Annotated in this window: 42 protein-coding genes (1 of these 42 running past the window's edge); 24 read left to right on the top strand and 18 right to left on the bottom strand. The window is 38.5% G+C overall.

The genetic code is table 11. From position 1 onward, the window contains the following. A protein-coding gene (locus tag RMO03_RS01575; protein WP_309640324.1) for a fibrobacter succinogenes major paralogous domain-containing protein crosses the window boundary here: on the top strand, positions 1 to 94 show its end. Its footprint begins 623 nt before the window's first position; 94 of the gene's 717 nt are visible here — the last part of the coding sequence; the start codon falls outside the window, past its left edge; it ends in the stop codon at positions 92 to 94. A 190-nt stretch (positions 95 to 284) separates the two neighbouring features. Here RMO03_RS01575 and nth read toward each other — a convergent pair whose 3' ends face one another. Genes nth through RMO03_RS01560 form a run of 3 tightly spaced genes read right to left on the bottom strand, consistent with a single transcriptional unit; the run spans position 285 to position 2,200 of the window. Further along, on the bottom strand, positions 285 to 929 hold the full coding sequence (gene nth, locus RMO03_RS01570; RefSeq protein WP_309640323.1) for an endonuclease III: 645 nt from the start codon (positions 927 to 929) through the stop codon (positions 285 to 287). Positions 930 to 950: 21 nt separating this feature from the next. Beyond that, the gene (msrB, locus tag RMO03_RS01565) at positions 951 to 1,340 is read right to left on the bottom strand and encodes a peptide-methionine (R)-S-oxide reductase MsrB (RefSeq protein WP_309640322.1); all 390 of its coding nucleotides are present in this window, start codon (positions 1,338 to 1,340) and stop codon (positions 951 to 953) included. Then, positions 1,337 to 2,200: an alpha/beta hydrolase gene (locus RMO03_RS01560; RefSeq protein ID WP_309640321.1), complete on the bottom strand. Its 864-nt coding sequence runs from the start codon at positions 2,198 to 2,200 to the stop codon at positions 1,337 to 1,339. Before RMO03_RS01560 ends, msrB begins: the two co-directional genes overlap by 4 nt. Positions 2,201 to 2,274: 74 nt before the next feature. Between RMO03_RS01560 and RMO03_RS01555 the strand changes: the two genes are divergently transcribed. The 6 genes from RMO03_RS01555 (at position 2,275) to glgB (ending at position 11,470) form a co-directional block, all read left to right on the top strand. Continuing rightward, entirely contained in the window at positions 2,275 to 4,209 is a 1,935-nt protein-coding gene (locus RMO03_RS01555; RefSeq protein WP_309640320.1) for an alpha-1,4-glucan--maltose-1-phosphate maltosyltransferase, read from the top strand. A gap of 1 nt (position 4,210) precedes the next feature. After that, positions 4,211 to 5,851, top strand: a complete 1,641-nt coding sequence (locus tag RMO03_RS01550; protein WP_309640319.1) for a trehalose synthase — start codon at positions 4,211 to 4,213, stop codon at positions 5,849 to 5,851. A 1-nt stretch (position 5,852) separates the two neighbouring features. After that, complete coding sequence (locus tag RMO03_RS01545) at positions 5,853 to 7,184, top strand: APC family permease (RefSeq protein ID WP_309640318.1); 1,332 nt, start codon at positions 5,853 to 5,855, stop codon at positions 7,182 to 7,184. A 135-nt stretch (positions 7,185 to 7,319) separates the two neighbouring features. Continuing rightward, positions 7,320 to 8,870, top strand: a complete 1,551-nt coding sequence (locus RMO03_RS01540) for a T9SS type A sorting domain-containing protein (protein WP_309640317.1) — start codon at positions 7,320 to 7,322, stop codon at positions 8,868 to 8,870. 26 nt (positions 8,871 to 8,896) lie between these two features. Further along, the gene (locus tag RMO03_RS01535) at positions 8,897 to 9,562 is read left to right on the top strand and encodes a hypothetical protein (protein ID WP_309640316.1); all 666 of its coding nucleotides are present in this window, start codon (positions 8,897 to 8,899) and stop codon (positions 9,560 to 9,562) included. Positions 9,563 to 9,565: 3 nt separating this feature from the next. Then, positions 9,566 to 11,470: a 1,4-alpha-glucan branching protein GlgB gene (gene glgB, locus RMO03_RS01530; RefSeq protein ID WP_309640315.1), complete on the top strand. Its 1,905-nt coding sequence runs from the start codon at positions 9,566 to 9,568 to the stop codon at positions 11,468 to 11,470. Positions 11,471 to 11,485: 15 nt separating this feature from the next. Here the strand turns inward: glgB and RMO03_RS01525 are convergent, their stop codons facing one another. Beyond that, positions 11,486 to 11,635, bottom strand: coding sequence for a hypothetical protein (locus tag RMO03_RS01525; RefSeq protein WP_309640314.1), 150 nt, complete (start codon positions 11,633 to 11,635; stop codon positions 11,486 to 11,488). 274 nt (positions 11,636 to 11,909) lie between these two features. On the opposite strand from RMO03_RS01525, the gene RMO03_RS01520 reads away from it, so the two are divergent. Both RMO03_RS01520 and RMO03_RS01515 read left to right on the top strand, forming a co-directional pair. Next, entirely contained in the window at positions 11,910 to 14,309 is a 2,400-nt protein-coding gene (locus RMO03_RS01520; protein WP_309640313.1) for a glycoside hydrolase family 31 protein, read from the top strand. A gap of 91 nt (positions 14,310 to 14,400) precedes the next feature. After that, positions 14,401 to 15,213: a M48 family metallopeptidase gene (locus RMO03_RS01515; RefSeq protein WP_309640312.1), complete on the top strand. Its 813-nt coding sequence runs from the start codon at positions 14,401 to 14,403 to the stop codon at positions 15,211 to 15,213. Positions 15,214 to 15,270: 57 nt separating this feature from the next. Here RMO03_RS01515 and RMO03_RS01510 read toward each other — a convergent pair whose 3' ends face one another. Next, a complete protein-coding gene (locus RMO03_RS01510) occupies positions 15,271 to 16,569 on the bottom strand; it encodes a serine hydrolase (protein WP_309640311.1) in 1,299 nt (432 codons plus the stop codon). A gap of 158 nt (positions 16,570 to 16,727) precedes the next feature. On the opposite strand from RMO03_RS01510, the gene RMO03_RS01505 reads away from it, so the two are divergent. Continuing rightward, positions 16,728 to 18,056, top strand: a complete 1,329-nt coding sequence (locus RMO03_RS01505) for an MFS transporter (protein WP_309640310.1) — start codon at positions 16,728 to 16,730, stop codon at positions 18,054 to 18,056. A 32-nt stretch (positions 18,057 to 18,088) separates the two neighbouring features. Here RMO03_RS01505 and RMO03_RS01500 read toward each other — a convergent pair whose 3' ends face one another. From RMO03_RS01500 to RMO03_RS01485, 4 genes are read right to left on the bottom strand one after another with little or no spacing between them, the layout of a single operon-like run. Beyond that, on the bottom strand, positions 18,089 to 18,820 hold the full coding sequence (locus RMO03_RS01500; protein WP_309640309.1) for a head GIN domain-containing protein: 732 nt from the start codon (positions 18,818 to 18,820) through the stop codon (positions 18,089 to 18,091). Between the two features lie 27 nt (positions 18,821 to 18,847). After that, a complete protein-coding gene (locus RMO03_RS01495; RefSeq protein WP_309640308.1) occupies positions 18,848 to 19,906 on the bottom strand; it encodes a hypothetical protein in 1,059 nt (352 codons plus the stop codon). Next, positions 19,890 to 20,426 (bottom strand): anti-sigma factor, encoded by a 537-nt coding sequence (locus tag RMO03_RS01490; RefSeq protein WP_309640307.1) that lies wholly within the window; start codon positions 20,424 to 20,426, stop codon positions 19,890 to 19,892. The genes RMO03_RS01495 and RMO03_RS01490 overlap by 17 nt, the downstream gene beginning before the upstream one ends. 22 nt (positions 20,427 to 20,448) lie before the next feature. Beyond that, a complete protein-coding gene (locus tag RMO03_RS01485; RefSeq protein ID WP_309640306.1) occupies positions 20,449 to 21,003 on the bottom strand; it encodes an RNA polymerase sigma factor in 555 nt (184 codons plus the stop codon). 128 nt (positions 21,004 to 21,131) lie between these two features. Between RMO03_RS01485 and RMO03_RS01480 the strand changes: the two genes are divergently transcribed. The 11 genes from RMO03_RS01480 (at position 21,132) to RMO03_RS01430 (ending at position 38,976) form a co-directional block, all read left to right on the top strand. Then, on the top strand, positions 21,132 to 22,580 hold the full coding sequence (locus tag RMO03_RS01480; protein ID WP_309640305.1) for a hypothetical protein: 1,449 nt from the start codon (positions 21,132 to 21,134) through the stop codon (positions 22,578 to 22,580). Positions 22,581 to 22,748: 168 nt separating this feature from the next. Further along, positions 22,749 to 23,813: a hypothetical protein gene (locus RMO03_RS01475; RefSeq protein ID WP_309640304.1), complete on the top strand. Its 1,065-nt coding sequence runs from the start codon at positions 22,749 to 22,751 to the stop codon at positions 23,811 to 23,813. A gap of 125 nt (positions 23,814 to 23,938) precedes the next feature. Continuing rightward, the gene (locus RMO03_RS01470; RefSeq protein ID WP_309640303.1) at positions 23,939 to 24,904 is read left to right on the top strand and encodes a hypothetical protein; all 966 of its coding nucleotides are present in this window, start codon (positions 23,939 to 23,941) and stop codon (positions 24,902 to 24,904) included. Positions 24,905 to 25,081: 177 nt separating this feature from the next. Then, positions 25,082 to 27,532: an endopeptidase La gene (gene lon / locus RMO03_RS01465; RefSeq protein WP_309640302.1), complete on the top strand. Its 2,451-nt coding sequence runs from the start codon at positions 25,082 to 25,084 to the stop codon at positions 27,530 to 27,532. Positions 27,533 to 27,621: 89 nt separating this feature from the next. Beyond that, entirely contained in the window at positions 27,622 to 28,647 is a 1,026-nt protein-coding gene (gene porQ / locus RMO03_RS01460; protein WP_309640301.1) for a type IX secretion system protein PorQ, read from the top strand. A gap of 72 nt (positions 28,648 to 28,719) precedes the next feature. Next, the gene (cmk, locus tag RMO03_RS01455) at positions 28,720 to 29,412 is read left to right on the top strand and encodes a (d)CMP kinase (RefSeq protein ID WP_309640300.1); all 693 of its coding nucleotides are present in this window, start codon (positions 28,720 to 28,722) and stop codon (positions 29,410 to 29,412) included. A 70-nt stretch (positions 29,413 to 29,482) separates the two neighbouring features. Further along, the gene (locus tag RMO03_RS01450) at positions 29,483 to 30,736 is read left to right on the top strand and encodes a nucleoside permease (protein WP_309640299.1); all 1,254 of its coding nucleotides are present in this window, start codon (positions 29,483 to 29,485) and stop codon (positions 30,734 to 30,736) included. Between the two features lie 90 nt (positions 30,737 to 30,826). Beyond that, the gene (locus tag RMO03_RS01445) at positions 30,827 to 31,267 is read left to right on the top strand and encodes a VOC family protein (protein ID WP_309640298.1); all 441 of its coding nucleotides are present in this window, start codon (positions 30,827 to 30,829) and stop codon (positions 31,265 to 31,267) included. Between the two features lie 416 nt (positions 31,268 to 31,683). Next, on the top strand, positions 31,684 to 33,462 hold the full coding sequence (gene rpsA / locus RMO03_RS01440) for a 30S ribosomal protein S1 (RefSeq protein WP_309640297.1): 1,779 nt from the start codon (positions 31,684 to 31,686) through the stop codon (positions 33,460 to 33,462). A gap of 111 nt (positions 33,463 to 33,573) precedes the next feature. Then, positions 33,574 to 36,309, top strand: a complete 2,736-nt coding sequence (locus RMO03_RS01435; protein ID WP_309640296.1) for a T9SS type A sorting domain-containing protein — start codon at positions 33,574 to 33,576, stop codon at positions 36,307 to 36,309. A 153-nt stretch (positions 36,310 to 36,462) separates the two neighbouring features. Further along, positions 36,463 to 38,976, top strand: a complete 2,514-nt coding sequence (locus tag RMO03_RS01430; RefSeq protein WP_309640295.1) for a T9SS type A sorting domain-containing protein — start codon at positions 36,463 to 36,465, stop codon at positions 38,974 to 38,976. Here RMO03_RS01430 and purB read toward each other — a convergent pair. The 3 genes from purB to RMO03_RS01415 form a co-directional block, all read right to left on the bottom strand. After that, a complete protein-coding gene (purB, locus tag RMO03_RS01425; RefSeq protein WP_309640294.1) occupies positions 38,973 to 40,319 on the bottom strand; it encodes an adenylosuccinate lyase in 1,347 nt (448 codons plus the stop codon). The two genes, RMO03_RS01430 and purB, sit on opposite strands and share 4 nt — an antisense overlap. Positions 40,320 to 40,593: 274 nt before the next feature. After that, positions 40,594 to 41,163 (bottom strand): hypothetical protein, encoded by a 570-nt coding sequence (locus tag RMO03_RS01420; RefSeq protein WP_309640293.1) that lies wholly within the window; start codon positions 41,161 to 41,163, stop codon positions 40,594 to 40,596. 49 nt (positions 41,164 to 41,212) lie between these two features. Next, a complete protein-coding gene (locus tag RMO03_RS01415; RefSeq protein ID WP_309640292.1) occupies positions 41,213 to 41,905 on the bottom strand; it encodes an NAD-dependent deacylase in 693 nt (230 codons plus the stop codon). Between the two features lie 210 nt (positions 41,906 to 42,115). Here RMO03_RS01415 and RMO03_RS01410 point away from each other — a divergent pair, with 210 nt between their 5' ends. Then, positions 42,116 to 42,775, top strand: coding sequence for an RNA methyltransferase (locus RMO03_RS01410; protein WP_309640291.1), 660 nt, complete (start codon positions 42,116 to 42,118; stop codon positions 42,773 to 42,775). Positions 42,776 to 42,950: 175 nt separating this feature from the next. Here RMO03_RS01410 and RMO03_RS01405 read toward each other — a convergent pair whose 3' ends face one another. The 5 genes from RMO03_RS01405 to RMO03_RS01385 all read right to left on the bottom strand — a co-directional run bounded on the left by RMO03_RS01405 (position 42,951) and on the right by RMO03_RS01385 (position 48,123). Next, a complete protein-coding gene (locus RMO03_RS01405) occupies positions 42,951 to 43,712 on the bottom strand; it encodes an SDR family oxidoreductase (protein WP_309640290.1) in 762 nt (253 codons plus the stop codon). Positions 43,713 to 43,755: 43 nt separating this feature from the next. After that, positions 43,756 to 44,193, bottom strand: coding sequence for an AraC family transcriptional regulator (locus tag RMO03_RS01400; RefSeq protein WP_309640289.1), 438 nt, complete (start codon positions 44,191 to 44,193; stop codon positions 43,756 to 43,758). Positions 44,194 to 44,421: 228 nt separating this feature from the next. Next, positions 44,422 to 45,189 carry a carboxypeptidase-like regulatory domain-containing protein gene (locus tag RMO03_RS01395; protein ID WP_309640288.1) on the bottom strand — a complete coding sequence of 256 codons (768 nt, stop codon included), beginning with the start codon at positions 45,187 to 45,189 and terminating at the stop codon, positions 44,422 to 44,424. Between the two features lie 87 nt (positions 45,190 to 45,276). Beyond that, entirely contained in the window at positions 45,277 to 47,268 is a 1,992-nt protein-coding gene (locus RMO03_RS01390; RefSeq protein ID WP_309640287.1) for a DEAD/DEAH box helicase, read from the bottom strand. Between the two features lie 276 nt (positions 47,269 to 47,544). Continuing rightward, entirely contained in the window at positions 47,545 to 48,123 is a 579-nt protein-coding gene (locus tag RMO03_RS01385; protein WP_309640286.1) for a non-canonical purine NTP diphosphatase, read from the bottom strand. A gap of 146 nt (positions 48,124 to 48,269) precedes the next feature. Between RMO03_RS01385 and RMO03_RS01380 the strand changes: the two genes are divergently transcribed. Further along, positions 48,270 to 50,633, top strand: coding sequence for a 7TM diverse intracellular signaling domain-containing protein (locus RMO03_RS01380; protein WP_309640285.1), 2,364 nt, complete (start codon positions 48,270 to 48,272; stop codon positions 50,631 to 50,633). Positions 50,634 to 50,798: 165 nt separating this feature from the next. Here RMO03_RS01380 and RMO03_RS01375 read toward each other — a convergent pair whose 3' ends face one another. Continuing rightward, a complete protein-coding gene (locus RMO03_RS01375) occupies positions 50,799 to 51,722 on the bottom strand; it encodes a T9SS type A sorting domain-containing protein (RefSeq protein WP_309640284.1) in 924 nt (307 codons plus the stop codon). Positions 51,723 to 52,076: 354 nt separating this feature from the next. On the opposite strand from RMO03_RS01375, the gene RMO03_RS01370 reads away from it, so the two are divergent. Continuing rightward, positions 52,077 to 57,671 (top strand): YDG domain-containing protein (locus RMO03_RS01370; RefSeq protein ID WP_309640283.1); only part of this gene is annotated, 5,595 nt, incomplete at its 3' end.

The raw sequence follows: 57,671 nt of genomic DNA, 5'->3' as shown, positions 1-57,671 counted from the left end.
TTGGTTCCGTTATCTGCATTACAACGAGGGTTTTGCAACCAGAGCCAGCTACTATAAGTTACTCGGTTTGTCAGTGCGTTGCCTTAAGGATTAACAAGGATACATTCGTGAGGGATAGCAGCGGAAATCCTTTGTTGCCGTTGTTCGGCAGCAAAGATTACTTCACTGATTAATATTTCAATAGGAGTTCAGTGAACTTCGTTTGGGAGTGTATAGCCCGACGGCGCACCACAATGTTCCTTTGAAGCCAGATGTTCTTGCGCCGGCACGCCCAAAAGAAAATCCTAAATCGTAGATTGATAATACTGGCAACTCGAATTGATCTCACATTCGGGACATTTCGGATTTGTTGGTCGACAAGTTTCTCTTCCCAAAAATGAAATGGCCATCCCGATTTCGCCCCAAATGGTTTTAGGTAACACTTGCATGAGTTCTTTTTCGATGCGGTTTCCGTCTTTAAATTCTGGAGTCAGGCCAATTCTTGGTGCCACACGAATCACATGCAAGTCAGCAATAATGCCTTCCGCCGGAAGTTTGGCTTCGCGCATCATCACATTCGCAGATTTTCGACCGATACCTTTGAGTGCTGTAAGACTTTCCATAGTCTTAGGAATGTTAGCGTCGGTTTTTAAGGTTTGCGCAATTTCGAGCAACCAACTCGCTTTCGTATTGAAATTTCGAACTTTGGTAATTTGACTGATAATTGCTTCTAAATTCGATGCCGCCAAACTTTCTAAATTCGGATACGTTTCGAAAAACTGTGGTGCAATTTTATTGATGTTCGCATCGGAATCCTGAGCCGATAAAATTACCATAATCATCAGTTGATAGACATTGTTATAGTCTAGCGGATGCTTTTTCCCTTTGTATTTTTTGAGAAGCGGCTCGAGGTTTTTTGCCCAATCAGTATTTCCCATAAATAAATTCATTTTTGAAAGTTAAAGTTAGCATTATTTTTTAAAATCTACTGACAATGAGTTCACACAATACCGTTGTCCTGTTGGCGTTGGCCCATCGTCAAACACATGCCCGAGATGGCTTCCACAATTCGCGCACAAAATTTCTACACGCAACATACCATACGTTACATCTTTAATATACTCGACTTTTCCGGGAATCGATTCATCAAACGAAGGCCAGCCACAATGTGCGTCGAACTTCGAATCGCTTTCGAATAATGGTTCACCACAAGCTCCGCAGCAATACGTTCCTTTTTCATAATGCAAATTGTATTGCCCCGAATGTGGGAATTCCGTTCCTTTTTGACGCAGGATTTTATAACGCTCGAGTCCAAGTTGGGCTTTCCATGCTTCTTCTGTTTTTGCTATTGGATATTTCATGATGTAATAAAATTAATTGTTTTTTGAATCACTTTGGCATCACCAAGAATTTTGCGATGTCCTAAGTTTTGGGTAATCATCAATTCGCCATTTTTGAGGTTTTGATGTATGTGATGCGCGCAACTCACGGGAACTTCATCGTCGTCTTCATCGTGAATTACCAATACCGGGATGTCGGTTGTTTTAGCGGCATGATAGGATGAAAAACTATCCATCGATACGTTGTGTTTGTTTTCAAAATGAATTCTTAGCAAGTCATTGAGCTTCGGATCGAGCTCTAATTTTCGAACAAAATCATTGATGATATCTTGCACAATATCGCCGCTTCCGATGATGGCAAGTCGGTTGAGTTTGAGTCCACTTTTGACCGCATTGAGCAATGACATGCCACCCAGTGAATGGCCAACAGCTGCTTCAAAAGGTCCGAATTGTTTGTCGATTTCTAAAATACTAGCGATGAATTCGGGCATTAATGTCGTGTTGCTTGGAGATTTTCCATGGGCAGGCGCGTCGAAACTGATGGTGGAATAATTTAGTTTTACTAATTCTTCTGCGAATTTTACCAATTGTGTTCCGCGTCCTGACCAACCATGAACTAGTAGTATTTTTCTTGAACTTTCTCCAAAATGATAGACGACGATATTTTTGTTGATGCTTGGAACTCGAATGGTTTCTTGTCGACTTTTAGCATCCATTTCCAATTCACGTTTGGGAATCTTATATTTTATTGGGGTTGTGAATAATCGAGCGGCAAATTGCACGACTAAATTCGTGGAAATAAACGATAAAAATTTACCGGTGAGTAGTATTATCTTCGGAATTTTCAAAGTTTGATTGGGTTTTTTGGATTTCTTTGCCATTTCCATAAATTTTACTGCAAGGTATTATATTCTGTATTTTTTACTAAATTTAGAAGTCATAAAATAAACTTAAAATGCAGAATCAAACCCGAATTGTAATCGAAAATGTATTGCCACAACTTGATGGTGGCGCCTTTGCAATCAAAAGAATTGTCGGTCAGAAAGTAAGTGTTACAGCCGATGTTTTTTCGGATGGACATGATGTTATAGAATGTCAAGTAAAATACAAACACGAAAAAGACAAAAAATGGCACGAAGTCCGAATGCGCCCTACAGAAAATGACGCTTGGAAAGCCGAATTTAAAGTTGAAAAACAAGGAACCTATATTTATTTTGTTGAAGGTTGGGTGGATTACGCATTGAATTGGCAACACGGCACGGAGCGTAAAATTCAAGACAATCAACACGTGAAATCGGAATTGCTTGAAGGTGCGGAATACGTTAAAGCGGTTCAGAAATTAGCCGATGCTACTGAAAAAGAATTCCTCAAAAAAGCCGCCACAGCTTTCGCTTCAGAAAAACAATATGACCAAGCAATTGAAGTTGCAATGTCGCACGAATTGACCGCTATTTTTAAAAAATATCCCATATTATATATCGAGAATAAATCGAATGAACTTCAAGTTTACGTCGACCGAAAAAAAGCTTTGTTCAGCACTTGGTATGAATTTTTTCCACGTTCCGCTTCCGAAGTTGCAGGCCAACACGGCACTTTCAAAGACTGTGAAAAATTGCTGCCACGTGTTGCCGCAATGGGTTTTGATACGTTGTATTTTCCGCCGATTCATCCCATAGGAGAAGTCAATCGAAAAGGAAAAAACAACGCCACGAATGCTCAAAAAGGCGATGTGGGTTCGCCTTGGGGAATCGGTTCCAAACATGGCGGACATAAAGCAACCCATCCTGAATTGGGTTCGATAGAAGATTTTAAAAGGCTCGTCAAAAAAGCACAGGATTTGGGAATAGAAGTCGCGATGGATTATGCGTTGCAAGCTGCACCGGATCATCCATACGTTAAAGATTTCCCGCAATGGTTCAAATGGCGCCCCGATGGAACCGTGCAATATGCTGAAAATCCACCAAAAAAATACCAAGATATTCAACCGATTTATTTCGAATCGACTGATTGGAAAAACCTTTGGAAAGAATTGTTGGATGTCGCTTTATTCTGGATTGAAGAATGTGGCATTAAAGTGTATCGCGTTGATAATCCACACACCAAACCATTCTATTTCTGGGGTTGGCTCATCAGTGAAATCAAGAAAAAGCATCCCGATGTTTTGTTCCTTGCCGAAGCATTCACACGCCCGAAAATCATGAACGAACTCGCGAAACAAGGATTCAGTCAATCGTATACGTATTTCACTTGGCGCGATTCTAAAAAAGAATTGACAGATTACGTAACTGAATTAACGCAAACCGAACAAAAGGAATTTTACCGCCCGAACTTTTGGCCGAATACACCCGATATCAATCCGTTTGCGTTGCAAAGTGGCAACGAATCGGTGCATTTGCAGAAGTACTTTTTGGCGGCAACGTTGAGTTCGAGCGTTGGTATCTACGGGCCGGTTTTCGAATACCGCGTTTGCGAACCCATGACTGCCGGGAAAGAAGAATATTTGAATTCAGAGAAATACGAATATTACCATTGGGATTGGTCGATTCAAAATAAATTGACAACCTTGATTACCAGAATCAACACGATTCGAAACGAGCAAACTTCGTTGCAACAAACCAATAATATTGTCTTTTGCAGCACCAACAACGAGCAAGTCATGGCGTATTACAAGCACGATGATGATTATGAAAATGAAACTTTGATGGTTGTGAGTTTGGATGCATTCAACAACAGTCAAGCGATGATTAGAATTCCGATCGAACAACTCGGACAGCAACCGTTGAAAGTGGAAGATTTGATTACAGGAAACACTTATTACTGGGACAAAGAATGGAATTTCGTAGAATTATCTGCGGCATTGCCGTTTCATTTATTTAAAATAATACGCTAAGATGGAAAGTAAAATCAATGAAGACGGATTTCAAAATCCATTCGTATTCAAAACCGATTGGAAAAATGCTTTTGAAGATGAAGATTTCGTCAAAATTTTCTCTTCCGATATTTTAGAAAACTACATCATCAACAAACGCTGGTATGGCGGAAAAGCGAGCACACTAAAATATATTGAAGTCGTCGATTTCTTTAAAATTACATCGAAGAAAAATACGTATTTCGGCGTTTTGCTCGAAGTCAATTTTAAGGAAGCTTTCTACCAACATTACTTCATGCCGATTGCTTTTATGGCTCAGGAAGAACTTGATACGAACACCATTATCGCTCCGGTGAAAATGAACGGTCAAGATGGTTTTCTCGTCGATGCATTACACCAAGAAGATTTCAGAAAATTGTTGTTCGATAAAATAGTCAATTCACCGACTGAGAAAAGCGACTCCAAAGTCAAATTTCACAAAGGTGAAAAAATGGAAGAAAAGGAATATAAAAGTTCCAAATTCATGGGCGTAGAGCAAAGCAATACTTCGATTATTTTCAATGGTACACTCGTATTAAAAATCTTCCGAAGAATTTATATCAGTACGAATCCCGATTATGAAATCAGCCGCTTTCTAACTGAACGTATGGATTTTCCGAGTTCACCCGCATACACCGGAAGCATTGGTGTCGCACTTTCCGAAGGCAACATCACATTGGGAATGATGCAGGAATTGGTGCCAAACCAAGGCGATGCATGGCAATTCATGCTCGAAGAAGTCGATCGCATTTTCGATAATCTCAAAACGAAGAAAATTAAAATCAACAAGCTACCGGACATCGAATTGTTCAAACGTTTAAAAATCAACGAAGTCCCACACGAAATCATCGATTGGGCCGGATTGAGCATTTTTATTCGCATTCAAACGTTAGCGACCAGAACTGCAGAAATGCACATAGCGCTTGGCAGCGACATTCACGATACGGCGTTCACACCAACGACTTACAATGGCGATTATACGGTTTGGCTTAAAAACCGATTGACGTATCAATTCCAAAATCGACTCAACATACTCGAAAACAACTTACACAAATTAGACGGTTTGGCGCTTGAACTGGCGAACCAATTCCTCGACAATAAAAAAGACATCCGTAAATTATTCCTCGATTTCGATTGGACGAAAATGAAATCCGAGCGCATCAGAATTCACGGTGATTATCATTTGGGGCAAGTGCTCGTTAATGGTGACGATTTTTACATTCTAGATTTTGAAGGCGAACCCGAAAGCACGATTCGCGATCGAAAAGTAAAACAACCACCATTGAAAGATGTTGCCGGCATGTTCCGCTCGTTTCATTACTCGATTTATGCGACGATTTTCAACAACAAAGACAAATATCCGTTTGAGCAAAAAGAATTGTTTCAAGCCGGTGAAATTTTGTTTAAATATTTCGTCGGTGTGTTTATTCAAACCTATACAGAAGTCGCGCAAGCAGGCAATTTGAACATTGGTTACCGCAAAGAAATCGACTTCTTACTCAAATATTGCATTTTAGAAAAAGCGGTATACGAACTCGGCTATGAACTCAACTCACGCCCACGCTGGGCAGTCATTCCACTAACGGGAATTTCGAGCATTATGGAATTCAACAAAACCGTTTAAGATGGAAATCCAAACGCCAAAAACCAACCAACTTCGTAAAGTTTTAGGTGTAGCCTTTGGCCTTGCTGTGGTTGTGGGCAGCACCATTGGCGTTGGAATATTGCGAACACCAGGAACCATTGCAACACTAATTCCCAATGCCACTTTAATCATGTGTTGCTGGGTTTCGATTGGTTTGTATATCATACTGGCGGCGAGTTCGTATGCAGAACTTACTACGATGTTTCCCAAAGCCGGCGGCGCCTACAATTACATCAAAATTGCGTTTGGGAATTATTTGGGATTCGTTAATGGTTGGTTTGATTTTCTGACCAATGCCATCGCCCCGGCGTATTTCTGTATTGTGCTCAGCGAATATTCGATACTGATGTTTCCCGAATTGGCTTCAACAAAAACCACCATCGCGGTTTCATTCCTAACTTTTTTCACAGCCATCAATTTGCCCGGCATCAAATCCGGAAGTTTCATCCAGAAAATCACGAGTGCCATCAAAGTGGTTTTGTTTTTAATATTGATTATTGGTTGTTTTCTGTTCCAACCAACGGGTCAAATTCCAGTGCAACAAACCATGATTACGGGCGGATTGATGCTCGGCATTTTCAAAGCATTACAACTCATCATGGGCACTTACGATGGCTGGATGTCGGTGTCATTTTTTGCCGAAGAAGACAACAACCCCAACAAAAACATTCCTAAATCCTATTTGCTCGGCGCACTCACAATTGGTTTGTTATACGTATTAATCAATGGAGCCATTCTATACGTATTGCCCATAGAAGCCATCGCCAAATCACCACTAGCAGCTTCCGATGCTGCCAATGCCGCGTTTGGTGGTTGGAGCGGAACACTGATGACAGCCGTTGCGATTTTCTCGTTGGTCAGTATACTCAACGCCTATATGATGATTCCGTCACGCATACTATTCGGACTAGGACGCGATGGTTTTTTCATCAAGCAAAGTACCATTGTCAACCAAGGCGGAACACCCTATTATTCGCTAATCATGTGCTACGTTTTCGCTTTGGTGCTCACAGTTTCAAGTTCATTCGAGCAGCTTTTCGGACTCGCCACGATCATGATGACACTCGTTACAGGATTTGCATTCGCATCACTCATAAGATTGCGCCATACACAACCTGATTTTCCACGCCCTTACAAAACTTTTGGTTATCCGTTTACAAGTTACCTCGCGTTAGCGGTCACCATCGCCTTGTTCATCGCCTTTGCCGTGAGCGATGTTGTGAGCTTGTCGATTATGGTAGTCATCATGGCTTTGTCATATCCCGCCTATAAACTGTTTGTAAAACCCAATAATAATGATACTTTTGATTAGGAGCTGTTTCCCGCTGTCCACTAAATCTTTTGCGCCACCCGAGCCTTGGCGAACTGACGAAGTAAACGCAGGCACAAAAGGATACCGTTGCCATCAGGGCTAGGATGCTGAATCAAAATTAAATACTGTTGTAAGATGAAAAAGTTAGTAAAATACCTATTAGTTTTATGTTTTTCCACTCATTTATTGGGGCAAAACTTAGTAGTCGATCCTACTTTCGGAACCAACGGAATCGCATCTGCGATATTTCCATCAGGATATTCTCAACTCACATCGATGCAAATGCAACCCGATGGAAAGATTGTTGTTTGTGGTCATACCAATGATGATGTAGGACATTTGGTTGGTATAGCAAGAATCAATGCAGATGGTAGTCTCGACCAGGATTTTGGTACAGACGGAAAGATTATCTTAAATCAGGATCTGATTCCAACAGACAAAGCTTATGTAAGGATAACACAAGACAATAAAATTTTGGTGGTGTCTACTTCGCGATTAAACCTTACATCTTATGACCATTTTTTAGTCGCACAATACAATGAGGATGGAACACCCGATACGGATTTTGGAAATAACGGCATCGTATTGCTTGAAGGAACAGGTTATAATTATGGAATGGAACTACAGAATGACGGAAAAATCATCATCATTGGGGATTATTATGCGGCCGACGCTGGCCAAGAGGATTTCGTTGTCGTACGTCTTGATGCTTCGGGAAATTTTGATGAGACATTCGGAGATCATGGCAAGACAATAATCAATTTTGGTACTTATGACGCACCCGATTTTCCAAGCACTGACATCGCATTTTACTGCAAAATTCTCAACGATGGATCCTTGCTTATAGGAGGAACTACAATTACATCTTCTAATTTAGAAGATTTTAAATTCGCCATAACAAAACTCGATAATGCAGGGAAAGTGGATCTTCTTTTTGGAAACCAAGGCAAAGTGATTACGCCTTTTTCTGGAAATGCGATGATCAACACAATGATGGTCAATGACAATGATGAAATTTTTGCACTTGGTAGCATATACACGAATGGCCCTCAAGGTTCAAAAATTGCATTGGCGAAATATGATGCGAACGGAAACCCTGATGTCAATTTTGGTACTGATGGCAACGGAACTGTGATTACACAAATCAATTTCATTCAAAAAACAGGATATTTAATGGACGCATTCCTCACGGATAACGGGAAAATATTAGGTACCGGCCTTAATCAACTCGTCGATTTTTATGATGCCGATTCGATATTGATGCAATACAATCAAGACGGCACCTTAGACAGTGATTTTGCCAATAATGGAATGCGTGTTTTCGATTTTAGTACAAACTACGAGGGTATGTTTGCCATTCTCCCAAGTCCTGATGATAAAATCCTAATAGGCGGCCTTCTCAATGATAATTTCTGCGTAATCAGACTTCAGTATGCAGCGCTATCGACGGTCAATAATACCCAAACGAATTTTTCTATATTTCCAAATCCAACCAAGAATGTCCTGAATATTGTGAAGAATCAAAGCATCGATGCTATAACCATTACAGATGTTTCAGGTAAAAAAGTGATTGAAGTAAGAACAAACACCAATCAAGTTGATGTATCAAAACTTCAGCAAGGAATCTATTTCATGCAAATACAATCACAAGGAAAAATAACCACTCAAAAATTTATAAAAGAATAAATCACAAAAAAAACAACTTCAATAACATGAAAAATGCACTATTCCCTTTAATCTGTTTATTATTCTTCGGTTTCAAAGCCAAAGCAGTCAATAATATATCCGGAAAAGATTTGATACCCATCACAATAACCATGAATGACGCGCAAATCAAAAAAGGAAAAGTAAAGAACAAATTCGATCCCGAAAATAAAATAAAATTGATACAAGACGATGGAAGCGAAGAAACCATAGCGAGCGAAGACATAAAAGAGTTCACACTCTCAACTTCACTAGGTGAACTCAGATATGAGAATGTGCCGTACTATAAAAACAGACGCAAGGATATCGCAAAACCGATATTCATGATGGTCATGGTGCATGCGGACAAGGTTCCGTTGGCCATGTATTGCCAGACCCCGTGGAAAGAAGCTATTGGTCCTGGAGCCGCCGCCTCGATGTATAATGTCTCAAATTACTACGCGCGAAGAGATGGCGAAGAGGCAGCAACGTTATTGTCTTCGGTGATGATGGGTCAGGTCAATCCAAATGCTGTATTCAGATACGCGGCCCCCGATTATTTTTCCGATTACCCGGAACTTGCAAAAAAAATTGAAAATAAAACCTATACCTACGAAACGATCATGTATGCTGCCATCGAATACATCAAATGGAAAGTCGGTCCGGAGAATATGGGAGAAATTAAAAAAAATTAATCTATGAGCAAAGTACAACCACATTCATTATTCACCGATTTCGATATCAGCCTATTCAAAGCCGGAAAACATTTCCGATTGTATGAAAAACTAGGCGCGCACCTCACCGAAGTCGACGGAGTCAAAGGCGTTTATTTCGCCGTTTGGGCACCATCAGCACGCTCGGTTTCCGTAGTCGGCGATTTCAATTACTGGATTCAAGGCGAACACCAACTCAACGTGCGTTGGGACGCTTCTGGCATTTGGGAAGGATTCATTCCCGGTGTCGAAAAAGGCTCTACATACAAATACAAAATCCAATCCAACAACAACGGTATCATCACCGAAAAAGCAGATCCGTTTGCTTTATATTGCGAGCATCCGCCACACACAGCTTCGATTGTTTGGGATTTAGAATACAAGTGGAAAGACGACAAATGGATGAAATCTCGTAAAGATTCCAACGCACTTGATAAACCCTATTCCGTTTATGAAGTGCATTTGGGTTCATGGCGTCGCAATGCCGAAGGAAAATTTCTAACTTATTTAGAACTTGCCGATCAACTGGTGAGTTATGTCAAAGAAACAGGGTTCACACACATTGAGTTCATGCCAATCATGGAATTCCCATACGATCCGTCTTGGGGTTACCAATTGGTTGGTTATTTTGCGCCAACTTCACGCTTCGGAAAACCGCAAGATTTTATGGTTTTAGTAGATAAATTGCATCAAGCCGGAATCGGTGTCATCCTCGATTGGGTGCCGTCACATTTTCCGGATGACGCACACGGACTAGGATTTTTCGATGGTTCGAATTTATACGAACATCCCGACAGAAGAAAAGGATACCATCCCGATTGGAAAAGTTTGGTGTTCAATTACGGTCGCAATGAAGTGCGTTCGTTCTTGATTAGCAATGCGATTTTTTGGTTGCAGCATTACCACGCTGACGGACTACGCGTTGATGCAGTCGCGTCAATGTTGTACTTAGATTATTCGAGAAAAGATGGCGAATGGGAACCGAACATTTTTGGTGGAAGAGAAAACCTCGATACGATTAGTTTCCTTAAAGATTTCAATGAAGCGGTTTACTCGAATTTTGAAGGAGTGCAAACCATTGCAGAAGAAAGTACATCATTTCCAATGGTTTCGCGACCAACATTCAACGGCGGTTTAGGTTTCGGCATGAAATGGATGATGGGTTGGATGCACGACACTTTGCAATATTTCCAGAAAGAACCGGTCTACAGAAAATACCATCAAAACGACTTGACGTTTTCGATGACGTACGCGTTTTCAGAAAACTTCATGCTGCCATTATCACACGATGAAGTGGTTTATGGAAAGAAATCAATCGCGGGAAGAATGCCCGGCGAAGAATGGCAAAAATTTGCAAACCTCAGATTGCTCTACGGTTATATGTTCTCGCATCCCGGAACCAAACTGTTGTTTATGGGCGCGGAATTCGGACAAAGCGCAGAATGGAATTTCGAAGGAAGCCTCGATTGGCATTTGCTCCAATTCGACTACCATGAAGGCATCAAAAAACTGATTACCGATTTGAACGCTTTATACAAGTTGAATCCGGCATTACACGAAAAGCAATTTTCTCCTGAAGGTTTCGAATGGATCAATTATTCCGATCATCAGAATGCAGTAATGTCATACATCAGAAAAGGCAATAACCCAAAAGAAGATTTGGTGGTTGTGTGCAATTTTACACCGGTGATCAGAGAAAATTACAGAATCGGTTTACCCAAAAAAGGCAAACTAACACAGATTTTCAACAGCGATGAAACACAATATGGCGGAAGCGGCGTGACGAATTCTAAAGCGATAAAAATTGACGCAGAACCTTGGAACGGACGCGAGTTTTCAGCAGCATTGACGTTACCACCATTGAGTGTTACGGTGTTTAAAGTGGGATAATTTTAATCAACAAGATTAAATTCCGAAATCAGGGAAATAGTCGTAAGTGTCTTGGATATTGTCCGACTTAATCGCATGAAGTTCAGTATATTCAAATGCAGGATCGTGGTGTGGTTTTTCGATGATTAATCGATGAACGACTTTTAGGGTAGGATTCGCTTTCATAATAATAAGGTTTAAGATTTTGGTTAATCCAAATATAAAAACCCTTTTTATGGAAGCGTTATTTTATCGATACAAAGCAAAGATTTCAGATAAAATGATTGATTTGTAGACTTATAGTTGATTTTCAAGGTATTGAAAGACACTTTTGAACCATTTTATCAACGATAACGTTTGCGTGAAAATCCTTCGTTTTCATTTATAGAAAAGAAATCATTTTGTAAGTTTGAAACCTTTATGGCTTACCAAATCAGCCACTACAAACCTAATAGAAAATATGATTACAAATACCGAACTGGAATATAAAGGTGATTTATATCCGTCCAATATCGTCGAGTTTAAAAAAGATGTCGACAGCGTTTATTTCTACACCGACAACAGCGTCATCCTAAAAGTCACGGTACTTCGCGACAGCTTAATCCGTTTCCGATATACGACCAAAGGGTATTTTAGCAAAGATTTCTCTTATGCTATTGATAAAACACAATCGCATGGTTATAATTTTTTAGAAGTTGTTGAAGAGAAAACTTGTTACAAAATCAAAACCAGTAAAGTCATCTGCTCGATTGATAAAGTCGATTTGCGTGTGGCGATTACCGATTTAGAAGGTCAGAATATTTTAGAAGATGAACTCGGTTTCCATTGGGAAGAAAGCTATCAATTTGGCGGAAACATTGTCAAAATGAGCAAAGCTTCCAGGGAAGGCGAATGTTTTTATGGAATGGGAGACAAGGCTTCGCATGCCAATCTCAAAGGCAAACGCGTCGAGAATTGGGCTACCGATCAGTATGCATTCCACAAAGATCAGGAGCCATTATATAAAGTCGTTCCGTTTTATATCGGCTTGCAAAACAAACAAGCTTACGGCATTTTCTTCGACAATACATTCAAAACCACTTTCGATTTCTGTCACGAAAAAAGAAATGTCACGAGTTTTTGGGCCGATGGCGGTGAAATGAATTATTACTTTGTGTATGGTCCACAGATGCAAGATGTAGTTACGACTTATACACATTTAACAGGGAAACCTGAATTGCCACCACTTTGGGCTTTGGGTTATCATCAATGTAAATGGAGTTATTATCCTGAAAGTAAAGTCAAAGAAGTGACTTCTAAATTTAGAGAACTCAAAATTCCGTGCGATGCGATTTACCTCGACATCGATTATATGGAAGGTTTCCGTTGTTTCACTTGGAACAAAGAATATTTTCCCGACCCAAAAAGAATGGTGGCCGAACTCGCTGAAGATGGTTTCAAAACCGTAGTCATCATCGATCCGGGCATCAAAATCGACAAAGAATACTGGGTTTATAAAGAAGCTTTAGAGAAAGATTATTTCTGTAAACGTGCCGACGGGCCTTATATGAAAGGAAAAGTTTGGCCTGGTGAATGTAATTTCCCCGATTATACGAATCCTGAAGTTCGCGAATGGTGGGCTGGTTTATTCAAGGAACTGATTTCAGATTTCGGCGTTAAAGGTGTTTGGAATGATATGAACGAACCAGCCGTAATGGAAGTTCCCGGAAAAACTTTCCCAATGGATGTGCGTCACGACTACGATGGAAACCCTTGCAGCCACAGAAAAGCACACAATATCTATGGAACACAAATGGCACGCGCGACTTATGAAGGTGTGAAGCAGTTTGCGTATCCGAAACGTCCTTTTATTATTACGCGTTCGGCTTATTCCGGTGCGCAACGTTATACTTCTTCTTGGACCGGCGATAACGTCGCTTCATGGGAACATTTGTGGATTGCCAATATTCAAATGCAACGCATGTCGATTTCAGGAATGGGATTCACAGGTTCCGATATTGGTGGATTTGCTGAGCAACCTTCTGGCGAATTATACGCTCGCTGGATTCAACTTGGTGTGTTTCATCCGTTTTGCAGAACGCATTCATCAGGAGATCATGGCGATCAAGAACCTTGGTCATTTGATGTGGATGTGATTAATATTACGAGAAAATTTGTTGAATTGCGGTATCAATTGCTGCCGTATTTATACACGATGTTTTGGGAATATATCAATGACGGTGTGCCGATGTTGAAACCGTTGGTTTATTTTGATCAAGAAGATCCACAAACCCATTACAGAACCGATGAGTTTCTTTTTGGAAATCAGATTTTAGTTTGTCCGATTTTAGAACCGAATGCTCAAGGTCGTCGCATGTATTTACCGATTGGAAATTGGTACAACTACTGGACAGACGAAATGAATTCCGGGCGCAAAGAATTGTGGGTAAAAACCGATTACGATCAGATTCCAATTTTCGTTAAAGAAGGTGCGATCATTCCAAAATATCCAGTGCAACAATATGTGGGTGAATTGGATTTTGAGGAAATCAGTCTTGATGTTTATTTCAAATTGGGGAAAGAAAAATCCGTTTTATATGAAGATGCACAAGATGGCTACGATTACAACAAAGGTCGATTCAGCCTAGCAACATTCACATTAAGAGGAAAAGAAACCGATTTGATTATCCAACAACATAAAGAAGGAAAGTTTGTGACGAATTATTCTAAATTTAAAATCAATTTACACGGTTTGCCATTCAAAATCAAAAAAATTGAGATTGATAATGAAGTCATCGCTTTTGATAAAGTCGCTTTCGATGGAAAAAATACATTAACTATTGATAAAGATTTTTCTGAACTTCACATTACGGGTGCATAATCATCCTTCATTTTTGGAAACTATTATCGGAATTTTATAAGAAATAATTCCACATAGTATTGTATTTTTGTTGTAATCAAATATTGAAAAGATGAAAAAACATATTGTATTCTTGGGTGTAACCTGCTTATTTTTAGCTTGCTCTACGAATCCGTTTACAGGTAAAAAGAGTTTGAACTTTGTCTCCAACAGCGAGATATTCCCAGCGGCTTTCCAACAATATGGCGAGTTTTTGAAAGAAAATAAAGTCATTACCGGAACAGCCGATGCCAAAAGAGTTGAAACAGTTGGAATCAAAATAAAAAATGCAGCAGAACGTTGGCTCAAAGCTAACGGACAAGATCATTATTTGGATGGTTACCAATGGGATTATAAATTGGTCGAAAGCAAAGAAGTCAATGCTTGGTGTATGCCCGGTGGAAAAATTGTTGTCTATTCCGGAATTTTACCCATTACCCAAGACGAAGCCGGTTTGGCAACGGTTTTGGGACATGAAGTTTCGCATGCTTTAGCGAATCATGGTGCACAACGTATGAGTGCTGGGCAATTGCAACAACTTGGAGCAGTCGGAGTATCGGTTGCAGCAGGTGGTAAAAGCGAACAGACGCAGCAAATTTTGCAACAAGCTTACGGTCTAGGTTCACAAGTAGGAGTGATGTTGCCTTTTAGCCGAGGTCACGAAAGTGAAGCCGATCAAATCGGATTGACACTCATGGCTATTGCGGGATATAATCCGGATCAGGCGTTGAATTTTTGGCAAAGAATGGCAGCCAAATCAGGAGGCAATGCACCACCGGAATTTATGAGTACACACCCATCGGATGCTACGAGGATTGCGAATATTAAAAAACTAATTCCCCAAGCCAAAGCTGAAGCTGCTAAGTTTGGTGTTGTGTTTAAATAAAAATTATAGTTGATATCAATATAAAAAGCCACTCGTTTTGTAGTGGCTTTTTTAATTTTAATTCTTAATTAATTTCTGGGTTAAAGTGCGTTCGCCTTGATCAACGGTGATAATATAAATGCCTTTAGACAAACTCGAAATATCGATGTGATTGCTGTTGCTTTTTTGGATTAGAACTTTTCCTAATATCGAAGTGACTTTCACTTCATAATTGTCATTATTAAGATTGTCAATATGAACAACACTTTCGGAAGGATTTGGATAAACGGAAATTTTATCAGCACTATTCTCGGTTACCGAAAGATTACAATCCAAGTTATTGATGTATTGCCATATTTGATTGCATAAAACGAATGGTACTTCAGAAGAATTTGGCGCGTCACCCATACGAATCATCACAAGTCCAGTGCTTGGTGCGATGCTTACGATTTGTCCGTTTTTACCAATACCGGCAAACATATCCGCCGGAGCATCGGGTGCATAAGAACCCGGAAAAACAATCTGACTGGTTGGCACCATAAAGTTTTGTTTCCCGTTGAGCCACCAAAGATAACCATACGATTTATTGAGATCTTGAGAAGTATTGAGCATCGCATTAAAATAAGTCGTGTCACTCATCAATGCTGTTCCGTTCCAAACACCGTTTCCTTGAATCAATAATCCGTAACGTGCCATGCTTCGAACATTGCTGTAATATACATTATCATAATCGACTGTAGTCCAAAAGCCATTCATACCGGTTGGTGTTTTGAGTTTCGATTGTGTGTAATTATTGATGGTTTGTCCTGTAGCATTTTCTAAAACACCTTCCAATAAAGTATACGGTGCATTGTGATAAGCCCAACGGGTTCCGGAATCGGCGAGATAATTCAAACAAGTATTCAAGGTGCAATGATTGTCGGTAACGCCATCGTCAAGTCCGCTTGTCATGGTTAATTGATTTCGGACTGTAATATTGTTTTCTTGAGCCAACGTGCAATTCGTCCAACCAACACCTAAATAAGTCGAAGTTTTATTATTGATAGAAAGTAAATTTTCTTCTTGTGCTTTTCCAACTAAAAACGATGTTATTGTCTTTCCAGCCGATGCCCAATACCAAAAATTTTGCGCGGTGAAAGTGCCAAAATAATGTTCCAAAACAATTTTTCCATCTTTGAGAATGATAAAACCTTTGGTGTTTTCGCCTTCTAAAAAAGTATACAAATTGTCGATCCTGTCGGGACACCAACCTAATGAAGCCGGATCGGTAGTTTCCCAAGTAGCCGTATTATCAACAGGAGGAAAGTATAAGTTTTGAGATTGAACTTTTGCATTCAAAAGCAACAACGTCATTATGAGTAGCAGTGATTTTTTCATCATCGATTTTTTAAATTAAGGCTAAGACCAAAGTGTGTCAACTTGGTTTAACTATGAGCAGCAATTATATTCACAGTATAAATTTAATTTTAAAATAGCATCAATTTTACAATTCCTCTAAAAAAATGAATAAATTCGTCTAACGAAAAAACACACGCATGGCAGATTTACCAAAAGGAAGTAAGAAATTATTAAATGCTTGGGCTTTTTATGATTGGGCGAATTCGGTTTATCCGCTTGTGATTTCCTCAGCGATATTTCCTATTTTCTATGAAGATTTATTCACTAACAGGAGTCATTATATTCATGTATTTGGAACCGAAATCAAAAATTCTGCGCTAATAAGTTTTGTGACTGCCGCTGCTTTTTTAGTCGTTGCATTCATTTCTCCATTGCTTTCAGGTATCGCAGATTACGTTGGAAACAAGAAAGATTTCATGCGTTTCTTTTGTTATTTGGGCGCATTATCTTGCGTGGGCTTGAATTGGTTTAACCTCGATTCGCTCTACATCAGTTTGCTTTTTTACTTTTTAGGATTGATTGGTTTCTGGGCCAGTTTGGTGTTTTACAATTCGTATTTACCCGATATTGCGTTTCCCGAACAACAGGATAAAGTAAGTGCTAAAGGGTATTCGCTAGGTTATATCGGAAGTGTGATTTTACTGATCATCAATTTAGCGATGGTGATGAAACCACAACTATTTCACATCACTGGAACCGAAGGTGAAGCAGCAAGGAAAGCCATGCGATATTCGTTCGTAATGGTCGGCATTTGGTGGATTGCCTTCAGTCAGTATACTTATTTTTACCTGCCAAAAGGAAATAAAAATGCCGATCGGAAAGTTTCTAAAGATCTTATTTTCAATGGATTTAAAGAGCTCAAAAAAGTGTGGCATTTGCTCGCAGAAAACACGATTTTGAAAAGATACCTTTCCGGATTTTTTGTGTATAGTATGGCGGTGCAAACCGTAATGCTGGTGGCCACTTATTTCGGTGCGCAGGAAATCGAGTGGGAATCTAAAAGCCAAAGCACGATAGGTTTGATTATTTGTATTTTATTGATTCAACTCATTGCGATAGCTGGCGCAGTATTGACATCGAGAGCTTCAGCAAAATTCGGCAACATTCCAACTTTAATGGTACTCAACTGCATTTGGATTGTCTTATGCATCTTGGCCTATTTCATCACATTACCCATTCATTTCTATATCATGGCAGCGTTTGTCGGATTGGTCATGGGTGGTATTCAAGCATTATCGCGATCCACGTATTCCAAATTATTACCCGAAACCGAAGACACCGCTTCCTTTTTTAGTTTTTTTGATGTGGCTGAAAAAATTGGAATTGTCATCGGAATGTGTGTTTATGGCATCATCGATCAAATTACGGGAAGCCCACGATTTGCCATTGTTTTCCTCGCAGTCTTTTTTATTATCGGTGTGATTTTGCTTCGCAGGATTCCAAAAAAAAGTGCTCTAAATCAATAGAACACTTTTCGAATTAATAAAACCTTTTTCATTTAACTTTTTGAAATATCACCCGAACCGGTGACTTTCGTATCTTTTTTCTTCGGATCGCCTGAATAAGTAATGTCGCCCGAACCAATGACTCTGGCTTCCAAACTATTGGTGCAATATACTTTGCAATCACCTGAACCGGTTACTTTTGCATACACGGTAGCACTTTCTAAAGCAGCAGCATTCAAATCGCCGGAACCCACAACGTTGCATTTGAAAACATCTGACTTTCCTTTCAAAGTAAGATCGCCTGAACCTGAAACTTCGCTTGTGATTTCTTTGGCATTGACTTCCAAATGAACGTCGCCAGAACCTGAAAGCGTCGATTTGAATTCATTCGCAGTAATGGTATTTTTAGAATTAATATCTCCGGAACCTGCAAGCGAAACTTCAGTCAGACTTTGAAAAGGAACCGTAATGAATACTTTATTGCCGTGGCTTGGAACGATGTATGCTCCTTTTTCAACACTCATTTTCAACGTGTTGTTTTCGACTTTAATTTCAATATAATCGGCTAAATTTTCTTCGGCTTGCAACGTTATTTTTCCTTCTTCGCCAGTCACCAGTTCCACATCGAAAAAGCCGCTTACCTTGATTTGATCATAACTTGCCGTAGTGATGCTTTTGGTAATCATGTTGCCGTTTCCTTTGATTTTTGATTTGGAATACGATTGTGCGTTCATAAAAACTGGAAAGCACAAGAGCATTAAAATGAATGTTGTTTTTTTACTCATGATTTTTTGATTTATTGATGATTGAAACTATTTTTTAATTAACGATACGTTGCCATATTCCGAACGAATGATGATTTTATTCGAGCCGCTTTTCTTGTAAAACCCTTGATAGCTTTTGGCAAATGCTGTTTCTTGTTTTGAATTGAATTCGAATTCTCTGTCGTATTTGAGGTTTGCATATTTAAGATTGACATCGAAATTGAAATAAAAATCAGCGGCAAATCCTATATCAATTGCGGTGTAATCGGAGTCGATAATGATGCTGTTGGCTTTCGAATCGATCGCATCAATCGTGATTTTACTGTAATCGGTATTGATTCTTAAAGCATTCGAAATCTGCTTCACACGAATCGACAAATAATCGCCTTTGCCTTCAATCGTGCTGATATTTCCGAAACTTAATTTACCGTAATTGCAGTCGTATTTGATTTCATTTCCGTTGCCAATAGTGCAATCGGTATAATCTGCATTGAGGTTTAATTTACCAAAATCATTCAATGTCAATCCAGAATAATCCGCATCAATAGAACCGCTTTTGAGGAATTCTATGGTTGATTTTTGGCAATAATCGAATGAAATTACATTGGAGTTTCCGTTTAATTTACCCAAAGACAATTTCCCGTATTCGCAGTTCAAATTGGTGTTCGCAAACAAATCAGTCGTGATAATCGAACCGTATTTATTATTGATTTTGACCGAACCATTCTTTGGAATTTTAATGGTATAATTGATTTCGAAACTGTTGTTCTTGCCATTATTCGAACGCGATGATTTCGAGAGAATCGTTTCTGCGGTGACCAAAGACTTAAGTGCTTCAATAGAAACATCGATGTCATCAATGCGTTTTTGAACCCAATTTTCGTTGTCGCCACTGACTTTGATTACGATATTCAATTCAATTTTATCTTCATCCCAAGTAGTCACATACACATTGCCGTACGAATTTTTGATCGATATTCCGGCATCGGAGTTTACGATATAGGCTTTTTTAATTTCCTTTTGTTTGGTAAATTTTCCTAAATCGATTTCATTGCCCATCATAATGAATGGCAATATTAGCAGCAATAAGTTATATAGTTTTTTCATCAGTAGTAGTAATTAATTTGTCGGTGTTATTGATTTGATCTAAGACATTTTCGAGAAATGAAATTCGAGTTTTCAAATTTCGAATCATCGCATAAATGATTTGTTTGTTTTCGCCATTTTTGATTAATTCTTGCTTGATTTTTTCATAATCAGCATCCAATACTTTCATTTGAACCAAAGCGTCAGCAATGATTTTCTCATTGACAGGCGATTTTTTTTCTTTGATTTTATCGAGTTCCATTTTGATCATGCAAGTGAAAATCGAATCCGTTTGTTGGGTTTCTCTTGATGCCAATGATAAGTTTTTAACGGGTTCATTGTGATTCAAAAAAGTAAAGCAACCGATAAGAATCACAATCGAAGCCGCAACGGACATCGCATACCAGTACTTTTTAGCATTGCTTTTTCTGGATTGTTTGGCGATAAACCGATCGTAATGATTGTCATCCAAATCTTGAATATCCCATTGGTGTTCAAACTTTTTAAAAACGTCTTCTAACGTGTCATGGTTCTTTTTCATACATTCTTTTTTATTTGTCATTTTAATTGAGTGTCACCAATACTTTTCGCAAACTTTCTTTGGCTCTACTGATTGTAGTTCTGCAATTGGCATGACTGATATTTAATATTTCTGTAATTTCTTCGTGGTCATAGCCTTCTATAAAGTGCAAAGTCAAAACCATACGGTAATTGTCTTTAAGGCTATGCATGGCATTTAAAACTTGTGTGGTTTTTAATTTTGTGAAATCGATATCCGCATCTTGATACGTATCATCTTCCACTTTGTGCAACACTCTGTCGAGTTCATCGGGACGAAAAGCACTATTTTTTTTGTAAAAATCAATACTGTAATTGATGATGATTCTTTTGAGCCAAGCTCCGAAAGCCACTTCTTGACGATAATCATTGATTTTCAAAAAAGCCTTCAAAAATCCTTCTTGCATGACATCTTCGGCGTAATGCTCATCCTTTACAATACGATAGGCCACGTTATACATCGCTTTGCAATAACGATTGTATATTTCGAATTCTGCCTTTTGATTTTTTTGTTTACAAAGTGCAATGAGGTCTTCAATATTTTGGTTGGCTAAACTCAATATTTTATTTTGATTTAAAACAAAGACAACAGGAATTTGGATATGTTACAGTTTCGAAAAAATAATGTTTTTTTTTCTAATTTTCATGGCGCTAAATAATTATATTTGGCGCTAAAATTATAAACGAAATGAAGCATTTTAAATTAATATACCTATTTTTTATTTTCTCCATTGTACTTTTTTCTTGTGGTGGCGATGTTGAACCAATAGATCCGGCATTATTAATCGAAACACCGACTGGTTGTGCGGAGCCTTCCTTTTTAAATGTAAGCGCATTCATCAACGGAAATACCGTAAGCATCAATTGGGATAAAACTTCCGGAGATGCATGGGAAATTCAATACGGAACGCACGGGTTTGCTATTGGTAGCGGAACGGTTGTGAATTTCACAGCAACAAGCAGCTTGATTGGCGGATTAGTATCAACAACCAATTACGATTTTTATATCCGCACCAAATGCGATGCTAATGATCATAGCGAATGGGTTGGCCCGGTTTCTCCAGGTTCCAGTATTGAAGTTTGCGTAGAGCCTATCAGCATAACTGCGATTCGTTCTACAACAGATCCAACCAAAGCTACTGTAACTTGGTCAGCTAATACTAGTGCAACTTCATGGCAAGTGCAATATGGTGCGGCAGGTTTTGTACTTGGTAGCGGCACTGTAGTGGCTTCATCAACGCCTACAAAAATAATTACAGGTTTGGTAGCTACAACGAGTTATAATGTTTATGTGCGGTCGAATTGTTCAGCCAACCAAAATAGTGACTGGGTTGGACCTATTGTGATTAATGCAGTGGGAGCTACAAGTTGTACTACACCAACGGGTTTAACCGCAGTTCGAAGCCTTAACACACAAGCCTTGCTCTCCTGGAATGCCGGTGGAACGGAAACTTCTTGGGAAATTCAATACGGAAACGTAGGTTTTGCAGTGGGTTCAGGAACAACTGCAACGGCTACAACAACTTCAAAAACGATAACTGGTTTAGCAGCAACTTCGTATGATTTTTATGTTCGTGCGATTTGTTCAGCCTCACAAAATAGTGCTTGGTTCGGACCCATTAATATTGCTGCGGTTTCAGGCGGTGTAGATAATACTCCGGCATTGATGACTGCTAATATTGCGGGAACTCAGTTTAATAGTATGAAACCTTATCTCTATTCTGTAACGGGAAGCGATGTGAGTGTTTTGAATAATGGCGCTGCTCTTGGCGATCCTAGATACTTATGGATTCAAGGAGATACATCAGATAATTTGAATACTTTGAGTGAAATCGATTTGTATATACCGGACAATCTTTGGCATGCCGGCACGTATGATCTTTCCGAGGTCAATAATTTCGAAGATGTACTTTATTGTCAAGTAAAAATGCTCACAAATCCGGGCTCAGCTGTAAGTACATACAATCAAATTATAGGAGGAACTATTACGGTTACCGAATTTAATTTAACTACAAAAAGAATCAAAGGAACATTTACATTCAGCTATGAAAAGATTGTTGATGGCGTTTCTGCAGGAACTTTTCAAGTCACTAACGGGACTTTCAATTATGGTTTAGATGCTTCTTATTTCGATTAAAACCGGAATATCAATATTATATAAAACCTGAATCACACATTCAGGTTTTTTTATTCATTAAAAGCAGATTGTATTTTTAATAATTGTTTTATTTCAGTAAATTAAATTTCATTTAGCAGTTAGATTAAATATATTTGTCTGTGCTATCGAAAATTTAAATTTCAAATTATGAATGCAAATAAATTCATTCTTATCATCGCTTTAATTGCAACATTTGTTTTTTCTTCTTGCGATGACGAACCGGTTGACCCGCAAGTATTAGTAGAGTCGCCACCGCCATGTGCCGAACCTTTTTCTTTTAGTGTGAGTCCATTTATTGACGGCAATAAAGTTAGAATTGAATGGGATAAAACTTCAGGAACCGGAGCATGGGAAATCCAATATGGTATTCAAGGATTTTCACTCGGCACTGGAACCACTGTCAATTTTAATAATGCAAGCAGTCTTATAGGTGGTTTAGTATCGACGATACATTATGATTTTTATATCAGAACCCGATGTGCTGCGGGTCAGTATAGCGATTGGGTTGGTCCGGTTTCACCAGGCTCAGGTGTTTCTAGTTGCGCCGATCCTACTAATTTAACAGCCGTTCGTTCAGCTACCGACGAAACTACAGCTACCATAACTTGGGCGGCAGTTGGCGGCGTGAATTCTTGGCAAGTGCAATATGGCGCTTCAGGATTTGTGTTGGGTACGGGAACGATTTTGGCTTCATCTATGCCTACAAAAACCATTTCTGGTTTAATGGCAGATGCGGGTTATGAGGTTTATGTGCGTTCTAATTGTGCTGCCAATCAAAATAGTAATTGGGTCGGGCCGGTGATTATTCCTCCGGTTGGTATTATGAATGACAATTCGTTTTTTGCTTTAATGGATGGCGTTGAGTTTGTAGATGTTGGAGCAATTAATGTCAATCCTAATTCACAATTATATGGTTTGCCTTCTATATATATTATCGCAACAGATGTCAATAATAATGATATCGAAATCAATATCAGCAATGACGCGGTTGTAGGAACAGAATATTTCAATACTAATGAAACCACCGATAAATTTAGATTTGTATTTTTCAAACCATTGCCCACCGAATTACAAATCAATACTGATGGATCACTTACGGTTACCGAACGAACGGCAACCAGAATTAAAGGCACATTTTATTTTAACGCCATCAATGAATTTGATGAAATTACAATAATTTCCAGTGGCACTTTCGATGTAGCCATACCTTAAAAAAATAAACCGTCTATTATGCGGTTTTTTTATGGGTGATATTTTTTACTTTACCCAGATTAAATTTTATTTAGAAAATCGGAATAGATATCTTTGTTGTCAATAGATAGTTTAAAAATTCTTTTATGAAGGCAATAAATTTCTTGCGTGCATTGATGTTCGCCGTTTCCATTTTGTTTATTTCTTGTGAAGACGAACCTGTTGATCCGCAAACATCGATAGAAAACACTAATGTGGTTTGTAGTGATCCATCGAATGTTACCGCAACGAGATCTACCAACACAACCATGGCTACCGTGCTTTGGGATGACAATGGCGATCAACATTCATGGCAAGTACAATACGGAAATTCAGGATTTGTTTTAGGCTCCGGAACTACAGTATATTCTAATGCGCCATCTAAAATTTTTACAGGATTATTAGAAACAGCAGGATATGATTTTTATGTACGATCTCAATGCTTCGAAAACCAATACAGCAATTGGATTGGACCTATAACCGTGCCTCCACTTGGTGTGATTACTACAGAGGAATACTGGCCAAGAGCGCAACAGAATCAATGGATTTTTTCTGTCGATAATGTCAATCAGCAACCATGGAAAATAGTGTCGACTGACGTAATCAATGACAATACTTATTATACTTTTCAACTTATTGATGGTGAGCCCATCAGAAGAATAAGAAAGTCAGCAGTTGGCGATTATTTTGATCGATACGATGACTATACTGACGCAGACACAACAATATCAGGCAATGAAACCATCATATTGAAAGATTATTTACCCGTCAATAGTTCTTGGACAAATACGTATACCGAAACCACGACTACGATTGGTTTACCACCGGAAGATTTAAGCGTTGAAGTTGTTTCAACAATACTCGAAAGAGGTGCGAGTGTTACAGTTCCGTCAGGGACATTCAATGATGTTATTATTGTAAAAAGAGTAAAAACGGCTACCAGTCTTACCCTTCCAACAACCGTAACTACTACAACGTATTGGTTCGCAAAAAATCATGGTCCGGTGCAAGTTCAAACAGAAATCGATGGTGTTATTACCATTGAAAAACTGGCTGCTCACATTCTTTATTAAACCACAATCAACCTTTCAAAAGCATGACATTTCGGTTTAACGGCACAAAAATTGACTTTTTAAAACAACTAACGAGTTAATGTGTAGTATATCGATTTTATATTAACTTATTGTTAAGTTCTACTACATTTGTTCAACCAAGTACCAATTTAATGTCATTTTGACCTACTAAACTATATGTCATATCATAAACCATTTTCCTTTGACAATTTGTCATTACAGGAATTCGACACCGATGCTGAGTTAATTCCACTATTGACTCCGGAGGACGAAGAGGAAATGAATAATGAAGAATTACCTGCTTCATTACCCATTTTGCCTTTGCGAAATACAGTCTTATTTCCCGGCGTAGTGATTCCGATTTCTGCCGGCCGCGATAAATCCATCAAACTAATTAATGATGCTAATGCAGGCAATAAAATCATTGGTGTCGTTGCTCAGAAAAACGAAGCCGATGAGGATCCAACCAAAAACGATATTCATAAAATCGGTACCGTTGCTAAAATTCTGCGGGTTTTAAAAATGCCCGATGGAAACATCACAGTAATCCTTCAAGGAAAAAAACGTTTCGAAATTGACGCGGTCACTTCCGAAAAACCATACCTCAATGCGATGGTCAAAGAAGTCGAAGAAAAACGACCAGGTCAACACGATTCGGAATTTTTAGCCATTTTAGAATCGATTAAAGAATTGGCGATTCAGATTATAAAGGAAAGTCCAAACATTCCTACCGAAGCTACTTTTGCCATAAAAAATATTGAAAGTCAATCGTTCCTGATCAATTTTGTTTTGTCGAATATGAATTTGACCGTTGGTGAAAAACAAAATTTATTAGCCATCAACGCTTTAAAAGAACGCGCGCTCGAAACCTTGCGTTTTATGAATGTAGAGTTGCAAAAACTCGAACTCAAAAATGACATTCAATCGAAAGTACGTTTCGATTTAGACCAACAACAACGCGAATATTTCTTGCATCAACAAATGAAAACCATCCAAGAAGAATTGGGTGGCGTTTCACAAGAAGAAGAAATGGACGAAATGCGTCAGAAGGCCAAAACGAAAAAATGGGACGATAAAACGCAAAAACATTTTGAAAAAGAGTTGTCGAAAATGCAGCGCATGAATCCACAAGCGCCAGATTTTGGCATTCAAAGAAATTACCTTGAATTGATTTTAGATTTGCCGTGGAATGATTTTTCCAAAGACAATTTCGATTTAAAACGTGCGCAAAAAATATTAGATCGCGATCATTTCGGACTCGAAGATGTCAAGAAAAGAATGATCGAGCATTTGGCTGTTTTGAAATTGCGTAAAGACATGAAGTCGCCCATCATCTGCCTCGCCGGACCTCCGGGCGTTGGAAAAACTTCGATTGGAAAATCGGTCGCAGAAGCGTTGGGTAGAGAATATGTTCGAATTTCATTAGGTGGTTTGCGCGACGAAGCTGAAATACGCGGACATCGTAAAACCTATATCGGTGCCATGCCTGGAAGAATTATTCAGAGTTTGAAAAAAGCAGGAACTTCCAATCCGGTGTTTGTGTTGGATGAAATCGATAAACTATCGAACAGCAATCAAGGCGATCCATCGTCAGCTTTATTAGAAGTTTTAGATCCCGAACAGAACAATGCTTTTTATGATAATTTCCTTGAAATGGGTTATGACTTATCGAAAGTGATGTTTATCGCAACATCGAATAATATGCAAGCGATTCAACCAGCTTTGAAAGACCGTATGGAAGTCATTAAAATGTCAGGTTATACGATTGAAGAAAAAACCGAAATCGCACGCCAGCATTTATTTCCAAAACAATTGAAAGAGCACGGACTAACGGCTAAAGATGTCACAATCGGCAAAAAACAATTGGAGAAAATTGTAGAAGGCTACACGCGCGAATCCGGTGTTCGTGGTTTAGAAACTAAAATCGCCCAAGTCATCCGCAACGTGGCCAAGTCGGTCGCCATGGAAGAAGACTACAACAAAAAAATTACCGACGAAGATATCGTTAGAATCCTTGGCGTTCCAAGAATGGAAAGAGACAAATCCGAAAACAACGAAGTCGCAGGTGTAGTGACAGGGTTGGCTTGGACGAGTGTAGGCGGCGATATTCTTTTCATAGAATCATTGCTTTCACCAGGAAAAGGCAACATGACCATTACAGGAAATTTAGGAACGGTTATGAAAGAATCCGCAACCATCGCATTAGAATACATCAAAGCCAATGCGTCATTGTTAGGATTGGATTCGGAAATGTTATCCAAGTATAACATTCACTTGCACGTTCCCGAAGGCGCCACGCCCAAAGACGGGCCAAGTGCAGGCATTGCCATGTTGACATCATTAGTGTCTTTATTTACGCAAAAACGCGTGAAGAAAAGCATCGCCATGACAGGAGAAATTACACTTCGAGGCAAAGTGCTTCCGGTTGGTGGCATCAAAGAAAAAATTCTCGCGGCTAAAAGAGCCAACATCAAAGAAATTATTATGTGTCACGAAAACAAACAAGATATTGATGAAATTAAACCAGAATACATAGCCGGTTTGACTTTTCATTACGTCAAAGAAATGAGTGATGTATTAAAATATGCGCTCACAGATCAGAATGTCAAGAACGCTAAAAAACTATAAAAAAAAACGGTTCATTTAATGAGCCGTTTTTTTATTAAAAATAATATCTTCGCATTTGCGTTATACATTCAGAAATAGCGATTGCCAACATGATTCGACCATTCTTTTATTTTGCTTTTTTTTTGTGTAGCACTTTTGCATACTGTCAAGTAGGAGGCCAGTCGGTATACCAATTTTTGAATTTAGTCACTTCGCCAAGACAATCCGCTTTGGGTGGAAAAATCTTGACGATATACGACCAGGATGTCAATCAAGCGCATTTCAATCCTGCGACGATTAATCCCGAAATGGACAATCATATGTCGCTGAATTATGGAAGTTACTTTGGTGAAGTTACTTATGGTACCGCTGCATATGCCTACACTTATGACCGACACTTGCAGACTTTTTTCGCCGGAATCAACTATGTGAATTACGGAAAATTTGACGGTTATGACGAAAACGGAACGCCAACATCGAGCTTTACAGGAAGCGATATTGCATTGTCTGCGGGTTATGCTTATACGATTCCTGAAACCAATGTGCATGTTGGTGCTAATGCCAAACTGATCAATTCCGTTTTAGAAAGGTATAATTCTTTTGGTGGTGCAATCGATTTGGGTATGATTTATATCGATGAAAATAACGCGATTAATTATGCTTTTGTAATCCGAAACATAGGAACGCAGTTTACCACTTATGCCGGAACTCAAGAAAAATTACCGATGGAAGTGATGGCCGGAATTTCACAGCAAATTGAAAATGTGCCGATTCGTTGGCATCTTACGTTGGAAAATCTTCAACAATGGAATGTCAGTTTTTCAAATCCTGCTCGCGCTGAGAATTCTATTGATGGCAGTTCAACACCCGAAAAAACGTCCTTTTTCAATAATGCTTTGCGTCATGTTATTTTTGGAGCGGAATTGTTTCCCGATCGTGGATTCAATCTTCGTGTCGGATACAATTTCAGAAGAGGCGAAGAACTCCGTTTGTTAGAACAAAGAAATTTCTCTGGAATTTCATTAGGATTCGGATTGAAAATGGGCCGCCTCAAATTTGATTATTCGTATTCTCGATATACTTTGGCAGCCAATACGAGTTTGTTTGGATTGACGATTAATTTCCAAGAACAGTAGCAGGAATTATAAATTAAAAATTACGAATTACCAATTAAGCTTTGTGACTTAACGCCTTCTTGGCATTACCATATGAAAAAAATCACCATTGCCATCGACGGTTATTCTTCCACAGGGAAAAGTACTTTAGCCAAACAACTGGCCAAGCATTTGGGTTATGTGTATGTGGACACCGGTGCGATGTATCGTGCAGTGACTTACTTTGCGATGCAAAACGGTTACATCAATGCCGAATCTTTCGATAAAGAAAGTTTGATCAATGGGTTGCCATTCATTCAACTTGAATTTCATTTCAATGCCGATTTGGGTTTTGCAGAAATGTATCTCAATGGAACCAATGTCGAATCAGAAATCCGAACGATTGAAGTTTCAAACTTCGTCAGTAAAATTGCTGAGGTTTCAGAAGTGCGTTCGAAATTGGTCGAGCAGCAACAACAAATGGGCAAAGGCAAAGGCATCGTCATGGATGGCCGCGATATCGGAACTGTCGTTTTTCCAAAAGCGGAACTCAAGATATTTATGACGGCAAGTCCCGAAACCAGAGCGCAACGTCGTTTTGATGAACTGCAAAGCAAAGGGCAAAATGTGCCGTATGAAGCTGTACTCAAAAATGTGCAAGAGCGCGATTACATCGATACGCATCGCGATGATTCTCCTTTGGTGATTGCCGATGACGCCATTGAAATCGACAATTCCTACTTAACTCGTGAAGAACAATTTGAAGCGGTTTTAGCCTTGGTTGAAGACGTGACGAAAACGATGTAAGTTTTTTGCTTTTGTCATTTTTAATGTTAGATTTACATTCTATTTACATTAAAAACCAAAACAAAAAATGATGAGTATCAAGTTCAAATTGACAATAATGAGTTTCCTCCAATTCTTCGTTTGGGGTGCATGGTTAATCACAGTAGCCAATTATTGGTTCGGTACCAAACAATGGAGCGGTGCGGAATTCGGAGCGATTTTTTCCACTTTAGGTTTGTCTTCGATCATTATGCCGGCTCTCACGGGTATTATCGCTGATAAATGGATGAATGCTGAAAAACTATACGGAATTCTTCATATACTTAGTGGTTGTGCTTTGCTTTATATTCCACAGGTTGATAATCCTACGACTTTTTATTATGTCATTTTTGCGGCGATGATTTGTTATATGCCGACGATTTCTTTATCGAATTCGGTGGCGTATACGATTTTGAAAAACAACAAATTCGATGTAGTGAAAGTGTTTCCGCCAATTCGTGTTTGGGGAACGGTTGGTTTCATCGTAGCCATGTGGATTACGAATTTATCAGGCAATAAAGCTTCAGCGAATATGTTCTATTTCTCAGCGATTGCCGCTTTTGTTTTAGGAATTTATTCATTCACCTTACCGAAATGTCCGCCACAAAAACTAATTTCTGATGACGCTTCATTGACAGAAAAATTAGGCTTGACGGCTTTCAAACTTTTTGGAACTTATAAAATGGCTTTGTTCTTTTTGTTCTCGATGTTTTTGGGTGCCGCTTTACAACTGACCAATATGTATGGCGATGTGTATTTGTCTGAATTTGCCAAAGTTCCTCAATATGCCGATTCGTTTGTGGTGAAATATTCTACGATTATCATGTCGATTTCTCAGATTTCAGAGACGTTATTCATTCTAGCGATTCCGTTTTTCTTAAAGCGATTTGGCATTAAGCAAGTGATGTTGATTTCGATGTTGGCTTGGGTTTTACGTTTCGGTTTGTTTGCTTTTGGAAATCCGGTCGATGGTTTGTGGATGATTATCATGTCGTGTATTGTTTACGGAATGGCGTTCGATTTCTTCAATATTTCAGGTTCATTATTTGTGGAAACTACCACCGATTCTAAAATTCGTTCTTCTGCGCAAGGCTTGTTTATGATGATGTCGAACGGATTCGGTGCATTCTTCGGCGGCTTGCTCAGCGGAATGATTATCGATACTTATTTCACGCATGACGGACAACGCGATTGGCACAACATCTGGCTGACCTTTGCTGCTTATGCTTTGGTGATTGCAGTTGCTTTCGCGGTATTGTTCAAGCACAAACACAATCCGAATGATGTGGGAAATGTAAGTCATTAGTATATCTTTTTTAAATGGATTGTAAGATTACAAGACAGATCCTATACAATCTTACAGTCTTAAAATCCTATAATCTTAAAATCTAAAAAAATGGCACAAGTAAATCCTTATCTAATTTTCAATGGAAATTGTGAAGCGGCATTCTTATTTTACCAATCAGTTTTCGGTGGTGAGTTTCCTTTTATCGGAAAATTCAAAGACATGCCGCCATCAGACGATCCGAATTGCCCGCCACCTTCGGCTGAAGAAGGCGAACGAATCATGCATGTTTCATTGATAATCGGCAACACGGTTCTCATGGGCAGTGACAGCACAAGTCAAAGTGGCGATGTTCCTGCTTTTGGTGGTAATTTCTCAGTTTCTATCAATACCGAAAGCACAGCGGAAGCGGATAAACTCTTTAACGGACTTTCTGCGGGTGGAAACGTTATCATGCCGATGGAAAAAACCTTTTGGGGTGCTTACTTTGGAATGTTTGCCGATAAGTTTGGTGTGCATTGGATGGTGAATTTTGATGAGGTTCAGAAATAAACTTTAAAATTATTTATGAAAACCCGATATGTGCGAATGTATCGGGTTTTTTAATGGACTGTAAGACTGTAAGATTTTAAGACACGGCATCTTATAATCTTACAGTCTTACAATCTTTTCGGTTGCCCTAGCCCCGATAGTAACGGAAATCCTTTTGCGACGGCGTTCGGCGCAAAAGATTGGGAGTGGATAGCGGGAAACAGCTTCTGATAAAAATATCGTTTTAAAACTTACTGCTTTTAACCAAAATTTCTCACCGTAAAAGTTTGCATTTCAAAAAAATAGCCTTACTTTTGCCCACCTTTTGGCGGAGAAGTGTTTCTAAAGGGAATTAACAAAAAAATCAAACAACTTCTGTTTTCTTATCCGCGCTAAGAAACTCAAAGTAAACAGAATACAAATTTTTATCAGAACATATGTCTGAATTATTAAAATCACAAACGGAATTTTTAGAGAATTTCAACTGGCACAATTTCCAAGAAGGAATTGACGCCGTAGACGAGAAAAACCTTCAAGAATTTGAAGCATTGGTATCGAAAACTTTTATCGATACGGATCAAGAAGAAGTAGTAGAAGGTGTTGTTGTCAGAATTACTGACCGTGACGTTATCGTTGACATCAACGCGAAATCGGAAGGTGTTATTTCTTTGAATGAGTTCCGTTACAATCCAAGCCTTAAAGTTGGAGACAAAGTAGAAGTATTGATTGATGTTCGTGAGGACAAAACAGGTCAATTGGTATTATCGCACAGAAAAGCAAGAACAATCAAATCATGGGATCGTGTTATCGCTGCTAATGAGACAGGTGAAATCGTAAACGGTTTCGTAAAATGCAGAACTAAAGGCGGTATGATCGTAGACGTTTTCGGAATCGAAGCGTTCTTACCAGGTTCACAAATTGATGTGAAACCAATCCGTGACTATGATGTTTACGTTAATAAAATGATGGAATTCAAAGTGGTGAAAATCAACCACGAATTCAAAAACGTTGTCGTATCGCACAAAGCGTTGATCGAAGCGGACATCGAAGTACAGAAAAAAGAAATCATCGGTCAATTGCAAAAAGGACAAGTATTGGAAGGTGTTGTTAAAAACATTACTTCTTATGGTGTGTTCATCGACTTAGGTGGTGTTGACGGATTGATCCACATTACTGATTTATCTTGGAGCAGAATCAACCATCCAAGTGAAGTATTGGAATTAGACCAAAAATTAAACGTGGTAATTCTTGATTTCGATGATGAGAAAACAAGAATCCAATTAGGATTAAAACAATTGAACGCTCACCCTTGGGATGCTCTTGATGCTAAATTGGCAGTAGGAGACAAAGTGAAAGGTAAAGTAGTAGTAATCGCTGATTACGGTGCTTTCATCGAAGTAGCTGAAGGTGTTGAAGGTTTGATTCACGTTTCTGAAATGTCATGGTCTACGCACTTGCGTTCGGCTCAAGATTTCGTAAAAGTGGGTGATGTTGTGGAAGCAGTAATCCTTACTTTAGATAGAGATGACCGTAAAATGTCATTAGGTATCAAACAATTGTCGCAAGATCCTTGGACTGATATTACAGCGAAATACCCAGTAGGTTCTAAACATACAGGTATCGTTCGTAACTTTACCAACTTCGGAATCTTCGTAGAATTGGAAGAAGGTATCGACGGATTGATTTACATCTCAGACTTATCTTGGACTAAGAAAATCAAACACCCATCTGAATTCGTAAACGTTGGTGAAAAACTAGACGTGGTTGTTTTAGAATTGGATGTTGAAGGCCGTAAATTGTCTTTAGGTCACAAACAAACGACTGCTAACCCTTGGGATCAGTATGAAGATTCTTTCGCTGTTGGAACCATCCACAACGGAACAATCTCTGAAATCGTTGACAAAGGTGCTACTGTAGAATTTGGTGATGATATCGTTGCTTTCATTCCAACACGTCACCTTGAAAAAGAAGACGGAAAGAAATTGAAAAAAGGCGAAGTAGCTGATTTCAAAGTAATCGAGTTCAACAAAGAATTCAAAAGAGTTGTAGCTTCACACACGGCAATCTTCCGTGAAGAAGAAGAGAAAAACGTGAAAGCGGTTGCTGAAACAGTTTCTAACAACAACAATAACAATGCACCTGCTGCAACGTTAGGAGATAACAATGATATCTTGGCTGATTTGAAAGCGAAGATGGAAAAGAAAGAGAAAAAATAATTTTTCTTCCTGAATAGTAAAAAGCCTCGTAGTGATACGGGGCTTTTTTTGTTGAAAATTACTGTGTATTAATTGTTTTTATATATTTACTACTAAGCTAAACCAAAACCAATGAAACAATTTTCCTGTTTAACCGGCTTCCTTTTTCTTTTTATGAGTGCGAATGCTCAGATTATTAATTTTCCGGATGCAAATTTTAAGGCGAAGTTAATTGCTCTAGGGCTTGATGCTAACAACAATCAAGAAATCGAGCAGAGTGAAGCTTCGGCTATAAATTATTTGGATATATCCAGTTCGAATATTTCTGATTTAACAGGAATTCAATATTTCACGAATGTGGGTACTTTCCTCTGCGGCGGCAATTATCTTCAAAGTATAGACGTGAGCGGTATGTCGAGTCTTGGATGGTTTTTCTGTGGCCAAAACCAACTTACAAATATTACATTTGGTAATTTAAGCAGCTTGACTAGAGTAGAATGTGCCTATAATCAGTTAGCAGCATTGAACTTAAGTGGTTTGCCGAATCTTCGTCAATTGGGTTGTAAAATAAACCAGCTGACGAATTTGGATGTGAGCATGTTGACTCATCTTGAAATTTTAGATTGTAGCCAAAATCAATTGACGAGTTTAAATGTAAGTGCATTGTCCAATCTTAAAGAACTTTATTGCAATGCAAACCAACAACTTACTTCCTTAAATGTAGGCGGGTTGCCGAATCTTCAGAAATTGCAATGTTATACCTGCAATTTGCAAAGTCTCAATGTGAATGGGTTAATAAATCTTATAGAATTGGGTTGTGACAGTAATCAACTTTCGAGTTTGGATATTACAGGTTTTTCAAATCTTCAAACACTATCTTGTGGAAACAACCTGCTTACAAGTTTAGACTTAACCGGACTGACTCAACTGATTAGCTTGAACTGTAATTATAATTTAATTCCAAGCTTAAACTTAACCGGATTAACGAATCTTGAATACTTGCACTGTGGGCAAAACCCACTTTCGGCATTAAGCGTAAATGGGTTGGTTAAACTTAAATTGATTGATTTTCAATCTTGTCAGATTTCGAGTTTCGATTTAACAGGATTAATTTTTTTAAATAATTTCAATTGTTGGAACAACCAAATTGCTACTTTAGATTTAAGTAATAAGCCCAATTTGAAAACCTTGATTTGTGATAACAATCCAATTTCAAATTTGCAGGTCAGTCTGTTGCCCAATCTTGAAACTTTATCATGCTCAGGTAATCTGCTAACTAATCTTGACGTAAATCAATGTACAAAGTTAGGAACTTTATATTGCAACAATAATAGTCAGTTAACCACCTTAATGGCTAAAAACGGTAAAGATGAAAGCTTTTTTACATTTTCAGGCAATCCGAATCTCGAATATATTTGCGCAGATGAAGGACAGGTCGCTTCCATTCAAAGTAAAATACTCACTTATGGCTATACCAGTTGTCATGTAAACAGTTATTGTAGTTTCACCCCTGGCGGAACTTTTTACACCATCAGTGGAAACGGTAGATATGACAGTGATAATAATGGTTGTAATGGATTGGATGTGAATTTTCCAAATTTAAAATTGTCATTCACAGATGGGGTAAATTCAGGTAGCCTAATTGCCGACCACACAGGGAGCTATCATTATGATGTACAGCAAGGAACACAGAATGTGACTGTTTCAGTAGAAAATCCGACATACTTTAATTTGCAACCCACTAACTTCTCTGTAAGCTTTCCGGGCGCTAGTCCATTCCTTCAGGATTTTTGCATTACAGCTAATGGAGTCTATAATGATTTAGAAATAGCCATGCTTCCAATTGACATTGCGAGACCAGGCTTCGATTCCAGATATAAAATCATTTACAAAAACAAAGGAACCCAAACACAATCCGGCACCATTAGTTTCGTATTTAATGATGCTGTTTTAGATTTCGTAAATGCAAATCCGCTAGTTGCTTCACAAGTTATCAATTCTCTCAATTGGAACTTTACCAATTTGCTGCCTTTTGAAATCAGAGAAATCACAGTAACTTTAAATATCAATTCTCCTTCGGAAGTACCGCCGGTTAATGGGGGAGATGGTTTAATTTTCACTACCACAATCAACAGTTCATTAACCGACGAAACACCAAACGATAATACTTTTGTACTCAACCAAACCGTTGTCAATTCCTTCGATCCGAATGACAAAACCTGTCTAGAAGGAAACGTCATAACACCCGAAATGATCGGAAAAGAAGTACATTATATGATTCGATTCGAAAATACCGGAACTGCTAATGCTGAAAATATTGTGGTTAAAGATATGATCGACACGGAAAAATTCGACATCAATTCTCTAATTCCAATCGATGGCAGTCATTCGTTTGTAACCAGAATTTCCAACACGATCAAAGTCGAATTCATCTTCGAAAACATCAACCTGCCTTTTGACGATGCAAACAATGATGGTTACGTAGCGTTTAAAATCAAAACCAAACCAAGCTTAGTTCTCGGTGATACATTCAGCAACACAGCAAGCATTTATTTTGATTATAACTTTCCAATTATTACCAATAATGCAACAACTACTGTTGCTCTTTTAGCCAACCAAGATTTTGCGTTTGAGCAGTATTTCAAAATCTACCCAAATCCCGTAAAAGACATTTTGAATATTGAAACAAAGAAAACTATTGAAGTGACTTCTGTCAATATCTACAATACTTTAGGACAATTGGTTTTGGTAATTCCAAACGCACAGCAGACAAAATCTATGGATGTTTCGAGTTTGAAAACCGGGAATTATTTGATGAAGATTAATTCAGACAAAGAAAGTTCGAGTGTGAAGTTCATCAAGTTATAATTTTAGTATTAAGTTTAAAGCCTCTTAGTAATACGGGTTTTTTTGTTTTATCGCATGCGAATTCTAAATCAAACACCTCGTATTCTAATTGGCGATGTAACGCATCGATTTTAATTCTTTAGCTTTATGTCAGCAAATTAAAATCACATCATCATGAAAAAAATATACGCTGCCTTGTTGGTCTTGATTTCCTTTACTTCTTATGGTCAGATTATTAATTTCCCCGATGCGAATTTTAAGGCGAAGTTGCTTCAGCCGGGTGGTCTTTATGATTACGAACTTGAAACTTCCATTATTATTGATGCTAATAATGATGGGGAAATTGAGGTGAGTGAAATACAGCCAGTTCGTTATTTGGATATTTCAAATTGCAATATTGCTGACCTTACTGGAATTTCCTATTTTACAAACCTAAAATGGTTGAATTGTAGCAATAATGTATTGCAAAATATTATGATTGGTAATGGTAATTCTTCATTGAAGGGTTTGAATTGTAGTAACAATTTACTGCAAACCATTTCGATTGATCATTCAATAACATTGAGAAGTTTTGGCGCTTCTCACAACCAGCTTACAAGTGGTTCGGTAGACATCTTATATGATCATTCTTATGATCCTTTCGAATATGAATATTTAACAACGATTGATTTAAGTTATAATAACTTGACCTCCTTTACAGCTGATGGTGGGGATTATACTTCTCTGAATTGCAGTTACAATCCATTGACAGCATTTGATTTGAATGGCTCTATTATTGAAGATCTCGTCTTAAACTTCACTTCCCTCACTTCAATAACAGGAACAGGGCAATTGAAGTATGCTAATTTCCAAAATAACCAATTCACTTTGTTGGATTTGACGAATATTTCATTTTATTGGCCAAACGGCGGTAGTATAATTTTTTTAGGGAATAACCCTGTTGATAAAGCGATTTTTGGTGCTTCCAGTCCAGGGAATCTTACGTATTCTTCGACAAATTCTTCTTTTGATCTTACAAATTTTAGGGGATTCAATTATTGTCGTTATCATTGGCAGGAACAAGAGATGGGAAATGTTAGGATTATTGATTGTCCGAACTTAAATTTTTTAAGTATGAAAAACGGACTTAATTATGGTAACATTAATTGTTTCGAGCAATGGTCACAAGAAGCATGGACGCAGAGTACATTGAGACTGAACATCACCAATTGCCCAAGCCTTTCTTTTATCTGTGTTGATGAAGGCGAACAAGATCATATTCAGGAAAAAATTAATGCACTGGGCTTGCAAAATCAGGTTCAAGTGAATTCTTACTGTTCGTTTGTTCCCGGCGGCACTTTTTATACCATTAACGGAAACAATAAATTCGACGCAAACAGTAATGGTTGTGACATGGCTGATGCTATAATTCCTAATTTTAAATTTTCGATAACTAGTGGCAACAGTACTGGTGTGATTGTATCTAATGATTTTGGAAATTATTCTATTCCTGTTCAATCCGGTACGCAAACGATAACACCCATATTAGAAAATGCGACTTATTTTAATGTTTCGCCAGCAACGCTATCGGTCACATTTCCGGCGGATGCTAGTCCATTTACTCAGAATTTCTGCATTACGGCAAACGAAGTTCATAACGATTTAGAAATGGCAATTATTCCGGTAAATACAGCGCGTCCGGGTTTCGATGCGAAGTACAAAATCACCTACAAAAACAAAGGAACACAACCGCAATCCGGCACCATCAGTTTTGTTTTTAATGATGCTGTTTTAGATTTAGTAACTTCTAATCCAACAGTTTCTTCACAAGTTGTTAATAATCTTAATTGGGATTTTTCCAATTTGCAACCTTTTGAAACCAGAGCAATTACAGTAACTTTAAATGCCAATTCTCCTATGGAAGTGCCATCGGTTAATGGTGGTGATATTCTAAATTTCACAGCTTCAATCAACAGTTCATTAACTGATGAAATAACAAACGACAATACTTTTGTACTCAATCAAACCGTTGTCAATTCCTTCGATCCGAATGACAAAACCTGTCTAGAAGGAAACGTCATAACGCCCGAAATGGTTGGAAAAGAAGTACATTATATGATTCGATTCGAAAATACAGGAACCGCCAACGCCGAAAATATCGTAGTAAAAGATATGATCGATACGGAGAAATTCGATATCGATTCTCTAATTCCAATCGATGGAAGCCATCCGTTTATAACCAGAATTTCCAATACCAACAAAGTCGAATTCATCTTCGAAAACATCAACCTGCCTTTTGACGATGCGAACAACGACGGTTATGTAGCGTTTAAAATCAAAACCAAACCAAGCTTAGTTCTCGGTGATACATTCAGCAACACAGCCAGTATTTATTTCGATTATAACTTTCCAATCATTACCAATAATGCAACAACTACTGTTGCGCTTTTAGCCAATCAGGATTTTGCGTTTGAGCAGTATTTTAAAATCTACCCAAATCCCGTAAAAGACATTTTGAATATTGAAACGAAGAAAACTATCGAAGTTACTTCTGTCAATATTTACAACACGTTAGGACAATTGGTTTTAGTAATTCCAAATGCGCAACAAACTAAATCAGTCGATGTTTCGAGTTTGAAAACCGGGAATTATTTGATGAAGATTAATTCGAATAAAGGAAGTTCGAGTGTGAAGTTTGTGAAAGATTAAATCCCCAAATAATTACTCGGACTAATCGCCAATAATTCCTTCTTAATCGCTTTAGAAACATCCAAAGTTCCGATGAAATCGTGAATCGCTTTCTTGTCGATGGTAGTATTGGTGCGCGTCAAACCTTTTAAAGCTTCATAAGGATTCGGATACCCTTCACGGCGTAAAATCGTTTGAATCGCTTCAGCGACAACCGCCCAATTTTTATCTAAATCTTCAGCAAATTTTGACTCGTTCAACAACAATTTATTCAATCCTTTCAATGTCGCTTCAAAAGCAATAATCGTATGACCGAAAGGCACACCAATATTTCTCAAAACGGTACTGTCGGTCAAATCGCGTTGCAATCTCGACAATGGTAATTTCGCAGAAAGATGCTCAAATATAGCATTCGCAATACCAAGATTTCCTTCCGAATTTTCAAAATCAATCGGATTGACTTTATGTGGCATAGCCGATGAACCAATTTCACCCGCTTTGATTTTCTGTTTGAAATAATCCATCGAAACATAAGTCCAAATATCGCGATCCAAATCAATGATGATCGTGTTGATGCGTTTCAAAGCATCGAAAAATGCCGCGAAATGATCGTAATGTTCAATCTGTGTCGTTGGAAAAGAATGGTGCAAACCTAAAGTTTCTTCCACAAACTTATTCCCAAACTGGCGCCAATCGATTTGCGGATAAGCCACATGATGCGCGTTGTAATTGCCCGTCGCACCACCAAATTTAGCAGCAAAAGGAACATTAAACAACAATCGCATTTGCTCCTCGAGGCGTTCTACGAAAACTTCAATTTCTTTTCCAAGTCGCGTAGGAGAAGCCGGTTGACCGTGCGTTCTGGCGAGCATCGGAATATCGCTCCAATCGTCAGCCAAATCTTTGAGTTTGCTCACTAAAGCAATCAGCGATTTGAGATAAATTTCCTGAAAAGCATCTTTAGTCGAAAGCGGAATCGCAGTATTATTAATGTCTTGCGAAGTCAATCCGAAATGAATGAATTCTTTGTATGGATCCAGTTTAAGTTTTGCAAACTTATTTTTGATGAAATATTCCACGGCTTTCACATCATGGTTGGTCGTTTTTTCCGTTTCCTTAATTTCGAGCGCGTCTTTGGTTGAGAAATCTTTATAGATTTTTCGCAAGCTTTCAAAAGTGGCAACAGGAACATCTTGGAGTTGTGGCAACGGCAATTCGCAAAGCGCAATAAAATATTCCACTTCCACCAAAACGCGGTATTTAATGAGTGCTTCTTCAGAAAAATAAGCAGAAAGCGATTCGGTTTTACTTCTGTATCGCCCGTCAATAGGAGAAACGGCGTTGAGTTCGTGTAGCGGATTCATGTCTGTAGTGTGTTGTTTTTGGAAAGCCCAAAGATAACGAGAATTATCGGGAATCGGATTTTAGATTTTCAAATTTTTAGGAGCTGATTGCTTCGCCTATTCGCTTTTAGGAGCTCGGGTCCCGCTATCATTCCAATCTTATCATTGCGAACGAAGTGAAGCAATCTGTTTGATGCTTACGACGCAATGCCAAGGATTTTCCCTTCTATCGGGGCTAGGGTACAAGCAAACAAGAACGCTTCGTTGCCAAATGCAGTTTAGGCTTGACTACGCTTTACCACAATTTGTTGGTGTACTTTTTAAACTTATTAAAATTGTAAGAAGTATAAACCTGAATCCTGATTGTATGCGGTCCTCTGCTATAATGCAATACAATTCTGGGCAACTGTAATTTTTCATCATAGTCATAAATGCATTCCTCACTTTTGGGCGCATTTTCCCTTCCAAGATTTTCATTTTTAAATTCGGCATTCATCCTGCACATCTTTTTTAGTTGCTCCAACATTGCTTTAGCAGGTTTGTAACTATCGAAGACCAAAGTCATATCAAGCTCGTACACACCATAATTTTCAAACAAATCTTTTTCATAAAGATATTTGATGTTGTATTGCCCTTTAATATTGCCTTTGGCTAATGGATGTGAACTAAATTTAATGATGTTTTTTTCATCATAAGGGTCAGCACCATAATCAAATGGGCGTGTAGACCTACTTTCAATTTTCTCAGGCTTATTCATAATGTCGTAACCAAAGAAAGCATAGGATACGAAATCTTTTATTTTTTCATTCTGCCCAAAGGAATAATGAGAGATTAAAAATACCAGTACGCAGATTGATGATTTCATATATAATCTGATGTCTTTAGCGTGAATTGCCCTGATTTTTTGTGTAAATCTATTTTAGTTTAGCAAGTTCTTTCGCCACAATCTTCATCCCATTAGAACCTGTAGTTGCAATCACTTTAAGATTATTAGGCGCATTCGAAATCGTTGCCGGATGTGGATCGATATAGTAAATTGGAATATTTTCTCTCGTATAATTGAGCAATCCAGCCGCTGGATAAACCTGTAAAGAAGTACCGATAACAATCAGAATCGCCGCTTTCTGCACTAGTGGAATGGCTTGTTCGAGTGCCGGAACCGGTTCGCCAAACCAAACAATGTGCGGCCGAAGTTGGTGCCCGTTTTGGTCAACATCACCCAGAATCAAATCATGCTCCCAATCGATAATGTGGTTCGTGTTTCTGACCGAGCGCACTTTGAATAATTCGCCATGTAGGTGTAGCACATTCGAACTTCCTGCTTGTTCGTGAAGGTTATCCACGTTTTGGGTGATGATGTGCACATCAAAATCACTTTCGAGTTCCGCTAAGATTTGATGCCCGAGATTGGGTTTTACTTCGTGCAATTGGCGTCGCCGTTGGTTGTAGAAATCGAGCACCAATTCGGGATTTTTTTGAAAACCTTGGGGTGTTGCAACATCCATAACGTTATGGCCTTCCCACAATCCGTCGCTGTCACGAAATGTTTTGATGCCGCTTTCTGCAGATATTCCGGCGCCAGATAAGATGACGAGTTTCTTTTTCATGGGATAAATATAAGGATTTTAGACACGCTACGCTTTGGATTGTTAGACACGGCTGCGCCTTTAGACATTATAATCTACACATGTATCCTGGGTAAATATCTAAAAGCCCGCAGGGCGAGTCTAAAGGCGCAGCCGTGTCTGTAGCGTAGCGTGTCTATGAGGCGCAGCCGTATCCAAAAAAAAAACTATTTTTGACAAAACTATATACGAATGACCGACCTTACTTACTTAGAATACCTCGAAGGTTTTTTGACCGACAACCGCAAAGCCAAATTTTTGAAAGTATTGGCGATGCGCACGAACCATTTTACCGTGGCGATAGAAGATGTTTTTCAATTGCACAATACGAGTGCAGTGATGCGCAGTTGTGAGGTTTTTGGTATTCAGCAACTCAATGTTGTGGAAGAGAAATTCGGCAAAAGCATCGATAAGGAAATTGCGATGGGTGCACAGAAATGGGTCGATGTGAATCGCTTTGAAAGCATCTCGGCTTGCATTGAAAACCTAAAAAGTAAGAACTACCAAATCATTGCGACGACACCCCATGAGAATGATTGCATGCTCGATGATTTTGATATTTCTAAACCTTGCGCTTTATTTTTCGGAACAGAGCGTGATGGTCTTTCAGAAGCTGTGCTACAAGAAGCCGATGGTTTTTTGAAAATCCCGATGGTGGGTTTTACCGAAAGTTTGAATATTTCGGTTTCTGCTGCGATTATCATTCAGAATTTGATGAGCCGATTGCACCAATCGGATATTGCTTGGTCATTGACTGAAGACGAAATGTTAGAAAAGCGCCTCGAATGGGCTCGAAGTTCTATTAAGGATATTAAACGTATTGAGGCGCGGTATTTTCAGGAAAGTCGCTGACCCGAGCAAGTATTACGATGCGAATTGTATGGAGCGCAGCGTAATAAGTAGCTGAGTGCCTGAGTTTCTGAGTTCTCCTAATAAAAGTTTGAAGCCTGAATTTTTAATGAAAAATTCAGGCTTCTATATATCTGATAGCTAGCTCAGTAACTCAGGCACTCAGCAACTCAGTAACTCATATGTTAATTCCACCCGAAACTTCAACGCGTTGACCATTAATCCATTTGGCGTCATCGGTGCACAGAAAAGCAACTACGCTTCCGATATCATCGGCATTTCCGACACGACCTAACGGACTTAAACCCGAAAGAAATGTTTTCATCTGTGGATTGTTGCGAATTGTAGCGCCATTAAAATCGGTTTCTATTGGTCCGGGTGCCACAATATTGCAACGAATGCCACGATGTCCGTATTCTTTAGCGACGTATTTTGTCAATACTTCAACCGCACCTTTCAAAGAAGAATAAACGGAATAACCCGGTACGCAAAACCTTGTTGTTCCAGATGAAATAAAAATCACGCCGCCATTATCGTTGATGTGATTTAAAGATTTTTGGGTTAGGAAATAAACCCCTTTGTAATGGATGTTCATCAAGTTATCGAAAACTTCTTCCGTAACATCTGCCATTGGAATCGTCGCTCCAACACCAGCATTGTTGATGAGGAAATCGAATTTGTTGGTGTTCCAGTTTTCTTGAAGTGTATTTAAAACTTGATTTAAAAAACTTGGATACGAACTGATTGCGCCTACATCAAAAGGTAAGGCTACTGCTTTTTGCCCGTTGGCTTTGATGGTGGCTACGACTTCATCGGCTGCCGCTTTGTTGGCGTTGTAAGTCAGAATAACATCGATGTTTTTTTTGGAAAGTGCTAGTGCCATGTCTTTCCCTAGTCCACGACTGCCACCTGTGACTAATGCAATTTTATTTTGTGTCATTTTATTTTGATTAAATTAATGACGCAAAGTTATGACCGTTATGCTATTCTATTATGGTGAGAGCTTCAGTTTTTTTGGTGAGTACTTCCGATTTTTCGAGCCTTTGTTGGTTTAAGAAATCTTCGCGGTATTGCTTTGGCGTAGTATGGGCGAATTTTTTGAAAAACTTGGTAAAGTTGGATGGATCGTAAGTTAATCTTGCCGCTATGTTGCTGATGCTTTCTTCGTTTTTTTCGAGCATCGTTTTCGCAATCTCAAGTATTTTGTTTTCGAAGTAAAAACACGGATGGTTTCCGGTGGTGAGTTTAATGGTATTGCTTAAATGCGTGGGATGGATGTGCATGGCATCAGCGATATTGCGGATTTCGAACATTTTGGTGGAGCGACCTTCTACGATATCCAATAGATGTTTGTCGAGTTGGTTTAAATAATCAGAAGTAATTTCGTGTTGTCGGGCGCGAATTGCTGTTGGGATTTCCATGTTTTTGAGAAAGTTACTGAGTTGCTGAATTACTGAGTCGTAAAGTTAGTTAGTTTTGTATTCGGATTGTGAATTGATATCGATTGCCCTAGCCCCGATAGAAGGGAAAATCCTTGTCATTGGGAGATTGCCGCGCAAGCTCCCAATGACAAGATTGGAATGATAGCGGGAAATAGCTCCTAAAAAAACTTCTAACCTTAGCACCTCAGAACCTTAGAGCCTCAGCAACTATTTCTTCTTCAATATTTTATATTCTTCATAACAACCGCTAATCGCATCCATAATTTGAAGATCGTTGGCCGATTTGATGAAAGATTCCGAATAATTGCAGCGGTCTAAGATTTCGGCAATTTCTTTTTTATCGATGCCTAAAAGTGTGGCTAGTGTTTCGCGATCGAATTTTGATTCTAGTAGATTCCGAACAGTTTCGTCTTTTTTGATTTGTTTCAACCGCTTGAGTTCCTTTGATTTTTTCCCGAAGAAATTATACAAAGCGTCGGCTGGATTGAACATTGAGCCCAATATATTGCCAAAAGCATTCGGAGAATATTCTCCGGCTTCGTAGCCTTGAGGCAGGCCAGAAATGCTGTAACGGTAATTGTTCGGTGATGGAATCAGTTTCGAATCGACTTCTAGATAACCTGTTAAATAATAAGGTTGGATGATGATTTCTTCGAGCGCTATGGCTTTCTCGGTCATCTGAATTTTGGTGGTTTTGTTTTTAATCCAGTCGTTGGTGACTCTGATTTTCAACGATTGAAACCCGATGTATGAAAATAATAGTGTATCGCTGACGCTAACGTTGAGTTCGAAATAACCTTTGTCATTCGACACGGCGCCAATTACTTTATTGAGATTGATGATATTGACATTCGAAATCGGAAGATTCGTATTGTCGTTAGTAATCGTTCCTGAAACTCTCGAATCATCGGCAGATACTTGTGAAAAAGTGGTATGGGAAAGTAATAAAAAAAGGAAGACTACAAAATATCGCATAGAGAGTTTTAAAAGTTTAAAAGTAATAAAACGGCTAATGATATTTTGTAGTCTTTGTTATAATTATAAGAAAATTAACAAAAGGTGTTAGCTTTTTCTTGGTCTTCTTTCTCTTGGAGCATCCGATGAACCTTCAGAACGGCGTGGTGCTCTGTCTGAGAAACCTTCTGTTCTTGGAGCGTCAGATCTTCTTGGAGCGCGATCGGATGAAAATCCACCTTCACGTCTTGGTGGAGCTGAACTTCTTGATTCGCTTCTTCCGCCAAAACCGCCTTCACGTGGTGCTCTGTCTGAAAAACCACCTTCTTTTCTTGGTCCGAATCCGCCGCTTCTTGGAGCTGAACTTCTGTCGCTTCTGAAACCGCCACCACCAGAACTTCTTCCGCCACCGAAGCTTTTTCTTTCACCACCGAAACCGCCACCGGAACTTCTTCCGTTGTGATCACGTCTTCCGCCACCGTCATTTTTAGAAATTTCTACGTTGATGCGTCTTCCTTCTAAAGTTACGTTGTTTAATGTTTCCATTACTTTATCGGTGAATTCAGGATCGGTATTGAAGAAAGAGAAACCTTCTTTAACATCGACTTTGTATACATCGTCACGACCTAATTCTAAAGTTTCTTTTAGGTAATCTTTCAATGTCATCCAATCGAAATTGTCTCTCGAACCGATATTCACGAAGTAACGCACTGCGCCACCGTTGCTTTCTCTTGGTTCTCTGTCTTCACGACCTTCGCGACGATCACTGCCGGAAGATTGAGAAGATAAATCACGCGTTTTCTTGTAGTAATTGATGAATCGATTGAATTCTACCGATACCATTTTCTTAATCAATTCTTCTTTTGACAAACCTTCTAGTACATTATTAATGGCTGGAAGATAGTTGTCGATTTCGTGATCAACTTCGGTATCTTTAATTTTAGTGGCTAAGTGCAACAATTGAATTTCGCAGATTTCAATTCCAGATGGGATTGTTTTCTCTTCGAATTTTTGTTTGATGATTCTTTCGATTGATGAAATTTTGCGCAACTCACTTTTAGTTACAATCACGATTGATGTTCCTAATTTTCCGGCACGACCTGTACGGCCTGAACGGTGGTTGTAAGTTTCGATTTCATCCGGTAATTGATAATTCACTACGTGCGTAATGTTATCAACGTCAATTCCACGTGCGGCAACATCTGTAGCCACCAACATTTGGATTTGTCTTCCACGGAACGATTTCATTACCGAGTCACGTTGTGCTTGCGATAAATCACCGTGTAAAGCTGCGGCGTTGTAACCATCTTCAATCAACTTTTCAGCGACTTGTTGGGTGTCTCTTTTGGTTCTGCAAAATACTACTGAGAAGATATCTGGATTCGCATCAGCCAATCTTTTCAACGCTTCGTAACGGTCTCTTGCATTCACTAAATAAAATTCATGGGAAACGGTTGCTGAACCTGAGTTCTTTGCTCCAACAGTAATTTCCTGTGGATTTTCCATGAATTTTTTCGCGATACGCGCTACTTCTGCAGGCATAGTCGCTGAGAAAAGCCAAGTGCTTTTTTCTTCGGGTGTGTCAGATAAGATGGAAACGATGTCTTCATAGAATCCCATGTTGAGCATTTCGTCTGCTTCGTCTAGTACACAATAATCAATCTGTTTGATATTGACCAAACCTCTGTTGATCATATCCTGCATTCTACCTGGAGTTGCGACAATGATTTGAGCGCCTCTTTTGATATCTCTTGCTTGTTCTGTAATGCTTGCACCACCATAGATGGCTACGACATTAATACCTTTTTCGTATTTCGAATAGTTTTTAATCTCATTCGTAATCTGTAAGCAAAGCTCACGTGTTGGGGATAAAATTAATGCTTGTGTATTTTTGTTGTTAGCATCAATTTTCTGGATTAGCGGGAAACCAAATGCAGCGGTTTTCCCAGTTCCTGTTTGGGCTAACGCTACTAAATCTGTGTCTTGTTCCAATAGCATTGGAATCGCTTTTTCCTGTACTTCGGTCGGATTCTCAAATCCTAGATCGATAATCGCACGTTGTAGCGACTCACTCAATCCTAATTGTTCAAATTTGTTCATTATTTATTTTTAAATTCGGTGCAAAAGTAGGGCGAATAAATGGAATAATCTAATGGATAAATGAGATTTAGGATTTTATTAATTATTGAAAATCAACAACATAGAAATAGTGTTCAGCAAGCAGCATTTAGTGGTCAGTAAAATAAAGTCGTGAATTGATAATTCGGTTGTGAAATCTGAATCGAAAAAGTAGCCAAATACTTTATTTTCTAAAGATTCGTATCTCGTGTTATTAGTTGTTCTTTCTGAACACTAAATGCTGCTTTCTGAACAATTTTATGTTAACAATTCCAGAAATGTAATCAATTGCTGAGTGGCTTTTCCGCGATGGCTGATTTGTCCTTTTTGCTCAATTGAAAGTTGTGCGAAAGTTTCTGAATAACCATCAGGTTGAAAAATCGGATCGTAGCCAAAACCTTGATTACCAATTTTTTCTAAAGTGATTTTGCCTCCTGCAATTCCTGTGAAAAGATGTTGTTTTCCGTTTAGATTTAAAGCGATAACGGTTTTAAATTGTGCGTTTCTGTTGCTTTGGTTTTGAAGGTTTGCGAGCAATAAATTCATATTGTCATCGGCATTTCTTTGTGCGCCGGCATAACGAGCGGAATATACGCCGGGTTCTCCATTTAATGCTTCCACTTCCAGACCTGTGTCATCAGCAAAACAATCGTAACCATATTTTTTAGTAACGTAATTCGCTTTCTGAATGGCATTGCCTTCAATGGTGTCAGCAGTTTCCGGTATATCTTCGAAACATCCAATACTGTCTAACGAAATAATTTCAATGCTGGTCGGAAGCAATGCTTGAACTTCTTTGATTTTGTTGGCGTTGTTGGTGGCGAAGACAAGTTTCATGGTTTTTTGAAGTTAAAAATATTCGATTTTTTAATTTAAATTATAATTATTGAAGGATTGAAATGAATCAACAAAAGTTAAAAAAAAACCAATATTCAATTTCTTTAGTATATTGGGTACCTATACCACTAATTGTAATTTAAATTATGAAGCAAAATAACTCTTTTTTGTATTCTATTGTTTTTTATTTTTTATTTTTTACGGCTGGATATTCACAATACGTATTCAAACAGCCCGTTCCTTCTTCGATTTCATTACATCCTTATACGACGATTGCCGATGTTGGTCAACAGCAATTCAACATCGAATTCATTCAAGCGAATTATTCAAAACTGCGATCATGGACATTAAAAACCGAAAACGATGATTTGGGGTTTACAGATCATCATTTTTGGGCGAAATTGCAATTGGATAATGCGACATCAAAGGACTTGCATTATTATTTAGAAACCGCTCGACCAATAACGGATTTGGTTGAAATGTATGCGATTGATTCCATTGGAAAAATTACAAAATCAATCAGTGGTGACCAATTGCGGTTTTCTCAAAGAAGTTTTCAAGATCGCAAAACCGTTTTTAAAATTGATTTAGAACCGAAAGAAAAAATCACGTTGTTTTTTCATCTCAAAAGTGATGGCGAAGTGATTAAAATACCGATGATGCTTCGTTCTTCAGAAAGCTTCATCGAAATGGCAGCCAATGAGCAATTGGTCTTCGGAATTTTTTACGGAATTCTAACTACGGCGGCGATTCTTTACCTGTTCTTTTTCTTTGGTTTGAAAGAGAAAACGTTCCTATACTATAGTTTGTATGTTGTGTTTATTGGCTTAATGCAGTTTGCTTTGGATGGTTATTTCTATCAAATCGTAACGCCTAATAGTGGTTGGTTTTCGTTGCATGCGGTGTTATTATTTGCGATGATTGCGGGCATTTTATTGGGGAAATACAGCGAAGTTTTTTTAAAAATCAAAGAATACAATCGCCTGATTTATGTTTTGTTTAATGTGCTGTATGCATTGGCTTTCTTAGTCATATTGACGATAATTTTTGTTCCGTCACTTTTTGCAATTTGTTATCCTTTGGCGAATGTACTTGGGCTGTTGATTCTGATTTTAATCATCACTTCGGTGATTTATTTGTATGTGCATCGAAAGCCAATAGATGCTTTTTTTAGTATTGGTATTCTGTTTCTGATTCTGGGCTTTGGGATCTTCATTTTGAATAATTTTGGACAAGTACCCAATACGTTTTTCACACAAAACAGTTCGAAGTTTGGAACCGGTTTAGAAATCATTTTCTTATCGTTGTCGATGGGGAATTTGATTCGAGATCTTAAAAATGAAAAAGAGCAACTCAATCAATTGGCTTTGATTCGTCTAGGTGAAATGAATGATATGAAATCGTACTTTCTATCGAACATCAGTCATGAATTGCGCACACCATTAAATGCTATTTTAAATTTGACCGACGCTATTTCGAAAGAAGTAGCCGATGAAAAACTAAAACAAAACTGTCAGATTATTAAGTATTCATCGCATAGTTTGTTGAGTTCGGTGAATGATATTCTCGATTTTTCGAAAATTGAAAAAGGAGAATTACAATTAGAACGTGTGCATTTCGAACCTGTTAAAGTATTGGAACATTTAAAAAATAACGCCGTTAACAGAGCGAAAGATCAAGGATTGGAGTTCGAATTTTCGAAAGCTGATCATATTCCAGAGCATATGATGGGCGATGTGACGCGGTTGGTGCAGATTGTTAATAATGTATTGAGCAATGCGATTAAATTTACGGCGCATGGTTTTGTGAAGTTTAATATCGATGCAAAAATCAAATCAAAAGACCGAGCGACTTTGATTTTGACGATTTCGGATTCGGGCGTTGGTATTCCAAAAGAAAAAATGAACAGTATTTTTGATTCGTTTTCTCAAAATTCGATTGACAACAAACGAAAATTCGGTGGACTCGGGCTCGGGCTATTCATCGTAAAGACTTTGGTCGATATGCAAAACGGAACCATTACATTCGACAGCGTTGAAAACATTGGAACGACTTGTAAAATTATGATCGATTTTGATGTAGTCGTTCCTGAGAAAAAAGAAACCGTAGTTGCTGATACGACTATTTTTGATTTGCAAGGAAAATCGATTTTAGTAGTAGAAGATAATGCTATTAATCAAATGGTGATTAAAATGATTATCAAAAAATGGCTCAACACGAGCGTGGTATTTGCCAACAATGGACAAGAAGGACTAGATGCATTGCAACAACAACATTTTGATATTATTCTAATGGATTTGCAAATGCCAGTTATGGATGGTTATGAAGCGACGATTGCCATTCGAAATGGTGAAGCCGGAGAAGCCTACAAAAATATTCCGATTATAGCCGTAACGGCCGATGTTATGGAAACGACAAAAATCCGCGTGAAAGAAATTGGGATGAATTTTTACATTTCAAAACCGTTGAAAAACGAGACTTTGTTTCAGGCGATTATGGAGATGTTTTAAGACGAAATAATTGTTGTCTTTCATTTGTGACTTTGCGTCTCTGCGTATTTGCGAGATTAATACTTCTCGCAAAGACGCAGAGGCGCAAATTTAAATACTAAAATCTTTAAAATAAAAAAGGCACTTTGTTGAGAAGTGCCTTTTTATTAATATATAATTGAAAGTTTATCTTACAACTAATTTTCTAGTCAAACCAGAGCCGGTTCTAATGAAATAAACTCCTGAATGGAATGATTTAGTATCGATAGTATTCGTGTTTTTAGCTTTCAAAACCAATTTTCCTAAAGTATCAAAGACTTCAATATCTTGTGTTTGATTGAACGTTACGATTTCTTTATTAGCAGGGTTTGGATAGATTTTGAATTCGTTTTTATTCGCTTCAAATTGAGAAACGCCTAATGTCACATTGCTTGTTATTGTTACCATATCATAACGAACAGTTCCTCCCGTTCCAGCAGAATATACATTACTAGATCTAGCCGCCACATAATCTCCTGCGATAGGATCAAACGCACTTACGATTTTGAAAGCCACATTCGGATTGTTATCTAAAGAAGTTATAGAGGAAACATCAACAGTTCTTCCGTTATACCATGTGTCGCCAGTTCCTGTTGCAGCTGGTGTAAATGTAAAAGTTTGAGCTTCAACCCATACTGGAGTAGCAGCAGTTCTGTCAGCAGTATAAAATACTACATAAGTATTACTTGCACTGTTGCTTAAACGTTGTTCAAATTTTAAAACAATACCAGCTTGTCCAACTGAACTTACATTGTACTGAACTCCTCTTATTTTATTATCTGTTCCAGCCGGTGCATAACCTGCAGTTTGCCATCCAAAATTTGTAGCTGTAGGTTCAGTTTCCGTAGTTCCTACCGAAGCATTTCCAGCAGAAAAAGTGCCGGTAGAGCCACCAATTAATGCTGCAGTACCAGCGCCAACAGAAACTAAAGGAGAACTTCCTCCTCCAGGAATTGAAGCTGCATCTGCGCCGTTAAAATTCCATTGAGCTAATGTTGCTTGTCCCCAAGAATTACAAGTAAACAATAAAGCAATAGCAACAATTTTTAATACATTGTAATTTGTCTTCATATTTTTTCTTTTAAATTTCAGGCTAAATTATTAATAAATTTTGAATTGAAATCAATTTTCGATGTAATGCATATATATTAGTATGAACAACTTTTTTAACAATGTAAAGAATTCTTAAATTAGCGTTACTTTCTTTAATATTTCGACTTTATAATGTTGCTAAATTGTTGATAATGTTGTTTTTTAACAATCAAACGCGTTTATTTTTCGTGTTAAATTATCGTTACCATCGATAAAACGCTGATTATGTCGATTAAGTAAAAATGTTGACAAAAATTAACAATTAGTTCCTATAAATTACTTCCATTCAGATAAATAATCTATATTTTTGTCGCAACTCAATTTTAATTATTTATGAAAAATATGCTACTTTTTAAGAAAGCAAACACTTTTATGTTTTGGTGTGTCGCTTTGCTGTTGCTTTGTGGATCCGGGAAAGGGTATTCACAGTTGTTGCTGACAGAGGATTTTAGTTATGGTGCTACTGCCGGAAATCTACAGACCATTGCGTCGCCAAATTGGGCAGCGCATAGCGGAACCAGTAACTATGTACAATATTCCACTACAGGATTGACTTTCTCAGGCCATGCTGGTTCTGGAGTTGGAGGTGGGGCCACAATTAGCTCCTCTGGTGTGGGAGATCATAACAGAACTTTTACATCACAAACTTCAGGAACTGTTTATATGAGCTGCTTGGTTCGTATCACGGCAGCTACTGCTTCAAATGATTACATTTTACATTTTAATTCAGGAACTTTCAATGCTAGAGTCTTAGTACAACTAAGTGGTTCAAATATTCGATTTGGTATCAGTAAAGCAGGAACGCCGGTTGTTGCCACTACCAATTATAATTTATCAACCACTTATATGGTTGTGGTGAAATATACTTTTATTACAGGTACTACGACAAATGACACTTGTGATTTATGGGTGTTACCAGCTTTCGCTTCTACAGAGGCATTAGCTGGGGCTCCATTACAGAGTACTTCTGCAGGAACCGATGCGACAGCATTAAACGCTGTATCGATTCGTCAAGGAACACCACCTACAGGGTCTATCGACGCTTTTCGTGTAGGAAATACTTGGGCTGATATTGCACCTTCTGCGTCTTTAATCAATGGCGGTGCTACTGCAACTGCTTTTTCAACAACCTATGGAACAGCTTCGGCTTCACAAACTTTTCCTGTTTCAGGAACTTTACTTACCAATCCTTTAGTAGCTACTGCACAAACAGGATTTGAAGTATCTAGAAATGATGTAGTTTCTTATGGAGCAACAGCAACTTATACTGCCGCAGAAGCTAATGCAGGTGGTGTTTCTTTTTTGGTTCGTTTAAAAAACAATGCCAATGCTATTAGTTATAATGCTCAAAATGCAGTAGTGCTTTCTAGTAGCCCTGCACCGAATGCTAATATTGTGACTTCTGCTTCGGGTAATACAGTTACGCCTTTAGGATTAACGATTACCGGATTGTCAGCTCAAGATAAAACGTTTGATGGTAATAATACAGCTTCATTAACAGGAGGAGCCACATTAAATGGAGTTTTGTTTTCTGATGATGTGGTTCTAGGAGGAACACCTTCAGCGACTTTTTCTTCAGCTGCGGTAGGGACATGGCCAGTAACGGTTACCGGATATTCTATCAGCGGTACTAAAGCTGCGAACTACAGTCTAAGTCAACCGACCGTGGCGAATGCAACCATTAATCCTTCGGCATTGATTGATCAAGTGATTACTTTCCCTGCTTTAAGTTCGGTTCCTTATGGCACAACAAGCGTGTCTTTGTTGGCTACATCGGATAACCCGGGTGGTAATCCAATAACATATATAAGTTCGAATACTAATGTCGCAACAATTTCTGGAAGTACAGCTGTTATTGTAGGAGCAGGAACGACTATCATTACCGCTTCACAAGCAGGCGATGTTACGCACAATCCGGCAATCAATAAAACACAAAGCCTGACTGTAACACCATTAGCAATTACATTAAATGGTATTTCTGCATTAGACAAACCTTATGATGGTACAACAACCGCAACTTTAACAGGTACACCAGTTTTATCACCGGCACCTATCAATGGCGATGGAGCTAACATAACAATCGCAGGAACGCCAGTAGCAAACTTCGCAACATCGAATGTAGGTACACAAGCGGTTACTGTAACCGGGTATTCTATTACTGGGACCAAAGCGGGAAATTATACATTTTCACAACCAACAGTTGCCAATGCAACAATTACTGCATTGACGCAAACCATTACATTTAATACAATTCCTTCCTTAAATACTTTGACAGGTACAGTTACTTTAACAGCCGTGGCTTCTTCTGCATTGACAGTAACTTTTGAAAGTTCTGATACGAATGTAGCGACCATTTCTGGGAATGTATTGACGGTCGTTGGTTCAGGTCCGGTAACAATTACTGCTAAACAAGCGGGTAATAGTAATTATGCAGCGGCACCCGATGTAGCTCAAACTAGAACCGTAGAAACTGCATTATACTTGAACCAATTCACAGGAACTTCGGCTTGCCCTACACAAGGAAATGTGGCTACAGTTGCTGCAAATACAACTGGTGCAGCGGCAACACGTTCTACAGTAACTTGTTCTAATTTAAATAATTTCTTTAGTTCAACTACTTTAAATGTTACGTCTAGTATAGTAAACACTTCTTATATTGAATTTTCGGCTACGGCTGCCACCGGATATAGATTAAATCTAACAAAACTATCCTTCTTACGTTCTGGTAGTGGAACTGCACCAAACCAATTGGAGGTGCGTTACAGTACTGATGGGTTTGCTACATCAACTTCGATGAGTAATGCCGCTTTAACTACAACAACTGCTACGACATTGACTTGGGATTTTACGGATTTTAACACGCCGATTTCAGGAACGATTACCTTCAGATTGTATCCTTACGGAAATCAACGTTCAGATTTAGTTGCAGGAGCTGCAGCTGCTAGTGGTACGTTTAGAATTGATGACGTGACGATTTATGGTACAGTGGTGGTTCCTCCACCAACAGTAACAACGACGTCGCCACCAGCAGTAATTAATGATTTGTCTGCCACACTAGGCGGTAACGTAACGGCTGGTTCTCAAATAACAGGTAATGGAGTAGTATTTTCAGTACCTACTGCCAATACTAATCCGACTATTGGTGGATTTGGTGTAACTAATATTGCTAATGGCAGCCCTTCAACAGGAACAGGCGCTTTTTCAGTTCCATCAGGAGTATTGCAAAGAGATACTCAATATTATTATAACGCATATGCAACAAATCTTCAAGGGACTTCATATGGTAGTGTAGCAACGTTTTATACGGCAGCTTCAACTCCTGTAACTGTTCCTTTTTTATCGGGCGAAACAACTTCATCTTTAGTTCTATTTGTCTACGAAGTTTCCAGTCCGAATTACTTTTATACACAATTTGTAATTCGGGTTGTAAGTGGTGCCAATACCTATTATTTGCAAGCCAACAATACTTTGGGGGTTAATCCGGTATGGCAAACTGCTGCTCAATGGGAAAATTCTTTAACAACATTGACTGTGACTGGTTTGACAAGTAATACTTCTTATACCTTTGATATAAAAGCTAGAAATGGTGCTGGAGTGGAAACCGCTTTTGGTCCAAGTACAACCATTGCTACTTTAGAAGATTTAAATCCAAATTTAGCATTAACTAGTGCAGCGCCATCTTTTGGAAATGTATGTACTACTGGAACCAATAATTTTGGCACGACGAGTTTTACCTTGAATGGCTTTTATTTAGATGCTTCTGATTTATCGGTAGCTTCTTCTTCTGGAGAATTGTCTTTTTCAACTTCTCAAAACGGTACCTATTCAAATCCTTTGTCAGTTTCTCATACCAATCCAACAATGACAAGTAAAGTTGTTTGGGTAAAACTTACTCCAAGTGCAACAGGTGCTTTTAGTGGTACAGTTGCCATTACTGGTGGTGGTTTAGCTAGTGCTTTCAATGTGACTGCTACAGGAACTGGAATTAATACACCGGTAACAGTAACTACAGGAGCGATTTCTAGTATTACTACCGTTGGTGCTACCATTGCAGGCACGGCAGTTGCAGGATGTTCAGCTGTTACTGCAACTGGAATAGAGTATAGTATTTTTAGTGATTTTTCAAGTGCTACACAAATAGTAGGTAGTTTCCCTATAGCGTTGACCACTTTATCACCGAATACTTTATATTATGTAAGAGCCTACGCTACCGATGCTTCTGCAGCAGGAATTGCTTATGGAAGCTCATCTTCATTCACCACTTTAGGATTTACTACAGGACCTGTTGCTACGGCGGCTACTTCAATTACAGGTAATAGTTTTACCGCCAATTGGGAATCAGTTCCTGGTGCTGAATCGTATTTATTAGATGTAAGTACAAACCCTAATTTCTTAGGTGCACTAACTACAGTAGCCAATTGGAGTTTTCCAAATGCTGTTGACGATGCGGTAATCGATGCTGGTATTTCAGCCAATAACGGAAAAGTATTAACCACAGTAGGAGGTGTTGGAACGATTACCTATGTACCAATTTCTTCAAGTACAACTAGCGCTGCTTCAGGAGCCACTTGGGATTCAGGAAGCGGAACAAAGTATTGGCAAATTGATATCTCTACTGCTGGATATTCTGATCTTAAATTATCTTCCGCACAACGTTCTTCAGGAACCGGACCAAGAGATTTTAAAGTGCAGTATAGTGTGAATGCAGGAGCAAATTGGTTCGATGTTTCAGGAGCAACTATAACTGTTGGTAATAACTGGACAACAGGTGTTTTAAGCGACATAGCTTTACCTGCTGCTTGCGATAATAAAACTTCAGTAAGATTGCGATGGATTATGACATCCAATACGAATGTATCTGGAGCCACTGTTGCAGGAACAGGAACTAGCGGTATCGATTCGATTATTGTTACAGGAAGACCACCAAGTTTTACAGTATACGAAGGTTTATCAGTAAACGGATTGTCTCAATTAGTAAGCGGATTAGCAGAATTAACACAGTATCATTACCGAGTTAGAGCGTTTAGCACTAACAGTACCTCTGGAAATTCGAATGTCATTCATGTAACTACAATAGCTTCACCACCAACTTTTGATTCTGTTTCTTATAGTGGTGCTACCGTTTGTGATGGTGCTAATGGTACTTTTGATGTGAGTGGATTGACTCCAAATGTAGCTTCAAGAATATACTATGACATCAATGGTGGTACTACACAAAACATTTTGACCACTGTTGCAGATGGTACTGGTGCTGCTACTTTTGTTATCCCATTACCATTATCTGCTAATTTTCAATTATTGACAATTACTTTGGTAGAACGTGCTGATGCATCATCTTCTTTGGTTGTAGAATCCAATAACATTGTTTTTATTACAGGTATTGCTGCTAATGTTACTTATTACGCAGATGTAGATACTGATACTTATGGAAATCCGGCGGTTAGTCAAACCACTTGTACAGGCGCTCCATCAGGATTCGTAACTGATAATACAGATTGTAATGACGGCGATATTACCAAACATGCTTCATACCCATTCTATACGGATGGCGATGGCGATGGATACGGAACAGGAACTACAACCACATCATTATGTGCTGTAAATGCAACGACACCACCTGTGGCAGGTTATTCTGCTACAAATACTGATTGCAATGATACCAATATCAATATCTATCAATTCGCTACTTTCTATGTAGATGCCGATGGCGATACTTATGGTAGTTCAGCTACAGCATCTGTTTGTTCAGGTTTAACAACACCAACTGGTTATTCAACAACCAATGATGACTGTGATGACACTAATGCAACATTGAATCCAACGAATCCATGTGCTACTGGAAAAATAGTAAACTTGACATTATTTGTTGAGAGCTATTACATCGGTGGAAGCACGATGAATTCTGTGAAATTGAATCAAGGTTCTAGT

The organism is Flavobacterium sp. (assembly GCF_031411595.1).
Classification (GTDB): domain Bacteria; phylum Bacteroidota; class Bacteroidia; order Flavobacteriales; family Flavobacteriaceae; genus Flavobacterium.
The sequence above is the reverse complement of the archived record's forward strand: the minus strand, read 5'-3'. Positions and strand labels throughout refer to the sequence as shown.

Coding starts and splice junctions, on each gene's coding strand:
- nth (WP_309640323.1), bottom strand. CDS start 929: ATGAATTTATTTATGGGAAATACTGATTGGGCAAAAAACCTCGAGCCG.
- msrB (WP_309640322.1), bottom strand. CDS start 1,340: ATGAAATATCCAATAGCAAAAACAGAAGAAGCATGGAAAGCCCAACTT.
- RMO03_RS01560 (WP_309640321.1), bottom strand. CDS start 2,200: ATGGCAAAGAAATCCAAAAAACCCAATCAAACTTTGAAAATTCCGAAG.
- RMO03_RS01555 (WP_309640320.1), top strand. CDS start 2,275: ATGCAGAATCAAACCCGAATTGTAATCGAAAATGTATTGCCACAACTT.
- RMO03_RS01550 (WP_309640319.1), top strand. CDS start 4,211: ATGGAAAGTAAAATCAATGAAGACGGATTTCAAAATCCATTCGTATTC.
- RMO03_RS01545 (WP_309640318.1), top strand. CDS start 5,853: ATGGAAATCCAAACGCCAAAAACCAACCAACTTCGTAAAGTTTTAGGT.
- RMO03_RS01540 (WP_309640317.1), top strand. CDS start 7,320: ATGAAAAAGTTAGTAAAATACCTATTAGTTTTATGTTTTTCCACTCAT.
- RMO03_RS01535 (WP_309640316.1), top strand. CDS start 8,897: ATGAAAAATGCACTATTCCCTTTAATCTGTTTATTATTCTTCGGTTTC.
- glgB (WP_309640315.1), top strand. CDS start 9,566: ATGAGCAAAGTACAACCACATTCATTATTCACCGATTTCGATATCAGC.
- RMO03_RS01525 (WP_309640314.1), bottom strand. CDS start 11,635: ATGAAAGCGAATCCTACCCTAAAAGTCGTTCATCGATTAATCATCGAA.
- RMO03_RS01520 (WP_309640313.1), top strand. CDS start 11,910: ATGATTACAAATACCGAACTGGAATATAAAGGTGATTTATATCCGTCC.
- RMO03_RS01515 (WP_309640312.1), top strand. CDS start 14,401: ATGAAAAAACATATTGTATTCTTGGGTGTAACCTGCTTATTTTTAGCT.
- RMO03_RS01510 (WP_309640311.1), bottom strand. CDS start 16,569: ATGAAAAAATCACTGCTACTCATAATGACGTTGTTGCTTTTGAATGCA.
- RMO03_RS01505 (WP_309640310.1), top strand. CDS start 16,728: ATGGCAGATTTACCAAAAGGAAGTAAGAAATTATTAAATGCTTGGGCT.
- RMO03_RS01500 (WP_309640309.1), bottom strand. CDS start 18,820: ATGAGTAAAAAAACAACATTCATTTTAATGCTCTTGTGCTTTCCAGTT.
- RMO03_RS01495 (WP_309640308.1), bottom strand. CDS start 19,906: ATGAAAAAACTATATAACTTATTGCTGCTAATATTGCCATTCATTATG.
- RMO03_RS01490 (WP_309640307.1), bottom strand. CDS start 20,426: ATGAAAAAGAACCATGACACGTTAGAAGACGTTTTTAAAAAGTTTGAA.
- RMO03_RS01480 (WP_309640305.1), top strand. CDS start 21,132: ATGAAGCATTTTAAATTAATATACCTATTTTTTATTTTCTCCATTGTA.
- RMO03_RS01475 (WP_309640304.1), top strand. CDS start 22,749: ATGAATGCAAATAAATTCATTCTTATCATCGCTTTAATTGCAACATTT.
- RMO03_RS01470 (WP_309640303.1), top strand. CDS start 23,939: ATGAAGGCAATAAATTTCTTGCGTGCATTGATGTTCGCCGTTTCCATT.
- lon (WP_309640302.1), top strand. CDS start 25,082: ATGTCATATCATAAACCATTTTCCTTTGACAATTTGTCATTACAGGAA.
- porQ (WP_309640301.1), top strand. CDS start 27,622: ATGATTCGACCATTCTTTTATTTTGCTTTTTTTTTGTGTAGCACTTTT.
- cmk (WP_309640300.1), top strand. CDS start 28,720: ATGAAAAAAATCACCATTGCCATCGACGGTTATTCTTCCACAGGGAAA.
- RMO03_RS01450 (WP_309640299.1), top strand. CDS start 29,483: ATGAGTATCAAGTTCAAATTGACAATAATGAGTTTCCTCCAATTCTTC.
- RMO03_RS01445 (WP_309640298.1), top strand. CDS start 30,827: ATGGCACAAGTAAATCCTTATCTAATTTTCAATGGAAATTGTGAAGCG.
- rpsA (WP_309640297.1), top strand. CDS start 31,684: ATGTCTGAATTATTAAAATCACAAACGGAATTTTTAGAGAATTTCAAC.
- RMO03_RS01435 (WP_309640296.1), top strand. CDS start 33,574: ATGAAACAATTTTCCTGTTTAACCGGCTTCCTTTTTCTTTTTATGAGT.
- RMO03_RS01430 (WP_309640295.1), top strand. CDS start 36,463: ATGAAAAAAATATACGCTGCCTTGTTGGTCTTGATTTCCTTTACTTCT.
- purB (WP_309640294.1), bottom strand. CDS start 40,319: ATGAATCCGCTACACGAACTCAACGCCGTTTCTCCTATTGACGGGCGA.
- RMO03_RS01420 (WP_309640293.1), bottom strand. CDS start 41,163: ATGAAATCATCAATCTGCGTACTGGTATTTTTAATCTCTCATTATTCC.
- RMO03_RS01415 (WP_309640292.1), bottom strand. CDS start 41,905: ATGAAAAAGAAACTCGTCATCTTATCTGGCGCCGGAATATCTGCAGAA.
- RMO03_RS01410 (WP_309640291.1), top strand. CDS start 42,116: ATGACCGACCTTACTTACTTAGAATACCTCGAAGGTTTTTTGACCGAC.
- RMO03_RS01405 (WP_309640290.1), bottom strand. CDS start 43,712: ATGACACAAAATAAAATTGCATTAGTCACAGGTGGCAGTCGTGGACTA.
- RMO03_RS01400 (WP_309640289.1), bottom strand. CDS start 44,193: ATGGAAATCCCAACAGCAATTCGCGCCCGACAACACGAAATTACTTCT.
- RMO03_RS01395 (WP_309640288.1), bottom strand. CDS start 45,189: ATGCGATATTTTGTAGTCTTCCTTTTTTTATTACTTTCCCATACCACT.
- RMO03_RS01390 (WP_309640287.1), bottom strand. CDS start 47,268: ATGAACAAATTTGAACAATTAGGATTGAGTGAGTCGCTACAACGTGCG.
- RMO03_RS01385 (WP_309640286.1), bottom strand. CDS start 48,123: ATGAAACTTGTCTTCGCCACCAACAACGCCAACAAAATCAAAGAAGTT.
- RMO03_RS01380 (WP_309640285.1), top strand. CDS start 48,270: ATGAAGCAAAATAACTCTTTTTTGTATTCTATTGTTTTTTATTTTTTA.
- RMO03_RS01375 (WP_309640284.1), bottom strand. CDS start 51,722: ATGAAGACAAATTACAATGTATTAAAAATTGTTGCTATTGCTTTATTG.